At 35.4% G+C, this 52,111-nt stretch carries 54 protein-coding genes and 2 tRNA genes; 25 read left to right on the top strand and 31 right to left on the bottom strand.

What is annotated here, in order from left to right; all coding sequences use genetic code 11:
• The coding region (locus tag AB9K26_RS00590) for a hypothetical protein (protein ID WP_369970605.1) at positions 1-241 on the top strand (241 nt) is incomplete at its 5' end.
• Positions 242-349: 108 nt separating this feature from the next.
• On the opposite strand, the gene AB9K26_RS00585 is transcribed toward AB9K26_RS00590, so the two are convergent.
• From AB9K26_RS00585 to AB9K26_RS00570, 4 genes are all read right to left on the bottom strand, one after another.
• Positions 350-925, bottom strand: coding sequence for a hypothetical protein (locus tag AB9K26_RS00585; RefSeq protein ID WP_369970604.1), 576 nt, complete (start codon positions 923-925; stop codon positions 350-352).
• Positions 926-1,083: 158 nt separating this feature from the next.
• Positions 1,084-2,061: a hypothetical protein gene (locus AB9K26_RS00580; RefSeq protein ID WP_369970603.1), complete on the bottom strand. Its 978-nt coding sequence runs from the start codon at positions 2,059-2,061 to the stop codon at positions 1,084-1,086.
• Between the two features lie 7 nt (positions 2,062-2,068).
• Positions 2,069-2,365, bottom strand: coding sequence for a hypothetical protein (locus AB9K26_RS00575; protein WP_369970602.1), 297 nt, complete (start codon positions 2,363-2,365; stop codon positions 2,069-2,071).
• A 747-nt stretch (positions 2,366-3,112) separates the two neighbouring features.
• Positions 3,113-3,850 (bottom strand): DUF6090 family protein, encoded by a 738-nt coding sequence (locus tag AB9K26_RS00570; RefSeq protein ID WP_369970601.1) that lies wholly within the window; start codon positions 3,848-3,850, stop codon positions 3,113-3,115.
• A 234-nt stretch (positions 3,851-4,084) separates the two neighbouring features.
• On the opposite strand from AB9K26_RS00570, the gene AB9K26_RS00565 reads away from it, so the two are divergent.
• Together AB9K26_RS00565 and dcm are read left to right on the top strand one after the other, a co-directional pair.
• Positions 4,085-4,363: a DUF6471 domain-containing protein gene (locus AB9K26_RS00565; protein ID WP_369970600.1), complete on the top strand. Its 279-nt coding sequence runs from the start codon at positions 4,085-4,087 to the stop codon at positions 4,361-4,363.
• A 1-nt stretch (position 4,364) separates the two neighbouring features.
• Positions 4,365-5,711 carry a DNA (cytosine-5-)-methyltransferase gene (gene dcm / locus AB9K26_RS00560; protein ID WP_369970599.1) on the top strand — a complete coding sequence of 449 codons (1,347 nt, stop codon included), beginning with the start codon at positions 4,365-4,367 and terminating at the stop codon, positions 5,709-5,711.
• Here the strand turns inward: dcm and AB9K26_RS00555 are convergent.
• The 8 genes from AB9K26_RS00555 to AB9K26_RS00520 form a co-directional block, all read right to left on the bottom strand.
• Entirely contained in the window at positions 5,675-6,361 is a 687-nt protein-coding gene (locus AB9K26_RS00555; RefSeq protein ID WP_369970598.1) for an NgoBV family restriction endonuclease, read from the bottom strand. The genes dcm and AB9K26_RS00555 overlap by 37 nt on opposite strands.
• Positions 6,362-6,635: 274 nt before the next feature.
• Positions 6,636-7,697, bottom strand: a complete 1,062-nt coding sequence (locus AB9K26_RS00550) for a TM2 domain-containing protein (RefSeq protein WP_369970597.1) — start codon at positions 7,695-7,697, stop codon at positions 6,636-6,638.
• Between the two features lie 67 nt (positions 7,698-7,764).
• Complete coding sequence (gene xerA, locus AB9K26_RS00545; RefSeq protein WP_369970596.1) at positions 7,765-8,913, bottom strand: site-specific tyrosine recombinase/integron integrase; 1,149 nt, start codon at positions 8,911-8,913, stop codon at positions 7,765-7,767.
• A 102-nt stretch (positions 8,914-9,015) separates the two neighbouring features.
• Entirely contained in the window at positions 9,016-9,441 is a 426-nt protein-coding gene (locus AB9K26_RS00540; protein ID WP_369970595.1) for a hypothetical protein, read from the bottom strand.
• Positions 9,442-11,319 (bottom strand): leukotriene A4 hydrolase C-terminal domain-containing protein, encoded by a 1,878-nt coding sequence (locus AB9K26_RS00535; RefSeq protein ID WP_369970594.1) that lies wholly within the window; start codon positions 11,317-11,319, stop codon positions 9,442-9,444.
• Positions 11,320-11,328: 9 nt separating this feature from the next.
• Positions 11,329-11,568 (bottom strand): hypothetical protein, encoded by a 240-nt coding sequence (locus AB9K26_RS00530; protein ID WP_369970593.1) that lies wholly within the window; start codon positions 11,566-11,568, stop codon positions 11,329-11,331.
• The gene (locus tag AB9K26_RS00525) at positions 11,561-12,016 is read right to left on the bottom strand and encodes an SRPBCC family protein (protein WP_369970592.1); all 456 of its coding nucleotides are present in this window, start codon (positions 12,014-12,016) and stop codon (positions 11,561-11,563) included. Before AB9K26_RS00525 ends, AB9K26_RS00530 begins: the two co-directional genes overlap by 8 nt.
• Before the next feature lie 107 nt (positions 12,017-12,123).
• A complete protein-coding gene (locus AB9K26_RS00520) occupies positions 12,124-13,023 on the bottom strand; it encodes a T9SS type A sorting domain-containing protein (RefSeq protein ID WP_369970591.1) in 900 nt (299 codons plus the stop codon).
• Positions 13,024-13,278: 255 nt separating this feature from the next.
• On the opposite strand from AB9K26_RS00520, the gene AB9K26_RS00515 reads away from it, so the two are divergent.
• Genes AB9K26_RS00515 through AB9K26_RS00495 form a run of 5 tightly spaced genes read left to right on the top strand, consistent with a single transcriptional unit; the run spans position 13,279 to position 18,624 of the window.
• Positions 13,279-15,219 (top strand): peptidylprolyl isomerase, encoded by a 1,941-nt coding sequence (locus AB9K26_RS00515; RefSeq protein WP_369970590.1) that lies wholly within the window; start codon positions 13,279-13,281, stop codon positions 15,217-15,219.
• Positions 15,220-16,074, top strand: coding sequence for a peptidyl-prolyl cis-trans isomerase (locus tag AB9K26_RS00510; RefSeq protein ID WP_369970589.1), 855 nt, complete (start codon positions 15,220-15,222; stop codon positions 16,072-16,074).
• Positions 16,058-17,479 (top strand): peptidylprolyl isomerase, encoded by a 1,422-nt coding sequence (locus AB9K26_RS00505; RefSeq protein WP_369970588.1) that lies wholly within the window; start codon positions 16,058-16,060, stop codon positions 17,477-17,479. Before AB9K26_RS00510 ends, AB9K26_RS00505 begins: the two co-directional genes overlap by 17 nt.
• A gap of 3 nt (positions 17,480-17,482) precedes the next feature.
• The gene (locus AB9K26_RS00500) at positions 17,483-18,436 is read left to right on the top strand and encodes an AAA family ATPase (RefSeq protein ID WP_369970587.1); all 954 of its coding nucleotides are present in this window, start codon (positions 17,483-17,485) and stop codon (positions 18,434-18,436) included.
• Positions 18,436-18,624 (top strand): hypothetical protein, encoded by a 189-nt coding sequence (locus tag AB9K26_RS00495; RefSeq protein ID WP_369970586.1) that lies wholly within the window; start codon positions 18,436-18,438, stop codon positions 18,622-18,624. Before AB9K26_RS00500 ends, AB9K26_RS00495 begins: the two co-directional genes overlap by 1 nt.
• Here the strand turns inward: AB9K26_RS00495 and AB9K26_RS00490 are convergent.
• Both AB9K26_RS00490 and AB9K26_RS00485 read right to left on the bottom strand, forming a co-directional pair.
• Entirely contained in the window at positions 18,621-19,217 is a 597-nt protein-coding gene (locus tag AB9K26_RS00490; protein ID WP_369970585.1) for an SCO family protein, read from the bottom strand. The two genes, AB9K26_RS00495 and AB9K26_RS00490, sit on opposite strands and share 4 nt — an antisense overlap.
• Positions 19,217-20,329 (bottom strand): hypothetical protein, encoded by a 1,113-nt coding sequence (locus AB9K26_RS00485; protein ID WP_369970584.1) that lies wholly within the window; start codon positions 20,327-20,329, stop codon positions 19,217-19,219. The genes AB9K26_RS00490 and AB9K26_RS00485 overlap by 1 nt, the downstream gene beginning before the upstream one ends.
• Positions 20,330-20,402: 73 nt before the next feature.
• On the opposite strand from AB9K26_RS00485, the gene AB9K26_RS00480 reads away from it, so the two are divergent.
• The 5 genes from AB9K26_RS00480 (at position 20,403) to AB9K26_RS00460 (ending at position 26,385) form a co-directional block, all read left to right on the top strand.
• Complete coding sequence (locus AB9K26_RS00480) at positions 20,403-21,539, top strand: acyltransferase family protein (RefSeq protein WP_369970583.1); 1,137 nt, start codon at positions 20,403-20,405, stop codon at positions 21,537-21,539.
• A gap of 199 nt (positions 21,540-21,738) precedes the next feature.
• The gene (locus tag AB9K26_RS00475) at positions 21,739-24,009 is read left to right on the top strand and encodes an aconitate hydratase (protein WP_369970582.1); all 2,271 of its coding nucleotides are present in this window, start codon (positions 21,739-21,741) and stop codon (positions 24,007-24,009) included.
• A 110-nt stretch (positions 24,010-24,119) separates the two neighbouring features.
• Positions 24,120-24,791 carry a Crp/Fnr family transcriptional regulator gene (locus AB9K26_RS00470; protein ID WP_369970581.1) on the top strand — a complete coding sequence of 224 codons (672 nt, stop codon included), beginning with the start codon at positions 24,120-24,122 and terminating at the stop codon, positions 24,789-24,791.
• 70 nt (positions 24,792-24,861) lie between these two features.
• The gene (locus AB9K26_RS00465) at positions 24,862-25,731 is read left to right on the top strand and encodes a hypothetical protein (protein ID WP_369970580.1); all 870 of its coding nucleotides are present in this window, start codon (positions 24,862-24,864) and stop codon (positions 25,729-25,731) included.
• Positions 25,732-25,809: 78 nt separating this feature from the next.
• Entirely contained in the window at positions 25,810-26,385 is a 576-nt protein-coding gene (locus AB9K26_RS00460; RefSeq protein WP_369970579.1) for a TlpA family protein disulfide reductase, read from the top strand.
• On the opposite strand, the gene AB9K26_RS00455 is transcribed toward AB9K26_RS00460, so the two are convergent.
• From AB9K26_RS00455 to AB9K26_RS00425, 7 genes are all read right to left on the bottom strand, one after another.
• Complete coding sequence (locus AB9K26_RS00455) at positions 26,372-27,517, bottom strand: lycopene cyclase family protein (RefSeq protein ID WP_369970578.1); 1,146 nt, start codon at positions 27,515-27,517, stop codon at positions 26,372-26,374. The two genes, AB9K26_RS00460 and AB9K26_RS00455, sit on opposite strands and share 14 nt — an antisense overlap.
• Positions 27,518-27,532: 15 nt before the next feature.
• On the bottom strand, positions 27,533-27,982 hold the full coding sequence (locus tag AB9K26_RS00450; RefSeq protein ID WP_369970577.1) for a beta-carotene hydroxylase: 450 nt from the start codon (positions 27,980-27,982) through the stop codon (positions 27,533-27,535).
• A gap of 2 nt (positions 27,983-27,984) precedes the next feature.
• Entirely contained in the window at positions 27,985-28,824 is an 840-nt protein-coding gene (locus tag AB9K26_RS00445) for a phytoene/squalene synthase family protein (protein WP_369970576.1), read from the bottom strand.
• Position 28,825: 1 nt separating this feature from the next.
• Complete coding sequence (locus AB9K26_RS00440; RefSeq protein WP_369970575.1) at positions 28,826-30,289, bottom strand: phytoene desaturase family protein; 1,464 nt, start codon at positions 30,287-30,289, stop codon at positions 28,826-28,828.
• 53 nt (positions 30,290-30,342) lie between these two features.
• Positions 30,343-31,242, bottom strand: a complete 900-nt coding sequence (locus AB9K26_RS00435; RefSeq protein WP_369970574.1) for a MerR family transcriptional regulator — start codon at positions 31,240-31,242, stop codon at positions 30,343-30,345.
• 110 nt (positions 31,243-31,352) lie between these two features.
• A tRNA-Leu gene (locus AB9K26_RS00430) sits at positions 31,353-31,437 on the bottom strand.
• Between the two features lie 56 nt (positions 31,438-31,493).
• A tRNA-Lys gene (locus AB9K26_RS00425) sits at positions 31,494-31,566 on the bottom strand.
• Positions 31,567-31,695: 129 nt separating this feature from the next.
• Between AB9K26_RS00425 and AB9K26_RS00420 the strand changes: the two genes are divergently transcribed.
• Positions 31,696-32,214: a shikimate kinase gene (locus AB9K26_RS00420; protein ID WP_369970573.1), complete on the top strand. Its 519-nt coding sequence runs from the start codon at positions 31,696-31,698 to the stop codon at positions 32,212-32,214.
• Here the strand turns inward: AB9K26_RS00420 and AB9K26_RS00415 are convergent.
• Entirely contained in the window at positions 32,206-32,709 is a 504-nt protein-coding gene (locus AB9K26_RS00415) for a phosphoribosyltransferase family protein (protein ID WP_369970572.1), read from the bottom strand. The genes AB9K26_RS00420 and AB9K26_RS00415 overlap by 9 nt on opposite strands.
• Positions 32,710-32,767: 58 nt before the next feature.
• Positions 32,768-33,148: an RNA-binding S4 domain-containing protein gene (locus AB9K26_RS00410; protein WP_369970571.1), complete on the bottom strand. Its 381-nt coding sequence runs from the start codon at positions 33,146-33,148 to the stop codon at positions 32,768-32,770.
• Positions 33,149-33,283: 135 nt separating this feature from the next.
• Between AB9K26_RS00410 and AB9K26_RS00405 the strand changes: the two genes are divergently transcribed.
• Positions 33,284-34,204 (top strand): FKBP-type peptidyl-prolyl cis-trans isomerase, encoded by a 921-nt coding sequence (locus tag AB9K26_RS00405; RefSeq protein ID WP_369970570.1) that lies wholly within the window; start codon positions 33,284-33,286, stop codon positions 34,202-34,204.
• A 46-nt stretch (positions 34,205-34,250) separates the two neighbouring features.
• Here the strand turns inward: AB9K26_RS00405 and AB9K26_RS00400 are convergent, their stop codons facing one another.
• The 3 genes from AB9K26_RS00400 to AB9K26_RS00390 form a co-directional block, all read right to left on the bottom strand.
• The gene (locus AB9K26_RS00400) at positions 34,251-34,898 is read right to left on the bottom strand and encodes an outer membrane beta-barrel protein (protein WP_369970569.1); all 648 of its coding nucleotides are present in this window, start codon (positions 34,896-34,898) and stop codon (positions 34,251-34,253) included.
• 68 nt (positions 34,899-34,966) lie between these two features.
• Positions 34,967-35,926 carry a transketolase family protein gene (locus tag AB9K26_RS00395; RefSeq protein ID WP_369970568.1) on the bottom strand — a complete coding sequence of 320 codons (960 nt, stop codon included), beginning with the start codon at positions 35,924-35,926 and terminating at the stop codon, positions 34,967-34,969.
• 18 nt (positions 35,927-35,944) lie between these two features.
• Positions 35,945-36,790: a transketolase gene (locus tag AB9K26_RS00390; RefSeq protein WP_369970567.1), complete on the bottom strand. Its 846-nt coding sequence runs from the start codon at positions 36,788-36,790 to the stop codon at positions 35,945-35,947.
• Positions 36,791-37,001: 211 nt separating this feature from the next.
• Between AB9K26_RS00390 and tgt the strand changes: the two genes are divergently transcribed.
• The 10 genes from tgt (at position 37,002) to AB9K26_RS00340 (ending at position 47,447) form a co-directional block, all read left to right on the top strand.
• The gene (tgt, locus tag AB9K26_RS00385; protein WP_369970608.1) at positions 37,002-38,132 is read left to right on the top strand and encodes a tRNA guanosine(34) transglycosylase Tgt; all 1,131 of its coding nucleotides are present in this window, start codon (positions 37,002-37,004) and stop codon (positions 38,130-38,132) included.
• Positions 38,132-39,205, top strand: coding sequence for an LptF/LptG family permease (locus AB9K26_RS00380; protein WP_369970566.1), 1,074 nt, complete (start codon positions 38,132-38,134; stop codon positions 39,203-39,205). Before tgt ends, AB9K26_RS00380 begins: the two co-directional genes overlap by 1 nt.
• On the top strand, positions 39,192-40,091 hold the full coding sequence (locus AB9K26_RS00375; protein ID WP_369970565.1) for a DMT family transporter: 900 nt from the start codon (positions 39,192-39,194) through the stop codon (positions 40,089-40,091). The genes AB9K26_RS00380 and AB9K26_RS00375 overlap by 14 nt, the downstream gene beginning before the upstream one ends.
• Positions 40,092-40,225: 134 nt before the next feature.
• On the top strand, positions 40,226-41,179 hold the full coding sequence (locus tag AB9K26_RS00370; RefSeq protein ID WP_369970564.1) for an acetyl-CoA carboxylase carboxyltransferase subunit alpha: 954 nt from the start codon (positions 40,226-40,228) through the stop codon (positions 41,177-41,179).
• A gap of 156 nt (positions 41,180-41,335) precedes the next feature.
• Positions 41,336-42,874, top strand: coding sequence for a replicative DNA helicase (gene dnaB / locus AB9K26_RS00365; RefSeq protein ID WP_369970563.1), 1,539 nt, complete (start codon positions 41,336-41,338; stop codon positions 42,872-42,874).
• A 69-nt stretch (positions 42,875-42,943) separates the two neighbouring features.
• On the top strand, positions 42,944-43,987 hold the full coding sequence (locus AB9K26_RS00360) for an AI-2E family transporter (RefSeq protein ID WP_369970562.1): 1,044 nt from the start codon (positions 42,944-42,946) through the stop codon (positions 43,985-43,987).
• A 53-nt stretch (positions 43,988-44,040) separates the two neighbouring features.
• Complete coding sequence (locus AB9K26_RS00355) at positions 44,041-44,964, top strand: aminotransferase class IV (protein ID WP_369970561.1); 924 nt, start codon at positions 44,041-44,043, stop codon at positions 44,962-44,964.
• Positions 44,951-45,682: a sulfotransferase family protein gene (locus AB9K26_RS00350; RefSeq protein ID WP_369970560.1), complete on the top strand. Its 732-nt coding sequence runs from the start codon at positions 44,951-44,953 to the stop codon at positions 45,680-45,682. The genes AB9K26_RS00355 and AB9K26_RS00350 overlap by 14 nt, the downstream gene beginning before the upstream one ends.
• A gap of 147 nt (positions 45,683-45,829) precedes the next feature.
• Positions 45,830-47,014 (top strand): asparagine synthetase B, encoded by a 1,185-nt coding sequence (locus AB9K26_RS00345; RefSeq protein WP_369970607.1) that lies wholly within the window; start codon positions 45,830-45,832, stop codon positions 47,012-47,014.
• A 10-nt stretch (positions 47,015-47,024) separates the two neighbouring features.
• Positions 47,025-47,447, top strand: a complete 423-nt coding sequence (locus tag AB9K26_RS00340; RefSeq protein ID WP_369970559.1) for a secondary thiamine-phosphate synthase enzyme YjbQ — start codon at positions 47,025-47,027, stop codon at positions 47,445-47,447.
• On the opposite strand, the gene AB9K26_RS00335 is transcribed toward AB9K26_RS00340, so the two are convergent.
• The 5 genes from AB9K26_RS00335 to thrS all read right to left on the bottom strand — a co-directional run bounded on the left by AB9K26_RS00335 (position 47,428) and on the right by thrS (position 51,572).
• Positions 47,428-48,225, bottom strand: coding sequence for an HAD family hydrolase (locus AB9K26_RS00335; protein WP_369970558.1), 798 nt, complete (start codon positions 48,223-48,225; stop codon positions 47,428-47,430). The two genes, AB9K26_RS00340 and AB9K26_RS00335, sit on opposite strands and share 20 nt — an antisense overlap.
• Before the next feature lie 131 nt (positions 48,226-48,356).
• Complete coding sequence (gene rplT / locus AB9K26_RS00330) at positions 48,357-48,701, bottom strand: 50S ribosomal protein L20 (protein WP_369970557.1); 345 nt, start codon at positions 48,699-48,701, stop codon at positions 48,357-48,359.
• Between the two features lie 103 nt (positions 48,702-48,804).
• Complete coding sequence (rpmI, locus tag AB9K26_RS00325; protein ID WP_369970556.1) at positions 48,805-49,002, bottom strand: 50S ribosomal protein L35; 198 nt, start codon at positions 49,000-49,002, stop codon at positions 48,805-48,807.
• A 35-nt stretch (positions 49,003-49,037) separates the two neighbouring features.
• A complete protein-coding gene (gene infC, locus AB9K26_RS00320) occupies positions 49,038-49,589 on the bottom strand; it encodes a translation initiation factor IF-3 (protein WP_369970606.1) in 552 nt (183 codons plus the stop codon).
• A 27-nt stretch (positions 49,590-49,616) separates the two neighbouring features.
• A complete protein-coding gene (thrS, locus tag AB9K26_RS00315; RefSeq protein ID WP_369970555.1) occupies positions 49,617-51,572 on the bottom strand; it encodes a threonine--tRNA ligase in 1,956 nt (651 codons plus the stop codon).
• Between the last annotated feature and the right edge of the window lie 539 nt (positions 51,573-52,111).

Below are 52,111 nucleotides of genomic sequence, written 5' to 3'. Positions count from 1 at the left end.
GATCTCAATCGGTAATCTTGTCAAGGAGGAATCTGACTGTGTCCAGATTCCCTCATGGGGATTTTTAAGTGATGTCCTGACCATTATTGGGTTCCGAAACCCTCTGGGAAGACCAGAAGACTGGTTTATTGCCTACAACGTCTTCGTGTATGGTTTGTTGCGGAATTTCAGCCGATCGCCTTTGCGTTCGGATGAGCCGCTTGCGGCGAAAATTCCGTTGGAAAGAAAGGCGAGCGGCTGAGCTCGGACTTTTCTTTCCTATTTATGTTTTTTTAAATGTAAGAAAAAATCATCTACTTAGCCAGCTTACCGCAATGAACTATACACGTTGTTGCCCACAGTATTACTTTCAGTTCAGTTTTATAATGGTATCAGTTGGTACTACATTATCTGCTCTGGATTCATATTTATCAAATATGATTATTAGTTGGCTATCGTTCTTTTTATCGTAATTTATTGAATGAATGTATGTGTCATCGTACAAATTTATATTGGTCAACTTTTGTTCAATAATCCAAAAATGTTTTTCGGTTATTTCCAAGGGACAACACGGTCCCATAAATCCTTGAAAATTTTCATATACAGTAAAGTTTTGATGTTCGGATAAAATTTTATTCGGATAAATAGGGTAGAGAAATACTGGGCTAATCAAAGCCAATAATATTCCGCCAAATAGCCAAAAAATCAAGGTCAAGATTGGCGTGATAAAATAGTAACCGTAATAAATTCCAATTCGATTGAAAGGTCTTAGATTCCACAAAAATAGAACGAATCCGCTTATAAATATCAGAACGGTTACAACGTAAGCCAATTTGTAATTCAGGCTGAATTCAACCGTTACTTTTGAAATCCAATTTAAAATCCCAATACCTAAAAAAAGGAAATGTAACTTCGTCAGTATATTATTATTTTGAGATTTGGTCATATTGTGGGCAACGGTTTTGTGTAAGCGTCAGTAACGGGAAAATGCGCGAGTATTTTCCACTGACGTACGAAAGATAGCAAAAACGAGTTGAATTTCCGATTAGGAAATTCAGCCGTTATTGCGCTTACACGTTGTTGGCAACTGGCTTTTTTTCATATTTAAAGACTCTCTATTGATTTCAATAATTTTGCTTTTTTTCTTTTTTCAGTTTCCAATGAATCTTCAATTTGGTCGTTCCTTTCTTGTTTTCTTTTGTCGTATTCAGAAACCGACATATATGTTGCATTTATTGAGTAAATTGATTTTAAACTGACTGTTCTTAATTTTGAATTAGTTTCAATAAATTTAGATTCGTCCAGCCATTTATTAAAGGAATCGTTAAAAATACTACTCTGATAATTGCGTAAGGCTTGACTCTGTTCTAAATTATAACTATAACTCTTATCTTCATATTTCACTTGGTCAATAACGATAACAAGACTGTCTTTATTTATTACAATAGGGTTTTCAGGAAGTATATAGGTTGGTCTTGATGGTAAAAATGTTTCTTTCTCAATTCGCTCATTATTTTTTATAAATGAACTTTTATCATTGAAAGCGTCGTTTAGAAATACCAACTTGTTATTCTCATCAGTATAAGACATTTTTGGTGCATAATTCGGATTGTTTTCGACATATTCATAATCTGTCTCTGTTTTCTGTAGCAAAAGTGGAAGTCCATATTTTTCTCTATAGAGGTCATATAAACAATTTGGAAAAGTAGCTAAATTATAAAGTTTTATACTTACTAATTTAGGTTCTTTTGAATTATCAAAACGAGCATACATTTCAGAATAACAATGTTCTCTAACTAAAAATCTTATAGGATTAGAAATATTGTTATAATTTCCCAATAATACTTTTTCTTCGTTTAAAATATTGACGACCTTTTGAAATTCATTTTCAGTCATTCCTGACCAAAATTTTAAAAATAATTTTGGTTCTTTTTTGAGTTTTTCTTCAAATGTTGATTTTGAAATTGTGGTCTTGAATTGTGTATTATTTATTTTTGGTGTTATATCATTCTTTTTTTCGTTTTTGCAACTTTGCAAAAAAGGAAGTATTAAGATTATAATAAAAATTTTAGGTCGAAGCATATAAATATTATCTTAAAGTGATTTCGCAAGATGTAATTGGCGATTCAAAGTTTTGTATTTGTGTCCAAATGTTTTTTGCTTCTGTAACTGTTAAAGTTCCAAAAACTTTAAAGTTAGTAATGTCATTTTTTAACTCAACAATAAATCCAAATGATTTATAAGAATTGATAAAATCACTTTCTACATTATTAATAAATCTAATAATATAAGTATCAGAGCCATTAAAGTATTCCTTTGATACTGTAGCAGAACGATTTGCAATTCTAATATTGAAAAATTCTTGTTTGAGTACTTTTCCTTTCATTTTGTGGTTTTTCAGCTTGTTGCCAACGTGATTGTGTATGATTTGTGCGAATGAAAACGGCAAGTTTTCAGATGAAACAAATCATTTTGTTAAAGGTAGTCTTTTTTCTATGAAAATAAAAAGTGAGCATTAATTATACACGTTGTTACCTACTGTAGTGCAAGACGAACCATTGTTAAATCACAGACCAAAGCAGATTATCCAATAAGCAACCGAAAGAGAATGCTAGCCACGACTTAGCTGAGAAACCCAAGAAACCGTTGCATTAGATGACAGAAAAAGAACACAGTAGCATTTAGGTTGCCCAAAGCGATAAACACGAACACCTTTTTTGGAAATAGAACAAATCCGAACGCTAGCGAGCATTTGGCAGATAAATCAATTTTCAGTTAGATGTAATATTTATTTTGTTTGATAAAATTCTATATAAATTGAAGTATTCATTTTTCATAGGAAGATTCATTTAAGCCACAGCAAATATAGAAAAGCCACAGAAGCGTTAAGTTCTCCAAAAAAGGAAATAGGGAAGAAGTAGAAAAGAAACCTCTAACGATAAAAGTTAGTAACTCAAATATGAAGTAAAGTAATCATCACGAAAATTGCACTATTGTTGGTAACGTGTTTGTGTATGATTAGTGGCGTGTTTAAGCACCTAATTTAGCAAATAAAAACCGAATAGAAAATCCGCGAGGATTTTCGTAAGTAGGCGAGAACCAGCCATTAATTATACACGGTGTTGTGCTTTCGTTATTTTTTATTTTTCAATTCTGTGTCTATATGTTGTATTATTTTATTTTGTATATCGTAAAGAGTAGTAGCTCGCTTGACAAGGAAACCTGTGTTCAGGCTTCTTAAATAGACGTAATTTTCAAAGATGTCACTTGATAAAATTTTCTGTCGGTCTTTGTCAAAAGCACTTTTATTGGGTTCAAGTAATTCATTTTTGAAATTTTTATATTGATAATTTTCAATTAAAAATTCATCCAATTGTTGCGTTTGGCTATCATCGATAATTTTAATGCTATACTTATAATAATCATAATTTAGTTTCCAATCGGCAACATAGTTTTTAAGTATATCATCAACAAGCATTAATTTTTCCGACGATGCTATGTCAGTAGATGGATTGAATGCCGGTATGTATATCATAGAAAACATCAGCGAATCCAATTTGCTTTTTTCAATTTCTTTTGGGTTAGGTCGCACCAACTCCGATAATTCATCAACACTCTCCTTTACAAATTTGTGCTGTTCAATCTTAATTTTCAGTTCGTTTTGGTTTCGTGAAAACTCATCTCGCATTTGTAGAAGCACTTTATTGGTCTCCTTTTCTAATTTGTTGTTTTCGTTCCAATTATTTATTGAAAGCGCAATTAAAATACCAATTACAACAAGTATTATTTCGCCAATTGCATAAGTCAGATATTTTCCAAACTTATTTTCAGTCAGCAAGTTTTGTCTAATTTTTCTAAAATATTTTATCATTGGTTAGCGGTTTCTGGTAATGAAGCACAACGGTTTGTGTATGAATAGTAGCGGATTTAACACACTAACTTTTCGGTTTTTAACTTAACTGTAAAGATAAAAAAGTAACTTCGGATAAGCACTAAAACCGCTATTATTTATACACGTTGTTACCCAACGTATTTTTATTTTTGCCTTTTTATTTGCATATTTACAAATTATTAGTCAAATTTGCAACAAGACAAATCTATTATTATGTCAGATTGGAATGATAAAGTCAAACGTTTATTAAAGTCAGAATTGGTTCGTAGAGGGATTTCAAATTCAGACTTGGCAAATATGCTTGAACAAATAGGAATTGAAGAAACTAAATCGAGTATCGATAGTAAAATCAGTCGAGGTTCATTTAGTGCAGCCTTTTTTCTACAATGCTTAACAGTAATTGGATGCGAAAAGATAGAAATTGAAGAATACGAAAGTCAATTGGCAATTGCGGCTGAACCTCAAGTCGATTATAACCTAAAAAAACAATAAAATGCAGAAAGTAAAATTCATAGATTTATTCGCTGGTCTTGGTGGAATTAGATTAGGTTTTGAAAAGTCATTTCAAGATTTAGGTTTTGAAACAGAATGTGTAATGACTTCTGAAATTAAGCCTTACGCAGTTGAAACTTTATCTAAAAACTTTAATCACGATTATTTTGTAGGCGATATTTTTCAAGTTGATAATAAGCAAATTCCTGATTTTGATTTTCTATTGGGTGGATTTCCTTGTCAACCGTTTAGTGCTGGTGGGAAACGTCAAGGATTTGTAGATACAAGAGGAACATTGTTTTTTGAAATTGAAAGAATATTGAGAGATAAAAAGCCTTATGGTTTTATTTTAGAGAATGTGGAAGGACTTGTAAAACACGATTTAGAAAACAAAAATGATGAAATTGGAAGAACCTTATCTACGATTCTTTACAAGCTTGAAAACGAATTAGGTTATGAAGTTTCTTGGGAAGTTTTAGACTCCATTGATTTTGGATTACCTCAATCACGAAAAAGAATATTTATTGTAGGAACAAAAGATAAAAAGCCAAATTTAAAAACCGAAGCTAAAAGCTTTAAATCTTTAAAGACCATATTGGAAAATGGTCTTGAAACAATGAATACTGATTTAACAAAAAAGCTTTTATCCCATTTTGAAATAGAGGATTTGTATGGTAAATCTATTAAAGATAAAAGAGGCGGAAATAACAATATTCATAGTTGGGATATTGGAATTAAAGGCGAAGTTTCTGATGAACAGATTATTTTATTAAATAAATTATTTAAAGAAAGACGGAAAAAGCATTGGGCTGAAAAAATTGGTATTGATTGGATGGATGGAATGCCTTTAAATCTTGAGCAAATTTCAACATTCTATCATTCTCAAAATCTAGAAGAAATGTTGAATGATTTAGTTGAGAAAGGATATTTAAGATTTGAACATCCTAAAAAACTGGTTCGAGAGATTACAGAAAATGGTGAGAAGAAATATCGAGATTACGACACGACAAAACCTAAAGGCTACAATATTGTTACTGGAAAATTAAGTTTTGAAATCAATAAAATTCTTGACCCAAATGATATTGCTCCTACACTAGTAGCAACTGATGTTTCGAGGTTAGCTGTTCCTGATAATGGTGGATTAAGAAGATTAACTATAAGAGAAGGTTTAAGACTGTTTGGCTATCCTGAATGGTACGAAATACCTGTAAAAGAAACTGAAGCTTTTGACTTATTAGGTAATACGGTTGCAGTACCTGTTGTAGAGCACGTTGCAAAAGAGGTTGCCGAGATTTATGAGAGTAAATTGGTTTATTCCACTGTTAAAGAAACTCCTGTATGTTCTTGATAGTTTTTTAAGACGTTTCTTAACCAATGCCCATTTGTATGTCTTGTCTGTGGATATTGGTATCTCGTATTGTTTAAAGCGGATAAAAACTCTTCTTTGCTATTAAATGGTTTAAATTTAGCTCTGTCGGAATACCAAATACTTGGTCTAATGTTGTAAATAACACTTTTCTTTTCTTGAACTTTTAAAGGATAAGTACTGCTTGGACAAGCTAATTCCCAAATCTTTTTTAGCCAAACATTTTTGATACTTATAACTCCATTATTCATTTGATAAGCCAAAATCAAATAGTCAGAATCTATTCGGTAAGCGTTATCTAAAAGCGAGTTACAATAAGAATCAAAGTTAGCTAAATCAAATCCTGGACCTCTATCGAAATCAAAAGATTTGACTTCTAAAAGCCCTTTTTTATGGTCGTCTTTATCAAGCAGAAAGTCTGGAAATGTTTGAGAGTTTGTGTTTTCTTCAAAGTCAATTTGTTCTTTCTGAAACCAAGCCTTTAACCATTCTTGAAGTAAATTCCCAACGGTGTCTTTTGTTTGTATTAAAATGCTTAAATCCTTAACTGTGAATTTAATATTTCCTGTTTCTCCGATTAATTTATAGTCTACAACAAGTTTTTTATAGAGTTGTTCCGCTGTGAATTTCATTCAAATTTATTGGTTTTTCTTAATTTTCAAAGATAGAAAAATTTATCTCGGAATCTAGGTTTTATATGTTGGGTAACGCCCCCTGTATGGTGTGTTGTGGTTTTGATAAAGATACTATTTCAGTTTAGCACTTAGCATAAATCGCTTTGCGGTTTTGTAACTTTGCCTTTTTATAAAATCCGCAAGCGGATTTTGCGACCTTCAAATAGCTACTCAATTTGCTTAACCACCTTGCCCACAATGCACTATACAGATTGTTGTGGTTAGTGATTTTTTATTTATTCATATATCTAATCGCCCCATTAATCGCTTGATAAATTTCCATTGACTTATTGTGTTTTATTAAAATGGGATTTCCACTCGACTTATAAATCATAAGTCCATTGGAGAAAGGCTCTAAGTCAACAATTGCTGAATGCCTAATGGTCAAAGTTTTTTGAGAAGCTTTAAAGAGCACTCTTTTAGTTGTGATATTTAAAGTGCCGATCCCTTTACTTACCCGTTTAGTTTCTTTACTTGAGCTAAAATTATAAGAACCTACGCTGTAACTTAATCCTTTAGCAATTCTTATTCTTGCTCTTGGACCGGAATAACTAACTCTCGTAGTAACTTCTTTTTGCTCAAATATTTCAGCAATTTCAGTTCTAAATAAACAGACTTCATTTTTAGTCATTATAAAATCTGGAGTTATTTCTCCAAAAATGCCATTATCAAGCTCCCAATTTTTCATATAAAAACCGAAGTCAATTTTAATAGCTTCTTTTGATTGATATTTTTCTATTCCTAATTCAGTTGCTTTTGATATAAGGCTATCAACCTCTTGTGGGTCTAAAGCTTCATCTTCAAGATATTTGTCCACATATGTTGAAAAATATATTTGGTCTAATGACTCATCAAAATTTTCAGGAATCATACCAAGTCCATCGTGTAAATACTTTCTTATTTCTTCTTTTTCTTCTAACCCTTTGTTAGATAGTTGGTCATATAAAAACTCTTGAATTTTATCTCCTATATCTATTGGTTTAATATTTAAAGTTGGAAAAATCACATTAACATAATGCTTCGATTTTGCTGATGCAGAAGGATATTCCTGTAAATATTTGTCAAGTCCATCAAGTGCTTTCTTGGTAAATTTTGAATTATATTTTTTATCAAACTTTTTCGAACTCATAAAGAGTAGAGTAAGAAAGTCAATAAAACCAATGAAGAAAGGAATCAATGTCCAACAAAATAGCAGATAAAAAATTCCTTTAGCAGTTTTTCCGAGGTAGAATTGATGGGCTCCAAAACCTCCGAGAAATAATGCAAATATTACTGCTGCTGATTTTTCTTTCATTGTTTTTTAGTTTGGGTACATTAACCACAACTGGTTATATGCATACTAATATAACACTTTTTGGGAGTCATATTCCGGATATGTGAAGTTTTGACTGTTCTTTTTCAGAAGCCATCATCTGTTTAACAGCAATGTCTAACGGACTCTTAATGGCCAACAAATCCCTTTGGGCAACATGCGTGTAGATCATCGTAGTCTCTGGTTTGGCGTGACCTAAAAGCTCTTGTATGTAACGTAAATCTATACCATTTTCCAATAAATGGGTAGCATAACTATGCCGCAAAGTGTGCGGTGTAACTCGCTTTCTTATACCTGCACGCTTGCAAGATTGCTTTAAAAAATGCCTAACACTGCTGGCATTATAACGCTTGTGGTCCAAACCTTCAACAAAGTACTTTTTAGGCATGTAAGTGTTGACATAATTGTGTAAAAGCGGTAAAAAGCTTTCGGCAATAATCACATAACGGTCTTTCCTGCCTTTGGCATTTTTGATCAAAACTTGTCTTCTGCCTATATCTATATGCTGTAATTCTAAATTGATCAACTCACTAATGCGCAATCCACACGAATAAACCAAGGCTATGATCGCTCTATGCTTTAGGTTTTTGGTTACGCGAATCAAATTGATGATATCTTCCTTTGATAGTACTGTCGGTAATTTTCGATCCTTTTTTGGGCGTTCCAATTCCAAACTATCGTAAGCCACTTCTGGACAAAAACTCTTGAATAATTTTAAGGCACTTACCAATTGTCGTTGCGTGCTAATCGAATAACCTCTTTTCAAAAAAACATTCTCAACATAATGTTCCACTTCTCTAAAAGTCAATTCGTGAAGATCTTTGTTGGTATGATGCTTTAAGAAATCGGAAACCAAAAACGTATAACTTTCTACGGTACTTTCACTGTAGCGCTTTCCCTTTAAATACTTTTTATAGAGTTGTACTAAGGTTTCTTGTTTTTTGGTTAGTGAGCCTTTTGCGGGATTTATAGACTCATTTATACGATTTTCTACGTTGTGATTTTTTAATGTGGTTTTAATACGTCTAAGCATGTTTTCTGAATACGGAACATACCAACATTTAAGTGAAGTGCTCCAGCGTCGTCTCGGAAGGGTTTTTACCAAATCAATGAGTTTCTGATCATATCTGAAACTGATTAGAACAACTTGTTCCTTATTGTGGGTTTTTTTAAGTAAAGTAATTTTTGTTGAAGGCATAGCGATATAATTTCATATTAAACCAATGGATTAATATAGAAAATAATCTATAACTATGCAATTAAAGTAGATTGGAATTTTTTCTTTGGAAAAAAAGCAGGTCTATTCGTTGTAATAATAGAAGCAAAGCAATGTAATGTTGTTATCAATGTCTTCATTCTGAAGCAAGTAAACTGTCAATTCAAAAGAACAATTTGAATTGGCATCAATTTCTAGGCAAGAGGTAGCTGAAGCCGTATTAGAGGTGCCAATGGTTATAATGCTTCCATGCTCCTTTACCACAAATCGAGGTTCTCCAATAACTGAAAAATCATTGCTGTTTATGAGGTTTGCTGATATATGGTAACCTTTTTCATTCGGATTATCAAACGACGTGATACTGAAATTATCGTAGGTGACACCAGCAACTCCAGGAAACGGATTTAATTCACAAGGGTTTGTGTTTTCAGAACTTGAATCATCATCATTTGAGTTGCAACCAAATGCCAAACAACCAATGAGCAGAAAAAATACAAACCTTAAAATCATTTACTTTGTTGGTTCAAAATTTAATAAATCATCAATGGTATTCACGGTAACCGAATGGTAATTTTGACGTGATTTCCTGTAAATCTCCAAAGCAGCTTCCACCTTGTCATTACGTTTAAACGCCTTAAAAAGGGTTTCTACATACCAACGTCTGCCAACGCTTATTAAAAATTCTTCAATCTTGGCATCAACACCATTTCCATGGTAATCCTTGTCAATAGCTTTTTCAAACCAAACCATGGCAATATGCGAATTAGTAGCATTGCTCAAGTCAAAAGCCTGATCTAATCGAGCCATCTCATCGGCAGCCATATCTTTAGGGAAATTTCTAATGAAGTGAACCCATTCTAAAGTGGTCCAATCTTCTGTTAGCGATTTGTCTATAGGGTCGTTATTTAGATATCTATTTAAAACCTTCTCAGCATTACTGAATTTATCTGAAGCAATGATTGCTTGGTTTGAAGGAACGCCTGGTTGATAAATCCATTCGTCAACATTGAAATCCACAGCATTTGGCTCTAGAAGATTTGTCTTGAGATATGTTACAAAATCCTCAGTAGTAAGTGTTGAAAAGGCATGTGCTTCAAAATAGTTTTTCAAAAAGGCATCAAAAGTTTCACGACCGACTTTTTCTTCTAAAGTACGCAAAAACAGATAGCCTTTGTCATAGGCAATGCTATTCATACCATCATCTGGATTCTTGCCTGTAAGATCCAATTTCAGTTTTGTGGCTTCAGGTTCATCCTTAAAACTATCTAATTCCTCATCTAAATCCTGACGACCAATCAAGGCAATCATATTCGCTCTGTCTTTTCCGTAAAGGGCTTCCATGATTCTGATTTCAAAATAAACCGTAAAGCCTTCATTCAACCAGAAGTCGTTCCAAGTAGCATTGGTGACCAAGTTTCCAGACCATGAGTGAGCCAATTCATGAGCAATCAATGAGGTTAAACTTCGGTCACCAGCAATAACGGTTGGCGTGAGGAAGGTTAATCTCGGATTTTCCATGCCTCCAAAAGGAAAGCTAGGAGGTAAGACGATGACATCAAATTGATCCCAATCGTAATCGCCATACAAGTTTTCAGCAGCTTTGACCATGTTTTCCATATCGCCAAATTCATAATGGGCTTTCTCAAGCATTGAAGGTTCGGCATACACACCTGTGCGTTCGCTCACAGCTTTGTATGCAATATCTCCAACAGCAAGTGCCATTAAATAAGGAGGAATCGGCTGCTCCATTTTGAAACTGTAAATGCCTTCTGAATTTTTTTCTTTCGGATTTTCAGCACTCATCACAGCCATCAAATCTTTAGGAACTTGAACTGTGGCATCGTAAGTAATTCTAATCTGCGGACTGTCTTGAATAGGAATCCAAGTACGAGTTAAAATGGCTTGGCCTTGAGTAAATAAAAAGGGATGGATTTTGTCAGCGGTTTGTTGCGGATTTAACCATTGAAGAGCTTCTGTTTTTTCAGTAGTGTTGTAAGTGATCCCAATTGTTTTGGTGTCGTCATTGATTTTTATGGTTAGTGGCTGACCAAGATTTTCGTCAAAGTCGCCTAAGGAAAATTCGGTTGGTTTGCCATCAGCAGTTACTGATTTAATTTCTAAAAATTTGGAATCCAGAACGATTTCCGAAGCATTGTTATTCTCAATATCATAAGTGGCTGTCCCGCTTATAATTTCAGTATCAAAATCAACTTTTATATTTAAGTCTAAATGCTTGATTACCGATTCATTAGGTTGTGCAAATGAATGTAATTCTTTAGCATATTTTTGAGCTTCAATTTGGGTTTCTTTTTTAACTTCAGACTGACAACTCAAGTTCAAAACCATAAGTATTATTGAGATATAAAAAATAGATTTAGAAAGATTCATAAGGTAGTTTTATTTGTCGTTATATACTTGTCCGCGATGAGGTCTTAAAGCATCTCTAATGGGTTTCATGTCGAATTCATCAACAACCATAAAGGCGATGGCATGCAGCTCATTCAAAGCTTCAAAATCAGTGATGGTTACGTTTAGTTTTTCAAGCGAAATATACGTTTTTAAATGGCTAATGTGATGCTCTGCGGTTTTTAGAGCATCTGGTCCATGGAAATCCCAAATTAATTTCAATTTACGCATTGGCAACTGAAGTTCCGTGTTCTGCAAAATTTTTGAAATCGGTCATGTATTTCAAGGATTGCTTTTTGAAGGCATTTGGCATCAGGAAAATCATAACACGCATGGTGAAACTTAAAGGAATAAATTCATTTTTTGAAATCCATTTGGTATGGCCTTCCTCAGTTTCCGAAAAGTAATTCTCTTGGTGGTTGTTCATGCTTTTGGTATTGTAGCTGGCATGAAATTCATGAGGAAAGTTGCTTTTGGTAATGGTTTCAATGATTTCCATTTTGCGCTTCCCAAAATTGTAGGTCAGCTTTAGCTTAGAGCCTAACTCTCCTGGATCTCCAGATAGATGCTCTGCAGACTGCAATCCACGTTGCCAATGTTTCATGTTTTCGATGTTGTTCATTTTATTAACGAACACATCAAGTGGTACTTTAACTATGATTTCAGTAGTGTAAAGCATTTCGAGGGATTAAATTTTGCGTGATAAATATAGGGTTTTTTCCAAAACAAAATGGCGACTGCATTTGTTTCAGTCGCCATTTTAGGTGATTGGTTATTTATTTCGGTTTAATGAACGATAACCTTTAAAGTTTTCTTAAAATTAGAACCTTCAACAGCCACCATATAGATTTGGTTCGAACTTAAACCAAGTGGAAGTTTAAAGTTATCTGATTGACTTGCAGTACTGACCGTTTTGATGGTTTTTCCTGTAATATCATAAACATTGATGTTGAGGTTTCCTGTGTAATTGTTGATAAGTAAAGTGTTGTCAGCAACTTTTATGGAATTGTTAGTGTCAAACTCTGCATTACTTAAAGTGTCTCCATATTCAAAAAAAGACATAAACATTAAGTCGTTGCCACCAACATTTCCACCAGCAATATCAGAACCAAAAGACTCATCAGAAGTAAATCCGTTATTGGCATTTAGATAAATGGCAACAAATTTAAATCCGTCAGAAGAGGTTAAACCAAGTTCAGACCAGTCCACATCAAAAGTGAAAGAAGCATCGTTGGCATCACTTAAAGTAGAATTCAAAGCCGTTTGGTAAGGTAATTCATCATTGCCTACTGGACCACTTGCAGGAATAGACCAAAGTCCGCCAAAATTAACATCAATAGCCATGGCATAATCAGGTTCAAAACCCGTTGGAAATGTTAATACTGAAGCATTGTCACCTGCACTTGAGATGGCTCTTCTTAAAGGATCTTGTTGGTCGTTCACATCACTATCAATAGCAGCGCGACCACCAGGAGCTGTATCAAGATAAATCACCATGGCATCAAAAAAACCAGCACTTCCTTTGGTTACTTGAAAAGTAATGGTAGTTCCATCGTCATCGATGCTTAAGGATCCTGTTCCGATGACACCTCCAAAGCCAGAATTGCCATTGCCGCTGTACATAGATTGGGCAAAACCAATACTGGTTAAAAAGCAAAATAAAATTATAAAGTAGTTTTTCATCATAAAAATTGTATTAGGATTCTCTCAAAACTAAGGGATTACAAGCATAATTAAAATTTATCGCTACAACTACAACGTTTTCGTGTTAATAAATCTTCATATATGCGTAAGTAGCAATTTCGTTTTGTGCTTTTTAGCCATACTAAGCATCTTATGAATTCGTTAAGAATTTGGGTCTTGCTAAATATATGAATTGTGTTATTTTTGCTGAACTATGATTTGTTCATGTTGAACCCATTCAAAATTAATTACTTTCCAATGAAACAATTTATTTGTGCTTTAAGTCTTTGTTTTACGGTATTTGCCTCTGCACAGGTAAAACCTAATGACGTGTTGTTTACTGTTGATGATGAGCCTGTGTTGGCATCAGAATTCATAAGAGTTTACAAGAAAAACCTAGATTTGGTTAAGGATGAGTCGCAAAAGGACATCGATGCTTATTTAGATTTGTTCATCAACTACCAACTCAAGGTAAAGGAAGCTAAGCGTCTAAAATTAGATGAGGAGCCTAAGTACGTTCGTGAGTTCACCAATTATAAAAATCAGCTCGTCAAAAATTACCTTACCGACAACAAGGTAACTGATGTCTTGGTTGAAGAAGCATACCAACGTTCTACTGAAGATGTTAAAGCTTCCCATATTTTAATTAGACTAGACGAAAATGTAACCGATACCACAGCAGTTTATAACCGACTTTTAGATTTAAGGGCTCGTGTGTTGGATGAAGGCTTTGAAAAAGTTCAAAAGGAGGTTCATGATGGTAAAGAAGTTTTTGCTGAAAATTTAGGGTATTTCTCAACCTTCAAAATGGTGTACCCTTTTGAAACGGCAGCCTATAATACCAAAGTAGGAGAGATATCAAAGCCGTTTAGAACGCGTTTCGGATTTCATATCGTAAAGGTTGAAGATAAGCGTCCCTCGTTGGGAGAAGTCACTGTAGCACATATTATGGTTGCTCTAAAGCAAAAGGATAGTTTGTTGAATCCAGAAAAGCGTATCAATGAAATTTATAAGAAATTGCAGCAAGGTGAAGCATTTGAGTCGTTGGCAAAGCAGTTCTCAGATGATAAAAGCTCTTCTAATAAAGGCGGAAGATTATCAGCCTTTACTGGCGGACAACTAAGTTCGCCTGAGTTTGAAGAAGTGGCCTTCAGCTTATCTGAAGACAAGCCAATTTCAAAACCGTTCAAAACAGAATTCGGATGGCATATCGTTAAATTTATTGATAAAAAAGGCATCCAGCCATTTGAAGAGGTGAAGCCCTTATTGGAGAGTAAGGTAAGAAGAGATTCACGTTCGAAACTCATTCAATCGGCTCAAGCTGAAAAACTCAAGAAATCTTATAATGTGGTAGATAATGAGCAAGCTCTAAAATACTTTGAAAGCATCATTACAGACGATTATTTTAAACGCGCTTGGGTGGTGCCAACCGATTTAGACAAAAGCAAAACCTTTTTAACTATTAAGGATAAAGTGTTGACCTATGATGACTTTGCTCAATATTTGTTTAGTAATCAGCGTAATTACGTTCAGAAGAAAATGAGTGCTGAATCGGTTGTAAGAGGTGTTTACAAAGCCTATCTGGAAGCCCAGTTGATGCAGTATCAAAAAGACAATCTTGAGAATGAAAACCAAGAATTCGCTAATGTCTTGAAAGAATATAGAGATGGTCTGTTGCTCTTCGACTTGATGGAAAAGGAAGTTTGGAATGCTGCCGCAAAGGATACGGTTGGTCTTAAGGCGTATTATGAAAAGCATAAAGAAAACTATATGTGGCAAGATCGTGTAGAAGGCATTATGTTTTCTTCTGCTAAGGAATCCGTTATAAAAGATGTAAAGAAGTCACTGGAAACAGGTGCTAAGGTGGACGATATTGAATCAAAATTCAATACTGAAAAAACACAGAATGTCATTGCGACCAAAGGAGTATTTCAAGTAGGAGATCAAAATTTGCCAACCGACTTTAAATTTGCGGAAGGTGTTTCTGATGTTTATGAACACCATAATGCTTTTCATGTAATAAAGGCCAATAAAATTTTACCTAAAGGACAGAAAACATTAGATGAGGCCAAAGGAAAAGTGATTAGTGATTATCAAAATCAAATTGAAACCGATTGGATCGAAACGCTTAACCAACGTTATAATGTGAAGATTAATGACAAGATTCTAAAGAAGGTTAAATCAGAAATATCCAATTAATTGATTCGAAACTATTTCATACTTTTTTTAGCTGCAGCATTGCTCTCTTCTTGCGATTTTTTCAAATCAACAGATGATAGAATTCCTATTGCAAGGGTGAATGATTCCTATCTCTATGAATCTGATATTGAAGGATTGGTAGCCGAAGGTGTTTCTGAAGAGGATAGTACATTATTGATCAATGGTTTCATCAATCGCTGGGCAACCCAATTATTGCTATTGGAAGGTGCAGAACGCAATTTACCTGAAGAGAACCAGAAAAATTTCGAACGCTTGGTCGATCAGTATAAAAAAGACCTTTACACGAAGGCTTACATGGAAGCTTTGGTGAAGAAAAGTATCGATAGTGATATCAGTATGGAAGAGGCTCAAGAGGTTTATGAAGCCAATAAGGAAACCTTTAAGCTGAATGAAGAGCTTATTCAGTTTCGGTACATAACCATTCCTAACAATGCCATTAATGCGGATGAGATTGAAACGCGATTTAAGCGCTTTGAAACTGAAGACAAACGTTATTTGGATTCTATTTCCGTACAGTTCAAATCGTACTCACTGAATGACTCACTTTGGATTCAAGTATCGCAGATTATGTCTAAAATTCCAGCCATTAATTCTGACAATAAAAAAGAACTGTTAAAAAAATCTAATTTTATACAGCTCAAAGATTCATTAGACCTATATTTGATGCAGATTAAAGACGTGTTGAATCAGAATGATATAGCACCTTTAAGCTACGTAAAACCTACGATTGACCAAATTATTATTAACAAGAGAAAATTGGAGCTCATCAAGAGGCTCGAAACAGATATTACCAAAGATGCGATTAAAAATAAACAGTTTGAAATTTATAAGTAGTTTAATGTTGCTGCTATTGCTTGGCGCTCATAATAGTATGGCTCAAGAAATCATTCAGGATGAAGTAGAAGAGCCTAAGAAAAAAATGGATTCTATCACAGCTAACGATCGTATGAAAATCGATGGTGTTGCAGCAGTAGTTGGTGACTTTGTTATTTTGGATTCTGACATCGATAAGGAATTCATTCAATTACAGGCAAGAGGTGTTTCCATTAAAGACATCACGCGTTGCCAGTTGTTTGGTAAACTACTTGAAGATAAACTGTATGCACATCACGCGATTCAAGATAGTATTCCTATCAATGAGTTGGAAATCCGTTCCAATATTGAGCAACAAATCTCTGCGTTTTTGGAAACCAAAGGCGGCACCATGGAGGAGTTGTTGCAATTCTACAACAAGGATAGTGAACAGAGCTTGAGAGACGAAATGTTTGAGCTTAATAAAAATGCGAAGTTGGCTTCAGATATGCAACGTAAAATCGTGAACGATATCGAAGTGACTCCTGAAGAGGTTAGAGAGTATTTCAACAGCATTCCTGAAGACGAACGACCAACTTTTGGTACCGAATTGAAAGTAGCTCAAATTGTGGTGATTCCAGAGATTTTAGAGGAAGAAAAACAACGCGTTATTGATAAGTTAAAAGAGTTTAAAGCAGATGTTATTGAAAATGGAGCAAGCTTTACAACCAAAGCGGTATTCTATTCTGATGATATTGCTTCCAGAAAAGATGGTGGAAAATACGTGCTGAATAAAAAGCGTCCGCGAATGGTGAAAGAGTTTAGAGATGTGGCATTTTCACTTCAAGAAGGAGAAATTTCAGATCCTTTTGAAACCGATTTTGGTTACCATATTGTGTATCTTGAAAAAATTAGAGGTCAGGAATACGATGTCAGACATATCTTATTGCGTCCTAAAGTTACTGAAGAAGCCAAAATGAAAGCTAAGGAAAAGATCAATATGGTTAGAGAACGTATTGTTGCTGGCGATATTAGTTTTGCAGAGGCGGCTAAAGAGTTTAGTGACGAAAAGGAAACCAAGTTTGATGGCGGACAATTAATTAATCCGTATACGCAAGATTTTAGCTTTGAGTTAACTAAGATGGATCCAGAGCTTTACGGACAAATACAGGATTTGGAAGACAATGAGGTGAGTTTGGTATTATTGGATCAAGACCGTATCAACGAAGTGAAATACAAGCTCTTGACTGTTACTGATAGAATTGACGAACACGAAGCCAATTTTGCAAAAGATTATCTGAAAATCAAAAACCTTGCACTTCAAGACAAGCAGATTGAAGAAATTTCAAAATGGCAAGAAGAGAAAATCATGGATACTTACATTAAAATCAATGGTGAGTATAGAGATTGTGAGTTCACTAGTAACTGGTTAAAAAAAGAACGATAGAATATGTCTGACGTAGCAGCAATTGAACAATTTGTAAAAAAATATAACGCCCTTAAAACGGAAGTCGCCAAAGTAATTGTTGGTCAGGAAGACGTGGTAAATCAAATATTGATTTCCATTTTTTCTGGTGGACATTCACTTTTGATCGGTGTTCCAGGATTGGCGAAAACCTTAATGGTCAATACAATTGCTCAAGCGTTAGGATTAGATTTCAAACGTATTCAGTTTACACCAGACTTGATGCCAAGTGATATTCTTGGAAGTGAGATATTAGATGAAAACAGACATTTTAAGTTCATTAAAGGGCCTATTTTCGCTAATATTATTTTAGCTGACGAGATTAACAGAACACCTCCAAAAACGCAAGCAGCTTTATTGGAAGCGATGCAGGAACGTGTGGTTACGGTTGCAGGTCATCAGTACAAATTGAATTTGCCTTATTTCGTGTTGGCGACACAAAACCCAATTGAACAAGAAGGAACCTATCCGTTACCAGAAGCACAATTGGATAGATTTATGTTTGCCATCAACTTAAAGTATCCATCTTTTGAAGAAGAGGTACAAGTCGTAAAATCTACAACAGCTGATGTCAATGCCACTGTAAATGCTTTGTTTACTGCGGAAGAAATTATAGGATACCAAAATGTCATTCGTCGTATTCCTGTGGCAGATAATGTGATTGAATATGCCGTAACCATTGTTGGTAAAACAAGGCCAAATGCCGAAACAGCTTCAGATATGGTTAAGGAGTTCATTGATTGGGGAGCAGGACCAAGAGCGTCACAAAACTTAATTCTAGCGGCTAAAACACATGCAGCGATCAACGGAAAGTTTTCTCCAGATATGGAAGATGTCCAAGCTGTAGCCCAAGGTATTTTACGTCACAGAATTATTAAGAACTACAAAGCCGAAGCCGAAGGCATCACAGACGAGCAAATTATCAAAAGTTTGTTTTAATGAAATCTCACATTCCAGCAATCGTAATAGCTATGTTAGGAGTATTGGCTATCATTCTGGGAGCCTTATTCAAAATTCAACATTGGCCATATGGAAGTTTGATTCTGACCATTGGATTGTCATTAGAGGTAATTGTAGCCTTGTATTTTATATGGCTTGCCGTTTTTCAGAATAATAATTCTGACTAGTTCAGAAATCTGTTGAGGTCTTTTTTCAATCGGCTAAGATCATCTTGAACCAAAACATTATAAAAGCCTCTAATATTTTGATCCTCGTCTACAAGCGCGACATAACTACTGTGGTAAAAATCTGTTCCGTCTTCATTAGGTCTGAAATTGGTCATGAATTGTTTGGCTTGAGCTTTGGTCTGTTCTTCGGAAGCTCTTAAAAACTGCCATTGATTATTAGAAACTCCAGTGGCTTCAGCATAAGCTTTTAAGACTTCAGCTGTATCGCTTTTGGGATCGATGGTGTGGGATATCAATAGAAAATTTTCGGTTTCTAAAACATTTTTGGCGATATCAATAAGTGCATTTCGCATTGGCGGACAAATACTTGGGCATCGCGTAAAAAAGAAGTTGGCTAGAACAATTTTTCCTTGAATGTTTTGCGTTGTAAAATCTTGACCTAATTGATTTTTGAAAACACCTTCTTCGTAAGAGATGGTATAGTATTCCTTATCTCCTGAGTTATTGATGGTATAACTTAAAATAGGAAGCTGCTCTTCAGAGGACTTGCAACCTAAACTAAGCGATATTATGGCAATTAGGAACCATCGCATTACTTGATGGTTTTATAGGATTTCAGTTTTTCATCCATTTCCTTGTCATATAAAAACAGGAACATACTTGCCATCATGTCTTGATTCACATATGTGGTGTTGTTGGTTTTTAGAACCAATTCGTAATCTTGGTCTGGATATAGCATGATGCCTTCTTCGGTTGAAAAATAAGACACCGATTTTAAGCCAATCTTGTCTTTATAGTTTTCAGCAAGAGCCGTAAATAAAGTAGAGTCTTTGGTTTTGTTTCTTAAGGAAAGTGATTCGGCAAATGGATGTAAATGAGTTGCGGCAGCATGCAAGGTAGTGCTATCCTTTAAATGTAATTGTTCGGTAATATCATAGCTGTAAGTAGCTTTTCCTGGAAAGATAACCCAATGCCCAGAAAGTGATGTTCCATCAGCATTCACATAACTATGGTTTTTGGTTTCCACAGGCAAGCACATGTTTGGATTGTTATCTGTCGGACCTTCAAAAGGATTGTCAGAATCATAAGGCAACATGATAAAAGTGGTCTTGCTCATGAGTGGTTTGAGGTCATTGTCAAATTCTTTAAATCCGATAGTGACACCATGCTTTATAGTAAAAGGATCGCCAACAATATTGTGATTTAAGGATTGAGTAGACAAGAACAAGTTTTCATCCGTGAAAACCGGAAAACCAAATCCCTTAGGGAATTCATAAGCTTCAATACCATGGCTCATGGAAGTGAGTCGAGGATATTGTTCTCCAATTCGATGGCTGAGGTTCCATTTTGAATAATGTTCGCCATCATAAAAATCGATATTGGTGTGGCAAATGTAATCGTTGGAAAGCTGATCGACTTCATTGGTGCTTAATGACTTGGTTTGAAAGGACGTGATATATATCAAATCACTTCTGCTGTCATCCAAACGAAACGAACGGGTAACTTTCGGGCCTTCCATAGATTTGTAGATATTGTCAATTACTAACGTTGGTGTTACTAACCTGATGGCTGTATCAGAAGGTTCAATATTCCAACGTTCATCAACAATACCTAAACCATGATATATTTTGGTTTTAATGATGGCTCTGTGACGATTGGGAAGCTTTAAATAGTAGAGTCCGCCAACAATCGTTAGTAAAACCATGAACAACGTGATATATTTTAGTATTTTGGTCTTCATTTTATCTGCGTCCTAAACAAAACTAAGGCTTTTTTTGATGCGAATAGATTATGAAAAACGAATTTTTGGATTAGACATCATGAGGGCTACGGCCATTCTGATGGTGATGTGTTCGCATATTTTGTGGATTGTTCCTGAAATGAGAGGAGTCACTCGAAAATTGTTCAGTATCTACGGAATTTTAGGAGTTGATATCTTTTTTGTCCTTAGTGGGTTTCTTATTGGAAGAATCCTTTACCGAATGTACATCAACAAAGACTTCACTTTTAAGGAGGTACGTTATTTTTGGGTCAGACGCTGGTTTCGAACCTTACCAAATTATTACCTCACTTTAATTATAAACATTGCTGTTGCCGTTTATATAGGCAATGAACTTCCTGATGCGCTATGGAAGTATGGTTTTTTTCTTCATAATTTCAGTACTCAATTACCATGGTTTTATCCAGAATCATGGAGCTTGTCTATAGAAGAGTTTGCTTATATTATAGGTCCATTGTTATTATATCTAATCTTGTTTTTAAGACGAAATGCACCTCGTTCACGCCTGTTTTTACAAGTGACCTTATTTATTTTAGCGCTCTTCTTGGTCACAAAATTATGGTATAATTACCATCAAGAGATTAGGCACATGCGTCATTGGACTTTAAATGTCAAGTCGATTGTTATTTATAGGATTGACGCCATATATTATGGTGTGTTAGCGGCTTACATTTCAGAAGTTAAACCACTATTGTGGAATAAAATAAAGCATGGAGCCTTTGCAATTGGTCTTTTTGTATTGATAGCCATGAATTTTCTAATTCCGATAAAAGGCTGGTTTATTACTGAATATCCTGCATTTTGGAATGTCTGGTATTTTTTGATTAAATCTATTGCCATCGCATTAACTTTACCATTATTAAGCCAAATACGATCTGCTAAAAAGTGGATTGTCGTGCCAATTACATACATCAGTATTTTGTCGTATGCTATATATGTGCTGCATTATTCGATTATCATGCAGTTGATGAAGCATTTTATTCCTTCTGAAGCAATGGCAGGATTTGATTTGGTGGTTTATATAACGGTTTATGTACTGATTTCATTTGTAGCTGCCTATTTGATGTATCGTCTGTATGAAAAACCTATGACAGATTTAAGGGATTTACCCTCAATAAAGAATAAATATAAATAAGATAAAATTGTTAATTTATTATTTTATTAAACAAATAATTATCAAATACTTAATTTTTTGTTGAAAAAACACACATCTATTGATTTATATTCAGTGTTTAACAGTTTTTATTACATATTTTTAAATCTGCATACAATTTTGTAATTTTGCAGTCCTTGAAATAAGGAAAAAACAAAATATTCACCTTTAATTTATACATATGGCATTTGATATTGACATGATAAAAAAGGTTTATGCAAATATGGCTGAGCGTGTAGATGCAGCTCGTGATATTGTAGGTAAACCACTAACACTTTCTGAAAAGATTTTATACTCACACCTTTGGGATGGTAAGCCAACTAAGGCTTATACTCGAGGTAAGGATTATGTGGAATTTGCTCCAGATCGCGTAGCATGTCAAGATGCCACAGCACAAATGGCCTTATTGCAATTTATGCAAGCAGGTAAGGATAAGTCTGCAGTACCAACTACAGTGCATTGTGATCACTTGATTCAAGCGAAGGTTGGAGCAACTCAAGATTTACAGCACGCTATGAATACCAGTAATGAGGTGTTTAACTTTTTGGAATCTGTATCGAATAAATATGGTATCGGATTTTGGAAACCTGGAGCTGGGATTATTCACCAAGTTGTGTTAGAAAACTATGCATTTCCTGGTGGAATGATGATTGGAACAGATTCACATACTGTGAATGCTGGCGGATTAGGAATGGTAGCCATTGGCGTTGGTGGTGCTGATGCTGTAGATGTCATGGCTGGAATGGCATGGGAATTGAAATTTCCTAAATTGATTGGTGTGAGATTAACAGGAAAATTATCTGGTTGGACGGCACCAAAAGATGTGATTCTGAAAGTTGCCAAAATTCTTACCGTTAAAGGTGGAACTGGTGCCATTGTAGAATATTTTGGTCCAGGTGCCGAGTCTATGTCATGTACAGGTAAGGGAACCATTTGTAATATGGGAGCTGAAATTGGTGCCACAACATCAACATTCGGTTATGACGATTCTATGGAGCGCTATTTGAAAGCTACAGATCGCGAAGATGTGGCTGCGGAAGCAAATAAAATCAGAAAATATTTAACTGCCGATCCAGAGGTTTATGCAAATCCTGAGCAATATTTCGATCAGGTTATCGATATCAATCTTTCTGAACTCGGACCGTTATTAAACGGACCGTTTACACCAGATTTATCGACAAATGTTGGTTCAGAAATGACTGAAAAGGCAAAGGCTAATGATTGGCCAATTAAAGTTGAATGGGGATTGATTGGGTCTTGTACCAATTCGTCTTACGAAGATTTATCTCGTGCCTCTTCAATCGCGCAACAAGCCTTGGATAAGAATTTAAAAACCAAAGCAGAATTTGGGATTAATCCAGGTTCTGAGCAAGTACGCTACACCGCAGAACGCGACGGTATTCTTCAAGTGTTTGAAAAACTGGATGCTAAAATATTTACGAATGCTTGCGGACCATGTATTGGGCAATGGGCTCGTTATGAAGATCCAAAAAATGCACCAAAGAACAGTATCGTACATTCCTTCAATAGAAACTTTGCTAAGCGTGCCGATGGTAATCCAAATACACACGCTTTTGTGGCATCACCAGAACTAACGGCTGCAATTGCGATTGCTGGTCGATTAGATTTCAATCCGATGACAGACAAGTTAATCAACGAAAATGGAGAAGAAGTGATGTTAGATGAGCCAACAGGATGGGAATTGCCACCTAAAGGTTTTGAAGTTAAAGACAATGGTTACTTAGCTCCAATGAAAGATGGAAGTGGTGTTGAAGTGAAAGTTGCCGATGACTCTGAGCGACTTCAATTGCTTACACCTTTTGAGCCAATTGGTGATTCTATTACTGGTGCTAAACTGTTAATCAAAGCCTTTGGAAAATGTACAACAGACCATATCAGTATGGCTGGACCTTGGTTACGTTTCCGTGGACATTTAGATAATATTGCAAACAACACATTGATTGGTGCTGTGAATGCTTTCAATAAGAAAACAAATTTTGTGAAGAACCAATTGACTGGTGAATATGGTGGTGTTCCAGATACAGCTAGAGCTTACAAAGCAGCTGGAATTCGTTCTGTAGTTGTTGGAGACCATAACTATGGAGAAGGTTCCTCTCGTGAGCATGCAGCGATGCAACCTCGTCATTTAGGAGTGGCAGCAGTTATTGTGAAATCTTTTGCACGTATCCACGAAACCAATCTTAAGAAGCAAGGGATGCTAGGGTTGACTTTTGCCAATGAAAATGATTACGATTTGATTCAAGAGGATGATACGTTTAACTTCTTAGACTTAAATGAATTTGCTCCAGACAAACCATTGACTATTGAAGTGGTTCATACTGATGGAAGTAAAGATACGATTAAGGTGAATCATACCTATAACCAAGCACAAATTAATTGGTATAAGGAAGGTTCAGCATTGAACTTGATCAAAAAAGAAAACGCAGCGTAAATAAACATTGCATATATTTTAAAAAGAGCTCTTGGAAAACCAAGGGCTTTTTTTTTGTAAGGTTCGAAAGTTATAAGCGACTGTTCAAAAACTAACAATCAAGCTTTTCTATGCAATCTATTTGGTTTTTTGACGATGTCAATCTCTTTAAAGTGCTTTGTCCGCACAAATTCAAGGCCTATAAACAAGCCCATGATTTCGATGCCTACAAAAAAAAGGATTATATCTATTTTGAGCAGGATGCTGCAAATAAAGTATACCTTATTGAACGCGGTAAGGTAAAAATAGGTTACTATAACAACAATGGTGACGAAATCGTAAAAGCCATTTTGTCTAAAGGAGAACTCTTTGGAGAGAAAGCCATTTTAGGTGCTCGTAAACGTGATGAGTTTGCACAGTCTATTGATAATAACACATCTATTTGCCCAGTTGGTGTCACCACCATGCATGAATTAATGCGCGATAATCAATCCTTTAGTTTTAAGGTGTACAAGTTTATCGGATTTAAGTTTAAAAAGTTGGAGCGACGACTTCAGCTCCTTTTGTTTAAAGATACTAAGACACGACTTATTGAATTTCTGGATGAGCTTTGTACAGATTATGGTTATGAATGTCCAAAGAATGGCGATCATGTGATCAAACATCCCTACACCCAGAAAGATATTGCTTCCCTAATTGGAACGTCTAGACCAACATTAAATATTCTCCTCAATGAATTGAAAGAGGAAAACTACTTGGATTTTAATCGGAAAGAAATCAGAATTTTGAAAAAAATCGCTTAGTGTTAGCTAGCTAACATTTTATGCGAATCATGACCTTTAATTTTGAACATAATCTTAAAATTAAAATGTTATGATAAAACGAATTTTTTTTTCAATGTTAAGCCTGTCATTACTATTAGCATCTTGTAGTAGCGATGATGACAGTACAAATCAACCAAACATGTCTACCTTAACTCTTAATTTGTCCGGATTGGAGGCTTTGGGTTCAGACTTTGTTTATGAAGGTTGGATTATAGTTGACGGTTCACCTGTGTCAACTGGAACCTTTTCTAGTGTTAACTTTCCACAGGACTTTTCAGTAAATAGGGCTCAGCTAAACAATGCTTCCATGTTTGTGTTGTCAATTGAACCGGCTGTCGATCCAGATCCTGCACCTGCAGATACAAAAGTTTTGGCTGGAAGTTTTTCAGGAGATACGGCTGCTGTGGATGCCTCAATTGTTGGTGATTTCAGTAATGCCGCAGGAGGTTTCTTTTTAAGAACGCCAACCGATGAAATGGGAATGAACAATGGTAATGATCAGTATGGTGTTTGGTTCGGAACGCCTGGCATGCCACCAGTTCCTAATTTTGTGCTGCCAACCTTACCTGAAGGTTGGACTTATGAAGGTTGGGTTGTTGGAGACTCAGGACCATTAACCACAGGAACCTTTAATGTGTTCGATATGGCAGATACAAGTGCGCCATTTAGTGAAACCATGCAACCTGGTCCGCCAGTGCCTGGAGAAGATTTCTTTTTGAATGCACCAGCTGGAGAAACATTTCCTTTGGATATCAGAAATCGAACAGTCGTGATATCTGTAGAACCTGTTCCAGATAATTCACCAATGCCATTTGCTATCAAGCCATTGGTTGGAACCGCTGGAACTGAAACAGCTCCAACGATGCATAGCTTTATGCCGAATTTAAGCTCCTTGCCTTCAGGATCAGTTAGTCGATAAACCTTTTGATTATAAAAGGCTATTTTGTTAGTTTTAGAGCATGGTGTCAAATTAAGATGCCATGCTTTATTGGTTATTATGAAACTCAAAAAACCTAAAATCAGTTCTGTCATTTTTGTGTTGGTAATCGTGCTGTTCCTCATTCCACAAACACGATTACCAATACAAGTCTTTATCAGTTCGTTGGTGTCAAAGGTGGTGTCACCTTCTGTTATTGAAAAAGAAGAACAACAGCATCTTACAGATTACAATTGGACCTTACAATCTATTAACGGAAATTCTTTCGATTTTAATTCGGCTAAAGGAAAAGTGGTTGTAGTCAATTTTTGGGCGACTTGGTGTCCGCCATGCATAGCTGAAATGCCAAGTTTAGAAGCTTTATATCAGCATTATAGGTCTAATGAAAATGTGGTGTTTTTATTTGTATCCAATGAAGATATACAAGTTATTAATGACTTTAAGCAGCGAAAAGGCTTATCGTTTGAGGTGTATCAGGCAATGACTGAATATCCCGAAGAATTTAATGTGACTACAATTCCAAGAACTTTTATTGTTGGTGTTGATGGCTCTATTATAGTTGATAAAACTGGTGCAGCCAATTGGAGTAGTGATGCTGTAATTAAGCTTATCGATAATGAACTCAAAGTGTTTTGAAAAAAGCTTTTATAAAAGCCCAAGAAAATAAGGAAGACATAATTTTGATGTCTTCAAGTAAAGTTGATTCTTCATCAAGAAAACGAAACATCGTTTCAATCTTATTTTTGCCGTAAAACTGTTTAAAAACCCATTCCCCTTTATGATTGTCATCTTTCAATACTTTTAAAAACACCTTATCGTAAAACCGATATTTGCTTTTGAAAAGTCCTGCTGAAGGTAATTTTTTGGCTTTTATATTCTGAATGATTTGAGCTACTTTTTTTTCTGTAAGTCGGAAAGAATAACCAGTAGACCCTTTGACCCAACCACCACCAGTTCCAATTTTTGTGATTTTTTCTGTGTTGAATTTTGAAAAATTAAAATTGGTCATCGGAATCTGACCCATTTCAGTTTCTTTGATAGAGTAGTTGTCGATTTTTAAAATCTCAGTAATATATTGCTTTATGTAATCGTCATAAGTACTTTCAGAAACCGTATGCTCAGTGAAGTAGGTAAATTCAACCAAGGCTTCCCGTTTTGAAAAGGGAAGGACATACATAAAAGTCGTTTGATTGCCATCCTTTAAACGATAATCCATCATGGTAACTCTAGAATCGTCAAACGTATCGGTTTCCGTAGAAACAATCCAACCTTTAAAATGTTGAATGAGTGAAATTTTTGAGTTTTCTTCAGAGTAAAACGCTTCAGGAATCCTACTGTCAAAGACATGTGTTGTCGTATAGGTATTGTGTTTGGCTTTAACTTGAACTGTCGAATCCTTGCTAATAGCGTCTACTTCGTCAAGAATAAAATGAAAGTTGGAAAGCTGTTTTAATTTCGATGTTGCTTCGGTGTAGAAATCAATTGACCGAATGCTATTGTAAGCGTAAGGTCTTAATTGAAGTTGAATACTGTTTTCGGAAGTAAGAATTTCAGCTGAGTTCCACGATTTATGGATAATGGATTTCCATGGGTTTGGATTTGTCGACCAAAAACTCCATGTTTTATCGTTTTCAGTTTTTTCAGATGGATCTATGAGCGCAAAGGATTTGTCCTTAAAAGCCTCGTCACTAGCAAATTTTAAGGCTAATTGTAATCCTGCCAAACCATTTCCAACAATGATATAATCGAAATGGGTAATGTCACTCATAAACTAATTTCAATACTATTTCTTAAAGTATTTGAAAGGTACGAATAACATTCCGAAGCATTCACCATCATCCTTGCCTAAATGTTTGTGATGAATTTTGTGAGCACGACGAACACCTCGTGCATACCAGTTGTTGGCGTTTCTGAATATTTTAAAACGCTGATGAATAAAAATATCATGAACTAAAAAGTAGGTGGCTCCATAAGCCATAATTCCCAATCCGATAGGTAAACAAAACCAAACATCTTCATAGCTCCAAAGGTAAAAGCAGGTCATGCTTACTGCTGCGTAAAAGATAAAGAACGCATCATTGCGCTCAAACCAGCTATCATGGTCTTTGTGGTGGTGATCTTTATGTAATGACCAAAGGAAACCATGCATAATGTATTTATGCGTGAACCAAGCCATGAATTCCATACCACAGAAAACGCCTAAAAAAATAAGTATCCAGTAAACGGTTTGCATAGTTACAGTAAATTTAGTTGAAATTTGACATAACTTCTTGTCAGTAATTCAAATTTCTTGTAATTGGGTACTCTAATTCTTGTTGATTTGATTTGTAAAGCAGGTGTTTTCTTGAGCTTTTTCAAAAGTTGATTGTAATATCTGTAAGCCATGAACACACCAAATTTAGCTTCTATTGGTAAATTTTTAATGCCTTGAAGCCCTTTGGCAAAATCATTTTCAATATCGGTAATGATTGCTTGCTTGGATGCTTCATCCAACTGACTCAAATCTGTGTTAGGAAAGTAAGTGCGACTCAAATCTTCATAATCGGCTTTTAAATCCCTTAGAAAATTGACCTTTTGAAAAGCTGAACCCAAGCTCATAGCTGAGTCTTTAAGCGCTTCATATTTTTCCTGATCACCTTTTACAAACACCTTTAAACACATTAATCCAACAACATCTGCAGAGCCATAGATATATTCCTTGTACTCTTGTTCGGTTAGATAGGTGCTTTTATGTAAATCTAATCGCATACTTTTCATGAAGGCATCCACCAAATGCTTTTCTATTCCATACTTGTGATAGGTTTCCTGAAAAGAATTCAAAATAGGATTTAAACTTATTTTGTGCTTCAAAGCAAGTTCAAGATCTTTTGAAAAATTATTAAATAGCAATTCTTTGTCATAATCGTGAAATGAATCCACAATTTCATCAGCAAATCGAACAAATCCGTAAATATTGTAGATATCTTGTCGAATAGAGTTAGATAGCATTTTTGTAGCTAATGAGAAGGAAGTGCTGTAAGACTTGGTGACAGTCTTGCTGCATTGATTGGAAACGGTGTCAAAAATAGCTTTCATATTAATTAGTATGGTGTTTTTTTATGAGATCAGCTGCTAATTTCCCTGAAATTAGCGATGGCGGAACTCCTGGTCCTGGAACCGTTAATTGTCCTGTAAAATAAAGGTTATTCACCTTTTTGCTTTTCAGCTTGGGTCTGAGAAATGCCGTTTGCGATAGCGTATTTGCCATGCCATATGCATTTCCTTTATACGAATTATAATCCTTAATAAAGTCTTTTACGCAGTAGGACTCTTTAAAGATAATGTTATTTTTCACGTTTTGCTCTGTCAGTCTTTCGAAACGTGACATAATGATATCAAAATACTGTGCTCTTATTTCATCGGTATCTTCAATGCCAGGTGCGATTGGAATTAAGAAAAAACCCGTTTCACAACCATTTGGTGCCATAGAAGCATCTGTAACAGATGGGAAATTGGCGTAAAATAAAGGATCGTCTGGCCATTTCGGATGATCGTAAATATCTTCTGCATGAGTCTCAAAGTTGGTGTCAAAAAAGAGATTGTGATGCTCAATATTATTCAGCTTTTTATCAAATCCAACATAGAACAGCAAGGATGAAGGTGCAAAGGTTTTTTTGCTCCAATAAGCTTCTGAATATTGACGATATGATGTATGTAAAAGTGTTTCAGTATGATGATAGTCTGCACCACTTAATACAATGTCACATTCTTTATATTCACCATTAATGGTTAGTGTAGAAACATTATTTGCTTCTATGTTAATACGTCCTACCGGACTATTAGTATTGATACTAACACCCAATTCCTTAGCTAAGGATGCCATTGCTTTTATCACTTCATACATGCCACCACGTGGATGCCAAGTACCCAAACCAAAATCGGCATAGTTCATGAAACTGTAAAATGATGGCGTTTTGCTTGGTTTAGCGCCTAAAAACAAAACAGGGAACTCAAGTGTCGAGATAAGCTTCGGATTATTGAACTTTTTTCGAACATCTCCACTTATCGTTTTGAAAAATTGATCGACACGAACAGCAGTTTCAGGTGTCACCAATTCAAAAGGTGAAAGACCTGGTTTTAAGACCACTTTATTAATGGCAATATCATAATTGGTAGCAGCCTTATTTATAAATTTTCGTAATGGCTTTGAACTTCCAGGTTCGATACGTTCGAATTCGTCACATATCTTTTCCATAGAATCGCCTATGGTGATAATCTCATCCTTGAAGAAAATTTTGTAGGCAGGATCTAGCTTATCTAAAATGTAAAAATCTGAAGTCGACTTTCCGAAGTCGTTGAAAAACTTTTCAAAAATATCAGGCATCCAATACCAGCTCGGACCAATATCAAAGGTGAATCCTTCTCTTTTAAGCTGTCTAGCACGACCACCAATAGTATTGTTCTTTTCATAAACGGACACGTCGTAGCCAGCTTTAGCAAGATAGCAAGCAGCAGATAAAGAGGAAAATCCTGATCCGATTATGGCGATGTGTTGTTTCATTGTTTAACAAATGTATACAAAAGTTAAACAATTTTAACTAGTGTAGAAAAATTTTAGAGTTTTTTAACTAAATCCTTTATAGATTCAAAAGGCACAATTTGCCTTGGTAATGAAGTTAAGTCAATTTCCTCTAACATCCTACCCAGGATCCACAATTTTGTGGATGGCTTTTTAAGCAAAGTTTTAGAAAACGATTGTATATAATCATTAATATCATCCTTTTCAGGTTTTACGGTAAAGTAGGAGATAAAGGTTATGTTGTCATAGTAGCTCAAAATATCTTCTAGACTTTGCATTGGAACACTTTGCCCTAAAAAGATTGACTGGTGCCCATTGGCAACCAATTGGTAATTGATAAGCATTAAGCCAAGTTCATGGACCTCATTATCTGGAAGGTATAGAACATAAACCGTATCACTTTTAATCGTTGTTTTGGAAAGTATATTTTCGGTATGGATTAAAATTTTATTACGTATTAAAGAGGTGATAAAATGCTCATGTGCAGGCGTTATGGTATCGGTTTGCCATAAAAGTCCGATTTGTGATAACAAGGGAATAAGGTCCTCATAAAAAATAGCCATGAACTCTTTCTCTTTTTCCAATCCGTTGAATGTGTCGTAGAATAGCTTCGGATCAAAATTTAGCATTGCCAATTTAAAAGCATCGATAGTATGGTTGTTGGTACTATCGCTTTGTACAACTTCTTTTACAAGTTTTGGAATATCATCAGACTTAAGAGCGGCAATTTTTGAAATTTTGAATCCATTATTATTCAAATAACTGATATTCAATAATTTTTGAAGACTTTCGAGACTGTAAAAACGAATGTTGGTGTCGGTTCGATTTGGCTGAAGTAAATTATAACGTTTTTCCCAAATTCTTATGGTGTGGGCTTTAATGCCAGTAAGATTTTCTAAATCTTTTATACTAAATGTGCTCTTAATATTGTTCATGATTTAACCTAAAAGATTAAACGAAAATACACATTAAATTTAAAAACCAAGTAGATTTTATGTTTAATTTAATATAAGGGTAGTGTAAGGATTGGGATTGTATAAGAAAGTGCGCACGAGAAGACTCGAACTTCCACGACCTAAACGGTCACTGGCCCCTCAAGCCAGCGCGTCTACCAATTCCGCCACGTGCGCATATTTTGTTGTAAAGGTAAAAAAAAAGTTAAGCAAAAGCTTAACCATTTTTTTAGTGACTTGGCTGGGGCTCGAACCCAGGACCCTCTCCTTAAAAGGGAGATGCTCTACCAACTGAGCTACCAAGTCAATAAGTCTCTTAAACGAGGGTGCAAATATAAAACGTTTAATTTATATTCCAAACCGTTTTTTGGATAATTTTTTGTTTTTTTGTTTTGGAAATACTTATGTTTTTAATAATCAAATTATAAGCAATTCATGACCCTCATTTTGATTGGATATATGGGCTCTGGAAAGTCAACGATAGGAAAGGCTTTGTCCCAGCTTTTGGGATATAATTTTATCGACTTGGATGCTCACATAGAAAGACATATGGAAATGGAGATCGCTTCTATCTTTAAAACTAGAGGAGAGATTTTTTTCCGAAGAAAAGAAACAGAGTTATTGTCTGAGGTCATTCAACAAGTTGACACTGTTGTAGCTTTGGGTGGTGGTACACCTTGTTATGGTCAGAACCTAGAGATTTTAAAAGCTCAAGCTAACTCAAAAACGGTTTATTTAAAGGCATCTATTCCACAACTAACAGAAAGGCTTTTTGAAGAAAAATCTAAACGGCCATTAATTTCCCACTTGCAATCAAAGACTGATTTGAATGAATTTATTGGAAAACATCTATTTGAGCGTTCGAAATTCTACGAACAGTCAGATTATATCATTGATACCAATTCTAAATCTGTTGAGGAAATTATTGAATCAATCGTCTTAAAACTATTCTAAATAGGCTTCAAGCTGCTTTCCCTTTAGAATAACCTCTACATGTTCGTGAAGCGATGTAGATAATGAAATACCTTTATAGTCAGCTTTTACAGGATATTTCTTATGGTTTCTGTTAACCAAAACCGCAGTTTTAAACTGTTTCAATGGAACATCCAAAAAGTGTTTGACACCGTAAATCAGTGTACTTCCAGAGTTAAGGACATCATCAACCAAGACCATGGATTTATTGGTGTACTCCGACTGGTCTAAAGAAGTTTTAATTTCAGATAAGGGATTTTCTTTATCGATATAAACCTTGCACAGAATAGGCTTCAAATCTGAGATTTTTTCAAGACTTTGTTTAAGTTTTTTGGCAAGTATGTATCCGTTTTCTTCAATTCCTGCTAAAACGATTTCCTCTTCATACACATTGCTTTCATAAATTTGATAGGCGATGCGTCTTATTTTGTGCTGGATTTCCTGATGGTTGAGAATGATATTTTTAGTGCTGGACATAAACAGATAAAGATTTATTCAAATATAAAAAAGAGTTTCCTTACTGAATCATTAAAAATTATATTTCCTCATCTGGCGATGTGTAAAAATCATCAATGTCCCTTCGGTCTTTTTTGGTAGGTCTCCCAGTTCCTTTTTTACGATAGTAATCTTTAGAATACTTAAGAAGTTCCTGAGCTTCAAAAGCTTCTTTAGGCGTGAGATCTGTTCTATAAATGTCAACCAGTTTTGCGCCAACACGATTAGGAGGAAGCTCGTTAACAGAAATCACATAGTTGATTTGGTTCTTTCTGAATTCAATTTTATCAGTTGGATACACCTCTCTACTGGGCTTTACTACTTGATCATTAACCTTTACATGACCTTTTTTACAGGCTTGCGTTGCCAGACTTCTGGTTTTATAATATCTAATACACCAAAGGTATTTATCTATTCGCATATTAAAGTTGTAAAAATGGCGTTAAAACTATAGCGCAAAAATATTATAATATTGTATCTTGCGCCTTAAAAATAAGCATAATTGAGTCATTATTTTTGCTGATAACAGTTTTGACTTTAAAGAAAAATTTCCATTATGAATTTTAAACCTATAATTGCACTGTTTTTGTTAGTACTAATGAGTTTTTCATCTTGTAAGAAAGATGAAAACGAATTTGTACCTGCGCCTCCTAGAGATCGTACGGTTCAGCAAGCTGCTGATAAAGATTCTCTCATGAATTATTTTGCAACTCATTATTACAATTCGTCTCTATTTGAAACACCTGGAAACTATTCTTATGAAGATATCGAGATATTTGAAGTTGATGAAACTGGTGTTCCAGACGGTTATACTTTGTTAAGTGAAGCTGCCGCTTTGGAAACGATTATTTTTGATCTTAACGAAGTTGAATATGAGTATTATATTCTTAAATTGAATTTAGGAGGAGGAGCACATCCTAATTTTACGGATGATGTAACCATTAATTACGAAGGAATGGTCTTGGATGGCGATGTTTTTGATAGTACAGCAAATCCAGCTAATCTAGATTTAACGGAAGTTATTGAAGGTTGGAGAAGAATATTGCCAGATTTTGGTACAGCTGTTAATGCTATTGAAAACCCTGATGGAACGGTTTCTTATGAAGATTACGGATTGGGAGTGATGTTTATTCCTTCAGGATTAGCTTATTTTAACAATCCGCCTATTGGGATAAACGTCTATGAAAATCTAATTTTCAAGTTTGAACTATATAGAGCACAGGAAAATGACCATGATTTTGATTTGGTACCGACACATTTAGAGGATTTGGATGGTGATAAAAACATCTTTAGTGATGATACAGATGGTGATAATGTTCCAGACTTTTTTGATCCAGATGATGATGGTGATGGTGTTGGAACACGATTTGAAGATTTAGACAACGATGGAGATCCAACAAACGATGATACCGATGGAGATACTATTCCAAATTATTTAGATCGTAGTACAGCAATTTCAAATCAAGAAGAAAGTTAATAAAAAAACCGCTTAAAAAGCGGTTTTTTTTGTGCGATATACTGTCTTAAAAAGCAACAGACAAACTAAGAATCAATTGATCAGGACGTGTATCTATTCTGCTAACGATGCCATTGCCTAAATTGTTGTCGATAAAAACGGCTTCGTTTTCGCTAAAGCCCCTTTCATATCTCAAATCAATACCAACTTTGTTAAGTGTTAATCCGATACCAAAGTTAAGTCCAATTGAAAAATCGTTCTCAATATCATCTATAGTGATACCTTCAAATTCTGTATCCAAAATATACTGTAAGGATGGTCCTGCAAAAACATTGAGAGGACCAATTACTTTAGCTCCAACCAATAGCGGCAGATCAATTTTTTTCATAGAAAAATCATCACTGTCATAACTACTTTTAGTAGCTGTGTAAACCAATTCAGGTCTTAGAAAAAACTGATTTCCAAATTTTCCAAAAGCACCAATGTGATATCCGATATTCCGATCAGGGTTTTGGGCATTGTCTCCAATAGATTCAAAATAATCACCATTGGCGTTGTAATTTAATCCAGCTTTGATACCAAATGCTGGACCTTTTTGAGCCATTGCACCAAAAGACACAATAACGATAAGAATACTGCTAACAACTAATTTTTTACTCACGACATTTTTATTACTATTGAATAAGAGTTCGTGAAAGTTTAGAAAACTTTTCATAATATTCGTTTTTCGATTTTGATGTACATTATCAAAAACGTTGCCAAACGAAAATTATTTCATGTTGTTTAGCTTGTCTTTCTTTTCAAAACGTTTTGAGCAGCTTTAACAATAGCTTCAGCATTTAAGCCATATTTTTCCATAAGTTGCTCTGGTGTTCCAGATTCTCCAAAGGTATCGTGTGTAGCTACAAATTCTTGTGGAGCAGGTTGGTGTTGTGCTAAGACTCTAGAGATGCTTTCGCCTAAACCACCTAAGTAATTATGCTCTTCTGCGGTTACGATACATTTGGTTTTAGATACAGAGTCTAGTATCGCCTTTTCATCTAAAGGTTTGATAGTATGAATATCAATTACTTCAGCAGAGATGCCTTCTTCATTTAAAGTTTTTGCAGCTTCAAGTGCTTCCCAAACCAAATGACCTGTTGCAACTATTGTCACATCACTTCCTTCAATAAGATGCAGCGCTTTTCCAATTTCAAAGGTTTGATCCTCTGGAGTGAAATTTGGCACACTTGGTCTTCCAAAGCGCAAGTAAACAGGGCCTTCATGGTCGGCAATGGCAATAGTAGCAGCTTTAGTCTGATTAAAATCACAGGTATTGATGACTGTCATGCCAGGAAGCATTTTCATCAAGCCTAAATCTTCAAGAATTTGATGAGTTGCACCATCTTCACCAAGAGTTAAACCAGCATGAGAAGCACAGATTTTAACATTCTTGTCAGAGTAAGCCACACTTTGTCTAATTTGATCATAAACACGCCCTGTAGAGAAATTGGCAAATGTACCAGTAAATGGAATTTTACCACCAATAGTCATTCCAGCAGCAATACCAATCATATTGGCTTCAGCAATACCAATTTGAAAAAAGCGCTCCGGATGATTTTTTTCAAAATCATTCATCTTTAGAGAGCCTGTAAGATCTGCACAGAGTGCAACCACATTTTCATTGGTTTTGCCTAATTCGGTAAGTCCAGCTCCAAATCCTGAGCGAGTATCTTTATTTCCTGTATTTGTATATGTTTTCATTGAATTCTTTTTGCCGTATTAATAATCTCCTAAGGTTTCAGGATTTTGTTGCAATCCATTTTCCAGTTGTTCGTCATTAGGTGCTTTTCCATGCCATGCATGTGTATACATCATAAAATCGACACCATGACCCATTATGGTCTTTAAAAGGACACAAACAGGTTTTCCTTTACCTGCAAGTGATTTGGCTTTAGCCATTCCTTCTAAAATCGCTTCAATATCATTTCCTTTATCTATTTCGACCACAGTCCAACCAAAAGCTTCAAATTTCGCTTTTAAGTCACCCATAGCTAACACATCATCGGTAGAACCATCAATTTGTTGTCCGTTTAAATCTACGGTTGAAATGAGGTTGTCAACTTTGTTGGCTGCAGCATACATAATCGCTTCCCAATTCTGTCCTTCTTGTAATTCACCATCACCATGAAGGCTATAAACCAAATGAGAATCGTTATTGAGTTTTTTTGCTTGAGCAGCACCAATGGCAACACTCATTCCTTGCCCTAAAGAACCTGAAGCAATTCTCACGCCTGGCAATCCTTCGTGGGTAGTTGGGTGACCTTGAAGTCTGGAATCGATCAATCTAAAAGTGTTTAATTCTTCAACAGGAAAATAACCTGATCTGGCTAGAACACTATAAAATACTGGAGAAATGTGGCCATTTGATAAGAAGAATAGGTCTTCACCTATACCATCCATATCAAAACCTTCTTTTCTATCCATAATGTCTTGATAGAGTGCAACAAAAAACTCAGCACAACCTAATGAACCACCTGGATGACCTGAGTTTACCTTATGAACCATTCGCAAGATGTCTCTGCGAACCTGTGTTGTTAAATCTTTTAATTCTTGTGTGTTTGGCATAAAAAAAGTGTGAGTGATTTAAAAGCCCAAAAATAATGGTTTCAAGTCCCTATTCAAAAATTGATGCATATCACTTATTAACGATTTTCAGCATTTGCTAACAATTTTATTATACTCTAATTGTTTTGGTAGAAGGAGTCACAATTTTATTAAATGTTTAAGACCATAATTTGAGTATATGGTTATCTTTGCCCATCTAGGAAAATTATATATGACATTTGAATTACTAGGAACTGATACTCAAAGCAAAGCGAGAGCAGGTGTTATCACAACAGATCACGGTAAGATTAAGACGCCTATTTTTATGCCTGTTGGAACAGTGGCTTCAGTAAAAGGAGTGCACCAGCGTGAACTTAAGGAGGATATCAATCCAGATATTATTTTAGGAAACACCTATCATTTATACTTAAGGCCTCAAACACCAATTCTCGAAAAAGCAGGTGGACTTCATAAATTTATGAATTGGGATAGAAATATTTTAACCGATTCTGGAGGTTATCAAGTCTATTCACTTTCTGCTAACCGAAAGATTAAGGAAGAAGGTGTAAAATTCAAATCTCATATTGATGGTAGCTATCACGTTTTTACGCCTGAAAATGTCATGGAAATCCAGCGCAGTATTGGAGCAGATATCATAATGGCATTTGATGAGTGTACACCTTATCCATGTGATTACCATTATGCAAAGCGTTCGATGCACATGACACATCGTTGGTTAGAGCGTTGTTTGGAGCATTTGAAGAAAGTGCCTTTTAAATACGATTACGAACAAACCTTCTTCCCAATAGTTCAAGGTAGTACCTATAAGGATTTGAGACAACAATCTGCTGAATATATCGCCAATGTTGGAGCAGAGGGAAATGCCATTGGTGGACTTTCGGTTGGTGAGCCAGCTGAAGAGATGTATGAAATGACCGATATTGTATGCGATATTTTACCCAAAGATAAGCCGCGTTACTTAATGGGTGTGGGAACACCTATCAATATTCTAGAAAATATTGCCTTAGGTGTCGATATGTTTGATTGTGTGATGCCCACAAGGAATGCTAGAAATGGGATGCTGTTTACAGCTCATGGAACAATAAACATCAAAAATCTCAAATGGGCTGAAGATTTTTCGCCTATAGATGAAATGGGAATAACATTTGTTGATACTGCTTATAGCAAAGCTTATGTACGGCATCTATTTACGGTTAATGAGTTGTTGGGAAAACAAATTGCAACCATACATAATCTCGGATTTTACCTTTGGTTGGTAAGAGAAGCCAGAAAACATATATTAGCTGGAGATTTTAGGTCTTGGAAAGACAAGATGGTTAAACAAATGGATAAACGTTTATAATGCTCAAAATTCTTGATTGGTACATATTAAAACGTTACTTATTCACTTTCCTGATGATGTTGCTTTTGTTTATTCCTATTGGAATAACAGTCAATCTCGCAGAAAAAATTGGTAAGATTTTAGAACGTGAAGTTCCCTTTCCAGCGGTAGCACAATATTATTTTGATTTTACCATATATTTTGCCAATCTATTATTTCCTATCTTTCTGTTTCTTTCGGTGATTTGGTTTACCTCCAAATTAGCCAATAACACAGAAATTGTAGCGTTTTTGAGTTCGGGTGTGTCATTCTACAGATTTTTAAGACCCTACATCATAGGTGCAACCATTGTTTCATTTTTTGCCCTCATGCTCGGACTATATTGGGCACCAAAAGCAAGTAAAGGCTTTAATACATTCAAATACAAATACCTTAAAAGTGATAAAGGAATTGTTAAGACCCAAAACATCTTCAGACAGATAAACGATAACGATTTTATCTATGTGAGCAATTTCAACCCGCAAAATAAACGTGGAAATATGTTCACCTTAGAACATTTCGAAGGGAATAAATTGGCCTATAAATTGTCAGCAAATTCCATCACTTATAACGATTCAACTTATCGTCTAGTCAATTATACAAAAAGGACAATAGGTGAACATGGTGATATTGTGGAAACTGGTCGGAGAATGGACACCTTATTTGCTTTTGATGTTGATGACCTTACACCAGTAGAGTACATTGCTGAAACCCTTCAGTATAATGAACTTAATCGTTTTATTGAAAAAGAAAAGCAAAGAGGATCTTCAAATATTGGTAGATACGAAGTGGTCAAGTATAAAAAGTGGAGTTTGCCTGTGTCAATCTTTATCCTTACAATCATTGCCGTTGCGGTATCTTCTGTGAAACGACGAGGAGGAATGGGTATCAATCTTGCCTTTGGAATATCTATCGCGATGGTGTTTGTGTTTTTTGATAAAGTCTTTGGCGTCATGGCAGAACAGTCCGATTTTTCTCCTATCATAGCAGTATGGTTTCCTAATATGGTTTTTGGTATCTTAGCGATATATCTGTTGTACAATGCCAAACGTTAAGGTTCAGGATTATCTACATTTACATTTCTTGGTATTTATTGCTGGCTTTACAGCCATATTGGGTGAATTGATTTCGATTGGATCCTCAGCTTTGGTATGGTATCGCATGCTTATAGCTGGTATTTTAATGTTTGGTTATATAAAAATCATCAAACTTAAAATACAGGTTGACTTCAAAACGAAACTAAAGTTTTTTGGTGCAGGTATTATTATCGCCTTGCATTGGATTACCTTTTTTGAAGCCATTAACCAATCGAACGTTTCCATAACCCTATCTATGTTTTCAACAGGTGCTTTTTTTGCTTCCTTTATTGAGCCCATTATTTATAAAAGACGTGTTATATGGTATGAGATTGTGTTTGGAATCATTGTTGTTTTAGGAGTTGTTTTAATTACTGAAAGTGAGATAAGATATATAAATGGAATTGTATTGGGAATTGTTTCAGCTTTGTTATCAACCTTATTTGCCGTGATCAATGGAAGGTTTATTGAAGTGCATCAAGCTACAGTCATTTCTTTTTATGAATTTATCAGTGGTGTGTTGTTTTTAACAGTGTTCATTATGGTATTCCAAGGCGGATTTGATACAGAGTTCTTTAACCTTTCAACTTCAGATTGGATTTACCTTCTTATTCTGGCTTCCGTTTGCACTGCTTATGCCTTTATTGGTTCCGTAAAAATCATGCGAACGATAAGTCCGTATACAGTAATCTTAACCTACAATCTCGAACCGGTTTATGGTATTACGCTTGCCTTACTTTTATTCCCTGAAACAGAGATCATGAGCCAACAATTTTATCATGGTGCATTTTTAATTCTTATAGTTGTTTTATTAGATGCTTTTTTGAAAAATTATAAACGAAAAGCGAAGAATCAGCCTAAGTAACTGAACTCTTGAATTTTAATTCTTGTCCATAATTATTACATTTGTATAACCTCTATAATGAACTTACCTTTCTAATGCGTACAATCTAAAAAATATGTAGTTTTGTACGCTAACTATAACTAATATTTGTTTCAATGGAATATTTAGAATTCGAACTTCCCATTAAAGAATTACAAGATCAATTGGAAAAATGTCAAATCATTGGAGAGGAAAGTGATGTAGACGTTACGGAAACTTGTAAGAAGATTGAAAAAAAATTACTCGAGACTAAAAAGAACATATATAAAAACTTGACGGCTTGGCAACGTGTGCAGCTTTCAAGACATCCAGATCGACCTTATACTTTAGACCATATAAAAGCCTTATGTGGTGATTCGTTTCTAGAGCTTCATGGCGATAGAAATGTGAAGGATGATAAAGCCATGATTGGTGGTTTAGGAAAAATAGGCGACCAAACCTATATGTTTATCGGTCAGCAAAAAGGCTATAATACCAAAACCAGACAGTATAGAAATTTTGGAATGTCTAATCCAGAAGGTTACAGAAAAGCTTTGCGTTTGATGAAATCGGCAGAAAAATTCAATATTCCTGTGGTAACGCTTATCGATACACCTGGTGCTTATCCTGGACTTGAAGCTGAGGAGCGCGGACAAGGAGAAGCGATTGCAAGAAATATTTTGGAAATGACGCGACTTCAAGTGCCAATCATTACGTTAATCATAGGAGAAGGAGCTTCTGGTGGTGCTTTGGGAATTGGTGTAGGAGATCGCGTTCTAATGTTAGAGAATACATGGTATTCAGTGATTTCTCCTGAATCGTGTTCTTCAATTCTTTGGCGTAGTTGGGAATACAAGGAAACAGCTGCTGAAGCGTTAAAATTAACTGCTCCAGACATGAAGAAATTAAAACTCATAGATAAAATCATAAAAGAACCGCTTGGAGGTGCACATACAGATCGTGAAAAAACATTTTTATCGGTTAGAGATGCGATCGTTAAAACTTATGAGGAATTGAAAAACTTATCACCAAAAGATTTGGTGGATCAGCGTATGGATAAATATCTCAATATGGGAGTTTTTAAAGGGTAATCCACAGTATATTAAGGATTAAAAAAACCGAGACGATTTGTTTCGGTTTTTTTTGTGGATATCAACAATATTTTTAAGTTATCAACAGTTTAATTGTTGAACACTTGTTAAAATTGAAATGTTCCAAAACCATAGAATTTGGTTACATTCGCAGTTATGAAACAACCCAACCCAATAAAAGGCTTTCAAGTTGATAAAAGCACAATTATTTCCTTAGAGAAAGGAAAAATTCCTCCTCAAGCTATTGATTTAGAGGAAGTTGTGCTTGGTGCAATGATGATTGACAAAAAAGGAGTCGATGAGGTCATCGATATCCTGAGTGCAGAAGCATTTTATAAAGATGCCCATAAATACATCTTCGAGGCTATTTTCAAATTATTTGAAAATAGTGAGCCTGTCGACTTATTAACGGTTTCGAGTCAGTTAAAGAAAGATGAAAAACTGGACATGGTTGGAGGTGATTTTTACCTTATTTCATTAACACAAAGAGTATCCTCTTCAGCACATATTGAATTTCACGCACGTATCATTCTTCAGAAGTTTATTCAGCGAAGCTTGATTAAGATTTCCAACGAGATTATAGAAGAAGCTTACGACGAAACTAAGGATGTTTTCGATTTGTTGGACAATGCTGAAGCTAAACTTTATGAAGTCACACAGGGTAATGTTAAAAAGTCTACTGAAACAGCCCAAAGTTTGGTGATTCAAGCCAAAAAGAAAATCGAGGAGATTTCAAACAAGGAAGGTTTAAGTGGTATTCCTTCTGGTTTCACTAAGCTAGACAAACTAACCTCAGGTTGGCAACCAAGTGATTTAATCATCGTAGCTGCTCGTCCTGGTATGGGTAAAACAGCCTTGACACTTACCATGGCTAGAAACATTGCGGTTGAAAGTAATATTCCTGTAGCGTTCTTCTCTTTGGAGATGTCTTCTGTACAGTTGATTACGCGTCTGATTTCTTCTGAAACGGGTTTGTCCTCAGAAAAATTAAGAACAGGAAAGCTTGAAAAACACGAATGGGAACAACTTAACGTGAAAGTTAAAACCTTAGAGAAAGCACCACTTTTTATTGATGATACACCATCATTGTCTATTTTCGACTTAAGAGCGAAAGCACGTCGTCTGGCTTCTCAATATGGCATCAAATTGATTGTGATTGATTACCTTCAGTTGATGACAGCAGGTGGAAGCCAAAAAGGAGGAAATCGTGAGCAGGAAATATCAACCATTTCTAGAAACCTAAAGGCTTTGGCTAAAGAATTGAATGTTCCAGTTATTGCTTTATCCCAGTTATCGCGTGCGGTTGAGACACGTGGTGGAAGTAAGCGTCCGTTATTATCAGATTTACGTGAATCTGGAGCTATTGAGCAGGATGCCGATATTGTAAGTTTCATCTACAGACCAGAATATTACAAAATTGATGAATGGGATGATGAAGATCGTTCACCTACTGAAGGTCAGGGTGAATTTATCGTGGCAAAACACAGAAATGGTGGATTGGATAACATCCGATTGAAATTCATCGGACACTTAGGTAAGTTTGATAACTTGGACGATTTTGATACGCCTTTTGGTGAGTTCCATTCCAAAATGAATGCGGCCGCCAATGATGATACATTTAAACCAGATAGTTTCCCTTCTGCTTCAGATGCTTTTGATGCGCCAGAAGAAGATGATAATGACGTGCCATTTTAAGATAATTTAAGATGTGAGGATGAAGTTTTTGACTTAATTTTGCGCATTCAAAAAATACCAAAACACCTGATGTTAGAAGAAAGACGCACCACGAATATCTTACTGTTATTTATTGTTATTCCTTTGGTCTTTTATTTACTGAAGATATTATCCTTTATCTTCATTCCATTAATTTCATCGATGTTTATTGCCTTGTTGTTTTTGCCTTTAATGCGTTGGTTAGGAAGGCGAAATGTACCTAGGGTTTTGAGTATTTTTATTGTCATAGCTTTAATCGCCATAGGTGTATTTATAGGGATAGAACTTGTTCAGCTATCAAGTAAACAAATTTTATCCAGCAACGATGCTTTTATGGCTAAGGCTGAGGTGAAAATCAATGCGTTGATGGCATATTTACAGGAGGAATTCGGCTTAGATTATGCTTCTGAAGGTAATTTCTTCACTCAATTCTTTGAAAAAGAGAACATAGGTTCGACTTTCGATTTCATTCGAAAGTTTGCAACTAATATTCTTATGATTGTTTTTTTTACCATTCTTTGGTTATCAGAATCGATCAACATGCATAAGGTGATGAACAACACCATTTTAAAACGTAAGCATACTTCAATAAAAGCTTTCATGAAAATTGAAAAAGACTTGATCACCTTTATAAAGGTTAAGTTTTTAGTGAGTTTGTTAACTGGCATATTCACTGGCTTGGCTTGTGTATTCTTTGATGTAAGCTTTCCAATTTTTTGGGGACTTTTTGCTTTCCTGATCAATTTTGTCCAAATGGTTGGATCGTTTATTTCCGTGATTTTATTGTCCATTTTTGCCTTTGTAGAATTAGATCCAACAAGTACGCTGTTTTTCTTTATTCTGTCTATTACTGGTGTTCAAGTTGTATTTGGAGCCATATTGGAGCCGATTTTTATGGGAAAATCATTCTCCATAAACGTTATCATGGTGCTTATCATGCTTATGCTTTGGGGTTACATTTGGGGTATTCCAGGTTTGATTATGGCCATACCAATAACTGTTTTCATGAAAATCATTTTGGAACAATTTAAAGGCACAAAAGTTATTGCCTCTCTACTTTCTGGTCCGGAACGTTCCATTACCAACTTAAAATAAGATCATCCAAATTCTTTTTTTTGAGTATCTTTCAGAATCCTAAATTGGTTTCTATGATACATGGTACTCATAATGCGGTTGACGATACTCGAAATAATGATATTTTGGTATATATCAATGGTGATTTCTATAAGCGTGAAGAAGCAAAAATTTCAGTTTTTGACAGTGGTTATTTAGTAGGTGATGGCATTTGGGAAGCCTTAAGACTTCACCAAGGTGTTTTGGTTTTTTTGGAAGATCATCTTGAGCGCTTATGGACTGCAGCAGCCACTGTTGGTATGCAGTTTCCATTCAGTAAAAATGAATTAAAGCTGACTGTTGAAAAGGTTCTAAAGAAAAATGATATGCATGATGATGTCCATGTACGTATTATGATTACTCGTGGCATTAAAAAAACGCCTTCTCAAGATCCTCGACTCACAATTTCAGGACCTAATATTGTGATTGTTCCAGAGTATAAGAAAGCCTCTTCAGAAACAAAAGAAAAAGGAATCACATTATTCACAAGTACCATACGACGAGGCTCACCAGATTATTTAGACCCTAAATTGAATTGCCACAGTAAGCTCCACGAAGTTCAAGCATTGATTCAAGCTATTGAAGCTGGAGCAGATGAAGCCTTGATGCTGGACGTCAATGGTTTTATATCGACTTGCAATGCAACCAATTTTTTTATGATTAAAAATGGAGAGGTTTGGACTTCTACAGGCGAATATTGTATGAATGGTATCACGAGAGCTAAAGTGATAGAGGTTTGTAAAATTCACGATATTCCTTGTCACCAAAAAAACGTTTCCTTGTTTGATGTGTATGGAGCAGATGAAGCCTTCGTGACAGGAACGTTTGGAGGTTTGACACCTGTTGTCAAAATCGATGGAAGACAGATTGGAAATGGTACTTTTGGAAGTTTAACCAGAACCTTGTCAGCTCACTATCATCAGCTAATTAAAACTTACATTTCCAATGTCAAAGGATAGTATTGCAAGAATAGCATTATGGTCTGGGCCTCGAAATATATCAACAGCTCTAATGTACAGTTTTGCCCAACGTGAAGATACTAAGGTTTTTGATGAGCCGCTTTACGGGTATTACCTAAAGAATAGTACTGCTAAAGAGTATCATCCAGGTTCTGATGAGGTTTTAAAAACGATGCAAACTGATGGGCAAAAAGTAGTGGATTTTATGTTAGCTAATTCAGAAAAACCAATTCTTTTTTTTAAGAATATGACGCATCATCTATTGGATTTAGACAGAAGTTTTATGAAAGATATGATACATGTGATTTTAACGCGTGATCCAAGAGATATGCTGCCATCTTTCGACAAGGTAATCAAGAATCCAAGCATGGAAGATGTAGGTTATCAATCGCATATAGAACTAATAGATTACTTTGAAGCCAATACCATAAAATATGTTGTATTAGATGCTAAGAAGGTCTTAGAGAATCCAAGGAATGTTCTAAAGCAATTATGTGAATTTATCAATATTCCTTTTGATGAAAGAATGCTCAAATGGAAACCGCAACAACGACCAGAAGATGGTATTTGGGCCAAATATTGGTATAAAAGTGTGCATAACTCGTCTGGATTTGAAAAGTATAAACCCAAGACAGAACCTTTTCCAGAACGTTTGAACTCCCTTTTAGAATCTTGTCAGTTGTATTATAGGAAACTTTCGGAAATGGCTTTGTCCTAAATGCAATCTTCAAAAAACCTAAAACTATCTTAAAGCGTTTAGTTTAGCAATAATTTTGACTATATTTCAAGTATGAAAAAGAGTATTGCCCTAATATGTCTGTTATTTATTAGCATTTCAAGTTATGCTTCCTATATTTTGATTCCTATGGATGCCGAAGGTCAGGAAAACCATCTTAAGGCTTATGGTGTCACTTATTGGACATTAGAAAAACAGCTAAAGGTTAAATGGTTACTGAATTACAGAGGCGGTTCTTTTTTATTGCCAGATGCAGAGGAGATCAGACGCGAATGTACCATTAGAGGTGTGAGTTTTGAGGCGATTTCCAATTCGAAAGCTGAAGAGATTCTAGAGCTCATTGCCAGTCCGTCACAAAATATGGAGGCCGTTGTTTTGGAAAAAGCACCTAAAATTGCAGTTTATACGCCAAAAGGTTTACAACCTTGGGATGATGCGGTGACGATGGTATTGACCTATGCCGAAATTCCTTATGAAACGGTTTATGATGAAGAAGTTTTAAATGATGGTCTGTTGCTTTTTGACTGGTTGCATTTGCATCATGAAGACTTTACAGGTCAATATGGAAAATTCTATCGAGCGTATCGATCTGCTTCGTGGTATATTGAGGAAAAGAAAGAAGCAGAAGCCTTAGCGCAGCGTTTGGGTTACAATAAAGTTTCTGAGGAAAAATTGGCTGTTGCCAAAAAGATTCGTGATTATGTGATTGGTGGTGGATTTATGTTTGCCATGTGCAGTGCCACAGATAGTTTTGATATTGCGCTTTCTGCTGAAGGCGTAGACATTTGTGAACCTATGTTTGATGGCGATGGAAGTGATCCTAACTATCAAAGTAAAATAGATTACTCAAGAACCTTTGCTTTTACAGATTACCTTTTGGAACGCAATCCGAATGTCTACGAGTTTTCTTCTATCGATATGACACAAAAGCGTCGAATTCCACCAACAACAGATTATTTTTCCTTAATGGAATTTTCAGCTAAATGGGATCCAGTTCCGACGATGTTATGCCAAAACCATACAGCTTTGGTGAAAGGATTTATGGGACAAACAACTTCCTTTACTAGAGATGAGATCAAATCGAACGTGCTGGTAATGGGAGAGAACAAAACCAATGGTGAAGCTAAATACATTCATGGTATTAAGGGGAAAGGCTTTTTTACCTTTTATGGAGGCCATGATCCTGAGGATTACACCCATAAAGTTGGTGATCCTAAAACAGAATTGGATTTACATCCAACATCACCAGGATACCGACTGATTCTCAACAATGTATTGTTTCCAGCAGCGAAGAAAAAGAAACAAAAAACTTAATCTGAAACGAATGAAGAGCTTTCAGAAAGAATTCCGATTAAGAGCTAGACCTCGTGGATTTCATATTATTACCGATGAGATCGTTTCAGAAATTCCAGAATTGAAATCCATTCAAACAGGAATGCTTCATGTGTTTATCAAGCATACATCAGCAAGTTTAACAATTAATGAAAATGCTGATCCAACAGTTAGAACTGATTTTGAAAGCCATATCAATACCATGGTTCCAGAAAACCTACCATATTACCAACATACTTTTGAAGGAGCTGATGATATGCCTGCGCATATCAAAGCGTCCTTGTTTGGCAGCTCAGTTCAAATTCCAATAACAGGAGGGAAGCTCAATCTTGGGATTTGGCAAGGTGTCTACCTTTGTGAGCATAGAAATAATGCTAGTGGTAGGACTTTAGTACTTACTGCATTTGGCCAATAAGCTCTTCGAGAACCATTTCAACGCCATATTCATCATTGCTTTTGGTTTGGTATTTAGCAATGTTCTTTATTCGGTTATGGGCATTTGACATGGCATAGCTATATTCAGCCTGTTGCAACATTTCATAGTCATTATTGTAATCGCCAAAAGCCATGGTTTCTGAAGGCTTGATATTGAATTGCTGTTGTAAAAAATTAATGGCATGTCCTTTATTTGTGGTTAGATCTGAAATGTCTACCCAGTGATTTCCTGATACCACAACATTGAATTCAGATTTCAGATGTTTCACGTGAGGATAAATGTGCTTTTCGGAGCTTTCAGTGTTGTAAAGCGCAATTTTTATGACATCATCTTTAATCTCATCAACGGAATCAATAATGGTGTAGTTGGTGTAATATTCAGAAAATATCTGAATCAACTCTTCGGAAGCTCTTTTGATATAAGCCTTGTGACGTGTGCAGAATAGAGGATAAGTGTGTTCAATAGAGTCAATGGTTTTGCTTAAACGGAAAACATTTTGTTCATTCAATGAATTAGATAACAACAGATCTTTATTTTTTAGAACAATGCCACCATTTTCAGCTACGACAATGATATCAGCTTCAATAGACTTCAGTTTATTAACGATGCTATAGTAGGGTCTTCCACTAGCGGCAACAAATACAATATTCTGTGCCTTTAATTGTTTGAAAATATCAAAAAACTTAGGACTAACCTCATTATTTGAATTTAATAATGTTCCGTCCATATCAGAAATAACCATCTTAACATTTCTCATAAGCAATCTATTTGAGGCAAAATTACAGAGCTGATTCTACATTAATGTTTATATAAGGTTAAAAAAAAGAATCCGGTTAATTTAACCGGATTCTTATAAGCGAAATGTTGTTATTATTTAGGCGTTGTGCCTTACTTAACTTTGTTTACAATAGCTTCAAAAGCTTCTGGGTGATTCATAGCTAAATCGGCTAAAACCTTACGGTTCAATTCGATATTGTTAGCTTTTAAAGCTCCCATAAACCTTGAATAGCTCATTCCATGTTGTCTTGCACCAGCGTTAATACGCATAATCCAAAGGGAACGGAATGTTCTTTTTTTGTTTCTACGGTCTCTGTACGAATATAACATCGCTTTATCAACCGCATTTTTGGCTACTGTCCAAACGTTTTTACGTCTTCCCCAATAACCTTTTGCTTGCTTAAGAACCTTTTTTCTTCTGGCTCTTTTTGCTACTGAATTTACTGATCTTGGCATTTCTTTAATTGTTTTTTTGTAGTAGGCGGTCTAAAAAGACACTTGCTAAATACTTTTGCCTAACTCCAGGGTTTATAATTTATTTTAACCGGTTAGGCAAGTGTTACTTTAAACGCAACATTTGCTTAACATTGTCCTCATCTGCTTTGTGTACCAAAGTATCATGAGTTAAAGCTAGCTTACGCTTTTTAGATTTTTTTGTCAAGATATGACTCTTAAAAGCGTGCTTTCTTTTAATCTTACCAGTGCCAGTTAGTTTAAAACGTTTCTTAGCACTTGAATTTGTTTTCATTTTAGGCATGAGTTCCTAGATTTATTACGTTTCGCTTATTTTAATTATTTTGATTTTTTTGGAGCAATGAACATGGTCATTCGCTTACCTTCCAAACGAGGCATTTGCTCAACCTTACCAACTTCTTCAAGATCTTGGGCTAGTCTGAGCAACAATATTTGACCTTGTTCTTTAAAGACGATTGAACGTCCTTTAAAAAATACAAAGGCTTTTAGTTTAGCACCATCTTTTAAAAACCTTTCAGCATGCTTCTTTTTAAACTCATAATCGTGATCATCAGTTTGAGGTCCAAAACGAATTTCCTTAATGGTTACCTTAGAAGCTTTAGCTTTAAGCGCCTTTTCGCGTTTCTTTTGTTCGTAAAGAAACTTTTTGTAATCCATAACCTTACATACAGGAGGATCTGCTTTTGGTGATATTTCAACCAAATCCAAACCTTGCTCATCTGCCATGGCAAGAGCTTGTTTAATTGGGTATATTCCAACTTCTACATTATCTCCTACAACCCGAACTTTCTCTGCTCGAATTTTAGAGTTGATTCTGTGTAAATCTTCTTGTTGTCTTCTTTTTTGGTTATGTCTTTTACGTATGGCTATGGCTTAAAAATTTTAGTTAAACTTATTTTATTTAAATGTTTTTAATGTTCGTTTGATTTCATTGTTAACGATTTCGGTAAATTCATCTACACTAATTGTGCCTAAATCCTCTCCACCGTGTTTTCTAACAGAAATCTTATTTTCTTTCTCTTCATTTTCACCAATTATAATCATGAAAGGTATTTTATTCATTTCCGCTTCACGGATTTTCTTACCTATAGTTTCACTCCTATAATCTACGAGGGCGCGAATTTCGTTATTTTTCAGCAAATTTAAAACTTTTTCACCGTATTTTTCATATTTCTCACTCAAAGACAATATAATAGCCTGTTCTGGCATCAACCAAAGCGGGAAATTACCTCCTGTGTGTTCTAGTAGAATAGCTATGAAACGTTCCATGCTACCAAAAGGAGCACGATGGATCATTACGGGTCTATGTAACTCGTTATCACTTCCTTTGTAAGTAAGTTCAAAGCGTTCAGGTAAGTTATAATCTACCTGAATAGTTCCTAACTGCCAATTTCTTCCTAAGGCATCCTTAACCATGAAATCAAGTTTAGGTCCGTAGAATGCGGCTTCTCCAGTTTCAACAACGTAGTCAAGTCCTTTGTCCTTGGCCGCATTTAGGATAGCATCTTCAGCTTTTTTCCAATTTTCATCGCTTCCGATATATTTTTCTGGATTTTCAGGGTCTCTAAGTGAAACCTGAGCTTTAAAGTTTTCAAAACCTAATGAACCAAATACGTATAGCACAAGATCAATTACGTTTTTAAATTCTTCATCAAGTTGATCAGGCGTACAGAATATATGAGCATCATCTTGCGTAAACCCTCTAACTCTTGTGAGTCCATGTAACTCACCACTTTGCTCATATCTATAAACGGTACCAAACTCGGCGTAACGTTTAGGTAGCTCTTTATATGAAAAAGGTCTTGTGTTGAAAATTTCACAATGGTGAGGGCAGTTCATAGGTTTAAGTAAAAACTCTTCACCTTCAGCTGGTGTATTGATAGGTTGAAAACTGTCTTCTCCATATTTGGCAAAATGCCCTGAGGTTACATAGAGTTCTTTTTGACCGATATGAGGAGTCACCACCATTTCATAGCCAGCTTTTTTTTGTGCGTCTTTTAAGAAGTTTTCTAGACGTTCCCTAAGTGCTGCTCCTTTAGGAAGCCATAGAGGTAGCCCTTGTCCAACACGTTGTGAGAAAGAAAACAATTCGAGCTCTTTACCTAATTTTCTATGGTCGCGTTTTTTTGCTTCTTCTAAAAGATCAAGGTATTCTTTCAAATCTTTTTGCTTTGGAAATGAAATGCCATAAACTCTCGTTAATTGTTTGTTGTTTTCATCTCCGCGCCAGTAAGCACCTGCAACTGATAATAATTTAACTGCTTTTATAATTCCTGTATTTGGAATATGTCCGCCACGGCATAAATCAGTGAATGTAGAATGGTCACAAAATGTAATGGTGCCATCTTCGAGGTTTTCAATGAGCTCAACCTTGAATTCATTGTTTTGTGACTTATATAATGAAAGAGCATCTTCTTTTGATACAGATCGCATTTTGAAATCGTGTTTGCCTCGTGCGATTTCCATCATTCGATCTTCAATTTTTTTGAAATCCTTTTCGGAAATGGAATTTTCACCAAAATCGACATCGTAATAAAACCCGTCGCCTTTATCTTCTTGTATCGCAGGTCCTATTGTAAGCTTGACATTTGGGTATAATTCCTCTAGAGCTTGAGCCATTACATGCGATGTGGAGTGCCAAAAAGATTCTTTTCCTTGTCGATCATTCCACGTGTAAAGAACTAAGTTGCCATCCTTATTTAATGGAGTGGAAGTTTCTACTAATTTATTATTAAAACTAGCGGATATAACATTTCTTGCAAATCCCTCACTAATACTCTTAGCTATTTCTATTGGAGTTGTTCCTGCTGAAAATGATTTTACAGCACCATCAGGCAAAGTAATATTTATCATGTATTATATAGATATTTAAGAGGCCAAAGATAACATCTTATATTTTTTTGCACAATATAATCTATTATGAAGTTGAGTTGTTGTGCATTAATTATTTTTCAAACCTTAATTCTAATCACCTGTTATATAGAGTTGTGAGCTTAAGGATTATTTTTTTGGAAAAAAAAGTTTTGAAAAGTTTGGATAAGATGTTTTAATGGTTCTATATTTGCACCCTCGAAAAAAGCGGAAGCGTTTTTTTTGGTTGCTTGAAAAAAAAGCGAAAAAAAAGTGTTTGAAGTTTTGCGGGAAAGAAAAAAGGGTTTTATATTTGCACCCGCTTAAGTACGGAGGTACTACACAGAGCGAATAACAAAGTTCATTAACATATTGAATTGACAGCGTAGAGAAGAGTCCCTTAGGGGCTTTTCCGAGAAACAAGAATAGACCATTTTGAGTACCGAACCGAACGATTCGATCGTGTCGTTTAACGACATTTAAGATTTAACGATGAAGAGTTTGATCCTGGCTCAGGATGAACGCTAGCGGCAGGCCTAACA

The organism is Psychroserpens sp. XS_ASV72 (assembly GCF_041224425.1).
Taxonomy (GTDB): domain Bacteria; phylum Bacteroidota; class Bacteroidia; order Flavobacteriales; family Flavobacteriaceae; genus Psychroserpens.
This window is presented reverse-complemented; position numbering and strand designations above follow the sequence as displayed.

Coding starts and splice junctions, on each gene's coding strand:
- AB9K26_RS00585 (WP_369970604.1), bottom strand. CDS start 925: ATGACCAAATCTCAAAATAATAATATACTGACGAAGTTACATTTCCTT.
- AB9K26_RS00580 (WP_369970603.1), bottom strand. CDS start 2,061: ATGCTTCGACCTAAAATTTTTATTATAATCTTAATACTTCCTTTTTTG.
- AB9K26_RS00575 (WP_369970602.1), bottom strand. CDS start 2,365: ATGAAAGGAAAAGTACTCAAACAAGAATTTTTCAATATTAGAATTGCA.
- AB9K26_RS00570 (WP_369970601.1), bottom strand. CDS start 3,850: ATGATAAAATATTTTAGAAAAATTAGACAAAACTTGCTGACTGAAAAT.
- AB9K26_RS00565 (WP_369970600.1), top strand. CDS start 4,085: ATGTCAGATTGGAATGATAAAGTCAAACGTTTATTAAAGTCAGAATTG.
- dcm (WP_369970599.1), top strand. CDS start 4,365: ATGCAGAAAGTAAAATTCATAGATTTATTCGCTGGTCTTGGTGGAATT.
- AB9K26_RS00555 (WP_369970598.1), bottom strand. CDS start 6,361: ATGAAATTCACAGCGGAACAACTCTATAAAAAACTTGTTGTAGACTAT.
- AB9K26_RS00550 (WP_369970597.1), bottom strand. CDS start 7,697: ATGAAAGAAAAATCAGCAGCAGTAATATTTGCATTATTTCTCGGAGGT.
- xerA (WP_369970596.1), bottom strand. CDS start 8,913: ATGCCTTCAACAAAAATTACTTTACTTAAAAAAACCCACAATAAGGAA.
- AB9K26_RS00540 (WP_369970595.1), bottom strand. CDS start 9,441: ATGATTTTAAGGTTTGTATTTTTTCTGCTCATTGGTTGTTTGGCATTT.
- AB9K26_RS00535 (WP_369970594.1), bottom strand. CDS start 11,319: ATGAATCTTTCTAAATCTATTTTTTATATCTCAATAATACTTATGGTT.
- AB9K26_RS00530 (WP_369970593.1), bottom strand. CDS start 11,568: ATGCGTAAATTGAAATTAATTTGGGATTTCCATGGACCAGATGCTCTA.
- AB9K26_RS00525 (WP_369970592.1), bottom strand. CDS start 12,016: ATGCTTTACACTACTGAAATCATAGTTAAAGTACCACTTGATGTGTTC.
- AB9K26_RS00520 (WP_369970591.1), bottom strand. CDS start 13,023: ATGATGAAAAACTACTTTATAATTTTATTTTGCTTTTTAACCAGTATT.
- AB9K26_RS00515 (WP_369970590.1), top strand. CDS start 13,279: ATGAAACAATTTATTTGTGCTTTAAGTCTTTGTTTTACGGTATTTGCC.
- AB9K26_RS00500 (WP_369970587.1), top strand. CDS start 17,483: ATGTCTGACGTAGCAGCAATTGAACAATTTGTAAAAAAATATAACGCC.
- AB9K26_RS00495 (WP_369970586.1), top strand. CDS start 18,436: ATGAAATCTCACATTCCAGCAATCGTAATAGCTATGTTAGGAGTATTG.
- AB9K26_RS00490 (WP_369970585.1), bottom strand. CDS start 19,217: ATGCGATGGTTCCTAATTGCCATAATATCGCTTAGTTTAGGTTGCAAG.
- AB9K26_RS00485 (WP_369970584.1), bottom strand. CDS start 20,329: ATGGTTTTACTAACGATTGTTGGCGGACTCTACTATTTAAAGCTTCCC.
- AB9K26_RS00480 (WP_369970583.1), top strand. CDS start 20,403: ATGCGAATAGATTATGAAAAACGAATTTTTGGATTAGACATCATGAGG.
- AB9K26_RS00475 (WP_369970582.1), top strand. CDS start 21,739: ATGGCATTTGATATTGACATGATAAAAAAGGTTTATGCAAATATGGCT.
- AB9K26_RS00470 (WP_369970581.1), top strand. CDS start 24,120: ATGCAATCTATTTGGTTTTTTGACGATGTCAATCTCTTTAAAGTGCTT.
- AB9K26_RS00465 (WP_369970580.1), top strand. CDS start 24,862: ATGATAAAACGAATTTTTTTTTCAATGTTAAGCCTGTCATTACTATTA.
- AB9K26_RS00460 (WP_369970579.1), top strand. CDS start 25,810: ATGAAACTCAAAAAACCTAAAATCAGTTCTGTCATTTTTGTGTTGGTA.
- AB9K26_RS00455 (WP_369970578.1), bottom strand. CDS start 27,517: ATGAGTGACATTACCCATTTCGATTATATCATTGTTGGAAATGGTTTG.
- AB9K26_RS00450 (WP_369970577.1), bottom strand. CDS start 27,982: ATGCAAACCGTTTACTGGATACTTATTTTTTTAGGCGTTTTCTGTGGT.
- AB9K26_RS00445 (WP_369970576.1), bottom strand. CDS start 28,824: ATGAAAGCTATTTTTGACACCGTTTCCAATCAATGCAGCAAGACTGTC.
- AB9K26_RS00440 (WP_369970575.1), bottom strand. CDS start 30,289: ATGAAACAACACATCGCCATAATCGGATCAGGATTTTCCTCTTTATCT.
- AB9K26_RS00435 (WP_369970574.1), bottom strand. CDS start 31,242: ATGAACAATATTAAGAGCACATTTAGTATAAAAGATTTAGAAAATCTT.
- AB9K26_RS00420 (WP_369970573.1), top strand. CDS start 31,696: ATGACCCTCATTTTGATTGGATATATGGGCTCTGGAAAGTCAACGATA.
- AB9K26_RS00415 (WP_369970572.1), bottom strand. CDS start 32,709: ATGTCCAGCACTAAAAATATCATTCTCAACCATCAGGAAATCCAGCAC.
- AB9K26_RS00410 (WP_369970571.1), bottom strand. CDS start 33,148: ATGCGAATAGATAAATACCTTTGGTGTATTAGATATTATAAAACCAGA.
- AB9K26_RS00405 (WP_369970570.1), top strand. CDS start 33,284: ATGAATTTTAAACCTATAATTGCACTGTTTTTGTTAGTACTAATGAGT.
- AB9K26_RS00400 (WP_369970569.1), bottom strand. CDS start 34,898: ATGAAAAGTTTTCTAAACTTTCACGAACTCTTATTCAATAGTAATAAA.
- AB9K26_RS00395 (WP_369970568.1), bottom strand. CDS start 35,926: ATGAAAACATATACAAATACAGGAAATAAAGATACTCGCTCAGGATTT.
- AB9K26_RS00390 (WP_369970567.1), bottom strand. CDS start 36,790: ATGCCAAACACACAAGAATTAAAAGATTTAACAACACAGGTTCGCAGA.
- tgt (WP_369970608.1), top strand. CDS start 37,002: ATGACATTTGAATTACTAGGAACTGATACTCAAAGCAAAGCGAGAGCA.
- AB9K26_RS00380 (WP_369970566.1), top strand. CDS start 38,132: ATGCTCAAAATTCTTGATTGGTACATATTAAAACGTTACTTATTCACT.
- AB9K26_RS00375 (WP_369970565.1), top strand. CDS start 39,192: ATGCCAAACGTTAAGGTTCAGGATTATCTACATTTACATTTCTTGGTA.
- AB9K26_RS00370 (WP_369970564.1), top strand. CDS start 40,226: ATGGAATATTTAGAATTCGAACTTCCCATTAAAGAATTACAAGATCAA.
- dnaB (WP_369970563.1), top strand. CDS start 41,336: ATGAAACAACCCAACCCAATAAAAGGCTTTCAAGTTGATAAAAGCACA.
- AB9K26_RS00360 (WP_369970562.1), top strand. CDS start 42,944: ATGTTAGAAGAAAGACGCACCACGAATATCTTACTGTTATTTATTGTT.
- AB9K26_RS00355 (WP_369970561.1), top strand. CDS start 44,041: ATGATACATGGTACTCATAATGCGGTTGACGATACTCGAAATAATGAT.
- AB9K26_RS00350 (WP_369970560.1), top strand. CDS start 44,951: ATGTCAAAGGATAGTATTGCAAGAATAGCATTATGGTCTGGGCCTCGA.
- AB9K26_RS00345 (WP_369970607.1), top strand. CDS start 45,830: ATGGATGCCGAAGGTCAGGAAAACCATCTTAAGGCTTATGGTGTCACT.
- AB9K26_RS00340 (WP_369970559.1), top strand. CDS start 47,025: ATGAAGAGCTTTCAGAAAGAATTCCGATTAAGAGCTAGACCTCGTGGA.
- AB9K26_RS00335 (WP_369970558.1), bottom strand. CDS start 48,225: ATGAGAAATGTTAAGATGGTTATTTCTGATATGGACGGAACATTATTA.
- rplT (WP_369970557.1), bottom strand. CDS start 48,701: ATGCCAAGATCAGTAAATTCAGTAGCAAAAAGAGCCAGAAGAAAAAAG.
- rpmI (WP_369970556.1), bottom strand. CDS start 49,002: ATGCCTAAAATGAAAACAAATTCAAGTGCTAAGAAACGTTTTAAACTA.
- thrS (WP_369970555.1), bottom strand. CDS start 51,572: ATGATAAATATTACTTTGCCTGATGGTGCTGTAAAATCATTTTCAGCA.